Below are 57,671 nucleotides of genomic sequence, written 5' to 3'. Positions count from 1 at the left end.
TTTTTTGCTTGCTTTGCAGTGTACCTGTCGATCGCTTGTTATCCTTTTGTGTTGTCTAACAATCAGAATGAACCGCTAACCTTGTTGCAAGGTTACTATTTGGTTTCGACTCAATATGGCTGGCTGGGCTTGATCGCTCTTCCATTTATGTTGTTGAGTTTATTGCTCTCTTTTCTACCGACTCGAGCATTCAAAGGTATCGTGATCGCTATCGCGATCTGTCTATTGATCATGTTTAAAGTCGATATCCTCGTTTTTCAGCAATACAAACTTCACATCAACGCCCTATTAATCCGTATGTTTTTCGAAGGTGGCGGTGATGTCTTCGATATTTCTTGGATGAGTTGGCTTATCTTCGTCAGTGAAGTTGCCGTTCTGGTGATCGGGCTTGCCTGTACCGTTTGGGTAAGTAATAAACTGGCACAAAGCCGAGCTAAGTTCGTTTTGATCAGCGTTTGGTTTGCTGTATTGCTTAGCACGCAGATGATTCATGCGTACAAAAACGCACTTTACGACGATGAAGTCAGTCAGTTTTCGAATAACTGGCCACTTTACTACCCGCTGACGGCTCGTAAATTTATTTACAAACACGACCTAGTGGATGAGAACATTGCATCGAAGAACCGCGTAGAGTTAACCAACATTGAACGTAGCTCACTCAACTATCCGCTTGCGCCGATTCAAGTGCAAAGCAAAGAGAAACAACCCAATGTCTTGTTTATCTTGGTTGATGCGTGGCGCTACAGTGATGCGACGCCGGAAGTCATGCCAAATGTCAGCAAGTTCGCCGAAAAAACAGTGAATTTCACACAACATATGAGCGGCGGCAACTCAACTCAAGCGGGTATTTTCAGCCTGTTTTACAGCTTGCCAGCGACCTACTGGGAAAGCTTTTACGCAAGTCAACGCTCTCCTGTTTTTATGGATACGCTGCAAGCAGAAGGCTACCGCATGGGCATTTTTGGCTCGGCACCGCTCACCAGCCCGCCACTTTCTCGCACGGTATTCAAAAAAGTGTCGGACTTGACCCTGAAACAAACTGGGGAAACAGCTGTCGAGCGCGATCAGCAGATAACAGACAAGTTCATCGAGTTCCAAAAGCAGGATAGCGACAAGCCGTACTTTGGTTTTCTGTTCTACGATGCCGCCCATGGCACAGTATTTCCCGAACCTGAATTTGCGAAATTCAAACCATACTGGGAACGCGTTGACCACATTTTGCTCAACAACGATTTTGACGCTTCGCTTTACCATAATCGATACAAGAACTCGTTGTACTACATCGATAGCTTGATTGGTGATGTGCTGAAAAACGTCGACTTAGACAATACCATTGTGGTGATTTCATCAGATCATGGTGAAGAGTTTAATGACCATAAGATGAACTATTGGGGCCACACGGGTAACTACAGTGACGTTCAAGTACATGTGCCTCTTTACGTGTACATGCCAAATCGTCAGCCAGAGCAAATTGATTACCGCACGACCCATTTTGACGTCGTGCCAACCATGATGAATACGCTGTTTGACGTTCAAGGCACAACGAGTTCATACAGCGTTGGTCATAACTTGTTTGATAGCTCAGCCTCTCGCGATTGGTATATTGCAGGCAGCTACTACAACTATGCATTGGTCGGCAAAGAACTGATGCTTGTGGTCAACCCTGGCGGGCACTCTCAGCAACTGAATCGCCAGTTAAAAGTCGAGAAAGAACAGAAAGTTCCTGTCGATATCATTCGTCATTCTCTGGATGAGATGTCGCGATTTTACAAAAAAGGCTAGCGTTCAACATCGACGCCGATTGAAATAAAAAAGCCTCTTGGTTGTAAGACCAAGAGGCTTTTTCCTATCTGCTATTTAAGCGTGATGAGCGTGCATCAAGCGTGGCTGAATCAACAAGTTGTTGATGTATTGTAAGGCCACATAAGAGACAACAAATGTTGCCACAATCAACTCAAGACTAGCTAAGCCTCGCACTTGTTGAACATAGTGCGCAGCCAATCCTTGCAACTCCATCCAATTCGCCATTTTAAACAGCGCCGTCGCACCGATCACCATCGGGAAAGTGAACGCCGCATAGCCTGGGCTAAATGGCAGTCTAAGCAATTTAAAGAATGCGAGGTAAATGATGGCTGTCATCAATACCGCGATACCAAATAGCATAGCGATGATCACTGGTGATGGTGTCGCAGTGACCGTTAAGTACCCTGCCAATGATAGACTTGCTGGTGCCGCCATAATTGCCATTGTTGGTTTCGCTGCATCCGGAATTTCATGGGTAAACATGAAACGGTAAATCATCATCGGCAACATGATCGCGTACGCCACCATACCAAACATCAATGCACCTTGTGCCACTGGTGCTAACATCGGGTTGCCAGAGAAAGACACATCCGCAACGATGATACCCACAGGCGGTACAAACCAACTAGGAACCATGTGGTGCAATTCAAAATCTTTGGCGCGATGGTAAACAAAGCTCACCAAGAATACGATGTGCAAAACCACCGCAATCAGCCAAAGCGCATCGCCAGCTAATGGGTAAAAATGGCCGAGAGAGTTCGATACCACCATAGTGCCCATCGCAAATGTCGGAACCACGCTGCCCACAACCGGATGAGCAAGATCTTGTCTCAATAGATGATTATGTAGCAAAAACTTGGTTGCCAATATAGCCAACAATATGCTCGCGATACCCGCACTAATCCACTGTCCGTAGCCATGTAATTCGGCGAAGTTCTCCCAACTCCAGCCCAAGCTTGCAATACCAAGAGCCAAACCCGCCATTGGAGTTGGTGCTCCCATTACTTTTGCTTTTGTTCTTTGAATCATGATGACCTCAACCAGACTCACTCTTGATGGGACGTATAATACGCTTGCACTTCGTTCCGATATATCTAATTATTTAAAACAAACGTTCAGAATTACTTAACGGTGGGGTATGGCAAGTCACATTTCTCTTAAACAACTGAAAGTGTTTACGACGATCACGCAGCACAAAACGCTCACAGCGGCTTCTGATAGTCTCTTTTTATCGAAAGCCGCAGTGAGCATGGCACTCTCAGAATTAGAAAAGCAGATCGGCCATCACTTATTTGATCGTGTTAATAACCGACTGATTTTGAACCAAGAAGGTCAAAAACTACTGCCACTGGCGGATGAATTACTCAACCGAGCCAAGGACATCGAGAGCATTTTCGATGGTGACCAAGCGCTATCGGGCCAACTTCGCATTGGTGCCAGCGACACCATTGGCAACCAAGTCGCGCCCTATTTGCTTAGCGAATTTCGTCAGCAAACGAACCATCGTTCTCAAAGTCTGTTCATTTCTAACTCCGCACAAATCTGCGACATGCTGACCGATTACGAGTTAGACATAGCCCTCATTGAAGGCAAAACACTTCACCCTGAATTGCAGTCTACCCAGTTTAGCGAAGATGAAATGTGCGTGATTTGCGCGCCCAATTCCCCAGCCGCGCACGAAGGGCCAGTAAACTTAACCGAGCTAGAAAACAGTGAATGGATATTGCGAGAGGCAGGATCTGGTTCACGCGAATTTTTTATGCGCGTTGTCGCGCCGCGCTTGGAACATTGGCATGAAGCTTTTCAGCTCAATACCACCGAAGCGTTGATCAACTCAGTATCGGCAGGGTTAGGCTTGGGCTGCTTGTCACGTTTGTCTGCAGAACCTGCTATTCGTGACGGCCGCGTAAAACTGCTCGACATGCCTTTAGATATGAAACGTCGCTTCTGGTTACTGGTTCATAAAGAGAAATATCAAAGCCCATTGCTCAAAACGTTTATCGAATTTTGCCAAGATTGGGAGCGACCAACAAACCTTCCTTTGACGGACAAACCCGCAAAGTGAAACCAAGATAGTTTAAATGCTAGTCAGTTAGTTGTACGTGTCTCTCATTCTGAGGCTTGTCGCTAGACTTGATTGGTCAAAAACTGTATAAAAAGCCAGTATCAATACACCAAATTAGGGGACCAACCATGGCTGTAATCGTCAAGTACGTGGTAGAACGCAATGGAGAAGAGAAAATGACTTTTACCTCTAAAGCGGAAGCTGACGCATACGACAAAATGCTGGATATGGCAGACGAGTTATTCTCACTGCTGGGTAAAAGTGAACTTCTAGAAGACGAAGGTAAGCAAGAAGATCTTGCAATGTACCTTGCGCAAAACAAAGAAGAAGTGCTTTACGCTCTGGGTGCAAAACGTAAACCTGCACCAAAAAAAGCAAAGAAGCTTGAAGCTGTTGAAGAAGATAGCGAGCAAGAAGACGCTGCATAAGCCTCTCATTTGTTTAGAAAAAACGTCGCATTATGCGGCGTTTTTTTATTCCTGAAGTTAAACACTCTCTATTTCATAAAAACTAACCCCGGTAAACTCGTTTTTAGTCACTAGATTTAAAAAGCTATTGTCGATATTTGAAGTATAGATGCTTATTGGAGAACCACTTAATTTGAAGAGCCTCGGGGTTGAAACTTTAGCACGATCAATAACAAAACGCTTATATGGTCTAGTTCTATGAACTCTGCCATTTGGCTTGTAGTTTATCTCGCACAGTTCAGTATGTAATGCATCCAATTTAGAAGTCACATTAAGTGCATACCAAATGGAGTTATCCACATTTACAGGTAGGAATTCACAACAATCTCCGAGCGTATCTTTGAACAAGCTCGCAATATCATGGCGAACTACGTACGTACAGCTACCCCAGGCAGCAATCATTGGTTTTATTAAGTCATCGGAATCATCATGCCGGAGCCAATCAAGTGTCAATGGTTGCCAAGTTGATATTTTTGAAGCTCCATTGAATATTGGTAAAACTTCATTATTCACGTCGTCTAAACCCAATAGGCTCGTGTGCTCTAGATATAAATATTTATCCACATCTGGCTGAATACCAAATACCTTAGTAAAAGTTTGTTTTTTAAACTGCAATTTCATTCGCCCTTATTTTTCTGGTTATTGGAAACATGCCCATTTTCAAGTCGTCTCCAATATCCTCTAAAACCTCAACGATATCTTCTCTATCTGCATCCTGAGCAATCGTATTTTCAAGTAAATGTTCAACGTTCAAATAGTAAAATGAAGTATGGATACAGGAGTGAGAATAAGCTTCAACCATTTGCGAATGGGGCACATGTTTATTCCATCTTGGTAAAAATACACCATTTTCCGCACTATCTATATCGATTCGAAATGCTGATAGCCTCATTCTGGACTTTGCAGCTCTAATGTCTTTCCATGATACAATATGATGAGCAGCTACATTCTTAGGACGACATTGCCCTGTTTTTTTAAGGATGTTTTTGGCCAAGCGATAACTATGGGCCTTATTATGCTCCCACCTTATATGTTGATTAAGTAAAAGATCATCTTTGGATATCACCCCTCTCTTATACTTAATAGAATCTATCACTGAACCTGCATAAAATATTTGAAATTGCGAAGCTTGCTTGGAAGCGAATAACTTATCACCAGTCACATTAAACAAATCTCTTTCCAGCTCAGACGTTGTAACCGTAACGACTTTTTTACCCATACTGATCTCATTGAAAATGCTTAAAAACGTAGATCAACCTTAATATGAATCAATATGAATATAAAGGATTATTTATCTCAAAACCGAGCCGCCTCAAGCTTGCGCCAAATTTATTTGAACTTATACGACACCTTGTTCTAAACAATTAAAAACATACCTCTGTATCTCGAAAGAACTCGCCAGAATAGGAAAACGCCCTTTCTTTCTAGAGCCGAGACAAGAAACTGCCTTCTATCGTTTCAGCAAAACTCCCCCAATAGACCACCTCGTAGCCACATTTCTCATCAGACAAACATATCTCTAAAAAGACAAAAGGTATCCATCTACGGACTTTCTCCATTTCCCCTCTTTAAACTCCCCAACACTCTCTTTATGATGACTGACAACTTAATTATTTCTTGTCAGTGAACAGACGAGACACAAGACTCAACACATGGAGATCAACTATGGCTTTCTTCTCTCTAGCCTTTGGTACGGCAACTAAAAACCGCGACGGCAAAATCATCGAAGCGTTTTTCCCAAACCCAGTTCTTAACCCAAGCGAAGCGCTTGTTAACGCACTAGCAGCAGTAGCAGGTTACGAGCAAGGCAACCAAGCTATCGAGATCTCTGCAGCACAAAGCGCAGAACTGGCAGCAGCATTTGAAGCAAACGGCGATGCGGCAAACGCTTCTTTCGCAGCAAAAGCAGCAGAATCAGCACAACCACTTGTACTGGTTATCCTTGCAACTGACGAGCAGCCACAAAGCGTTGCTGAAGGCTTCCTAAAACTTCAACTTATCTCTAACCGCCTAGTTCAACCGCACGGCACGGTACTAGACGGTATCTTCGGTCTACTACACAACATCGCATGGACTAACGAAGGTCCAATCGACCTACCTGAACTGGCAGAGCGTCAAATCGAAGCTCGCCTAGCGGGTCGTGCACTAAGCGTAGATTGCGTAGACAAGTTCCCTAAAATGGTGGACTACGTGGTACCAACTGGCGTTCGTATCGCTGACACTTCTCGCGTACGTCTTGGCGCACACGTTGGCGAAGGCACAACGGTAATGCACGAAGGCTTCATCAACTTCAACGCAGGTACAACTGGCGTGAGCATGGTTGAAGGTCGCATCTCTGCTGGTGTAGTGGTTGGTAACGGCTCTGACATCGGCGGCGGCGCATCTATCATGGGTACGCTATCTGGCGGCGGTAAAGTTGTGGTTTCTATAGGTGAAAACTCGCTACTAGGCGCGAACGCAGGTCTTGGCTTCCCAATGGGTGACCGTTGTACTATCGAATCAGGTCTATACGTAACTGCTGGTTCTAAAGTACGCATGCTAGATTCTGACGGTCAAGAAGTCGAAGTGGTGAAAGCACGCGATCTTGCTGGAGTTTCTGACCTACTGTTCCGTCGTAACTCTGTAACAGGTCAAATCGAATGTCTTGCTAACAAGAGCGCGGTTGAACTGAACAGCGAACTGCATAAAAACAACTAATAAATAGTTAAGAAAAATCCCCCAGCAGGAAACTGTTGGGGGATTTTTTAGCTTAAAGAAAAATGCGTGATTACTGATTTAAAAAGCTGACCGCTTTATCTGGGAAATCAGTAAACAAACCATCCACTTTTACTTGGTTGTAGTACACATCCATCATGCCTTCAAAGCTGTCAGTGTACGCTGGAATGCGTCCTGGATCGGCGCGGAACGTGTATGGATGCACTTGCAAGCCAGCGTCTTTTGCAGCCTTCATCAACGGCTTGATGATGATATTGTCTTTGGTTGACTTATCATCCACCAGCATCGGCTTCCAAGGTCCAATTCCTTCCGCGTAACTCGCTACTTTCTTCATTCCGTCGGCTTCGAACATCCAGTCATAACTGTATGGTGTTGCCTTGTCGCCTTTGTACACCATAGTTTCGTTCCAGTCCGTGTAAGCCATAAGCTGAACGAGCTTTAAGTCCATGTCCATTGCAGGCATGAGTTCACTGTTGATGCGTTGAAGTTCATTCGCATCAAAACACTGAAGGTAGACTTTGTCGTCTTGAGAGCCGTAACCGTACTGCTTCAAGACTTTAAGTACTGCTTTAGAAATGTCCTTACCTTCATGACGATGGAACCAAGGCGCTTTAATTTCTGGGTAAATACCGATGTCATAACCCAGCGTTTTGTTTAAGCCTTGGATCAGCTCAATCTCTTCAGCAAACGTCGGCACGGTGAAGTCAGATTTCCACATAGGGAATCGGGTTGGATAGCCCGCTACTTTGTTGCCTTTCTCATCGATGTTGAACCCTTCGGTAACTCGCAAGGATTTGATTTCCGCCAGAGTGAAATCAATCGCGTAATAACGACCATCTTTACGTGCACGATCAGGAAAACGCTCCGCAACATCCGTTACGCGATCGAGATAATGGTCATGCAACACGACCAACTGGTCGTCTTTCGTCATTACCACATCTTGTTCTATGTAGTCAGGTTTCATTGCGTAAGCAAGTGCTTTGGCTTCTAGCGTGTGCTCAGGCAAGTAGCCCGATGCGCCACGGTGCGCAATGACAAGCGGCTTCGCAATCGCACCAGCAGAGAGGCTAAGTGCTAAAAAAGTAAGACATACTGACTTTGTTTTCATTGTTATTTCCTTGATAAAGCGAAGAGGCAGTATTCCACTGCCTCTTTAAATAAATATTACGCTAGCGCTTCCTTCTCGCGCTCTTTTTGCTCGTGGTGCGCACGTTCACCTAAGAAGGCGTACATCAAACACACGATAGAAGTAATACAAGAACCCACTAAGATGATAAAGCCACCATCCCAGCCAAAGTGGTCTACGGTGTAGCCCAAAATCGCGTTTGCGGCAACTGCCCCACCCAGGTATCCAAACAAACCAGTAAGACCAGCGGCAGTACCTGCGGCTTTCTTCGGAGCGAGTTCAAGTGCGTACAAACCGATCAGCATAACCGGACCATAGATTAGGAAGCCAATTGCAATAAGCGCCATCATATCTACTGTTGGGTTGCCCGCAGGGTTAAACCAATAAACCATCACTGCAACTGTCACTAGAACCATAAATAAGATACCAGCAGGTGCACGACGACCTTTGAACAATTTGTCAGAGATCCAACCACACAATAGTGTTCCTGGAATGCCAGCCCATTCGTATAAGAAATAAGCCCATGACGATTTATCTACCGAGAAATCCTTCGCTTCTTTTAGGTAAACCGGTGCCCAGTCCAGTACGCCGTAACGAATTAGGTAAACAAATGCGTTTGCAATTGCAATCGACCAAAGAAGTTTGTTGTTGAAGACGTATTTGAAGAAGATTTCCTTCGCTGTCATTTCTTGTTCATGGGACTTGTCATAGTCATCTGGGTAATCGTCTTTGTACTCTTCAATCGGAGGCAGACCACAAGACTGAGGGGTATCGCGAACCGTCATCCAAACAAACACAGCAACCAACGTGGCGAAAAATGCAGGAACATAAAATGCAGTGCGCCAATCATCGTTAAATGCCCATAGGCCAAGAATAAATAGTGGACCAATCAAGCCGCCACCCACGTTGTGCGCCACGTTCCAAACCGAAACGATCTCACCACGCTCTTTACGTGACCACCAGTGCACCATGGTTCGGCCACAAGCAGGCCACCCCATCCCTTGGAACCAACCGTTTAAGAAAAGCAAAATGAACATCGCAGTGACGCTACCAGTCGCCCATGGCATAAAGCCAAAGCAAAACATCACTAATGCAGACATCAATAGGCCGCCACTAAGGAAATAGCGAGGGTTGGAGCGGTCTGAAACGCTGCCCATTAGAAACTTAGAGAGACCATATGCAATGGAAACAGCTGCCAAGGCGACACCTAAGTCTCCGCGGCTAAAGCCTTGCTCGATAAGATAAGGCATCGCCAAACTGAAGTTTTTACGAACTAGATAGTAACCGGCGTAGCCAACAAAGATACCGATAAAGAGTTGCCAACGGAGGCGAGAGTAGGTGCTATCGATGCTGCCAGGGGACAGACGATCAATGTGCGCCTTAGGTTTGAATATTCCAAACATAGGAACCTCATTATTTTGTATGCGATGGTAAAAACACAAAAGGAGCGAACGAAACAAAATAAATCTTCGTTCGAAAGTTCATGAATTGTATGGAGTTAGGATTTTATTTCTGTGACAAATGTTGCACATGGATTAAATATAAGTAAATACAGTAAATTATATGAGCATTAATTAGATCATCGTTCAACTTTACTCAAGATTCGTTAATATGAAACTGACATTCAAACCTCTCACTTGAGCATTCCAATTCGAAACCTTTGAAACAAAGGCTCGAATTAGAACATAAACTAACCGTAAAAAGGGCGATTTACGCCTGCCCTACTCGCTCCGAACCAACTAATAACTAAAAAGCTGAAAAACGATCACGTTTAGCATCAAACGAAATAAAAAAAACAATTTTTATTTGAATACAAGCCGAAGCAATGATTCACAAACACAAGACATTAACAGCGTTTATTCTCTTCTCAACTCATCCTATTGGTATCAATGGGATGACGATTTTTCTAAAAGTCCAAACATGACAGCGTATTTTTTTATATCACTGCTAGCCCTTGATACATTTGACATTCTCCTACTCCTTTAGGGTTAACTGCTGCACAAGTTCTGTGTAATAAATCTCCAAGCACGTAGCAGCTTCACAAAACTCCTCTTACCAGTTGTGCATTCTTTTTCACATCGGTAATTTGAGCGCTCTCATCACTGGCCTCGTGACAAATAAATTATTTTCGTTGTGTTCTTTTCCGGTTAAAAGATGCGCCATTTAACAAAAACGAAGACTTTGATTAACAAATTTATGCTCAAACGCTCATTTTTAACGCTCGTTTGTTTTCGCAAACGTTTATATATGCACAATAGTATCGTGCTAGACAGGCAAAAATGATCAAAGGACTTTTAACATGACAACGAACAAACACCCCTCTCTGCTTGGAGAATGTTTGGCCGAGTTTATCGGTACAGGACTACTTATTTTCTTCGGCGTAGGCTGTGTTGCAGCCTTAGTTCTAACAGGCGCATCATTTGGACAATGGGAAATCAGTATTGTATGGGGCTTCGGTGTCGCCATCGCGATTTACTGTACGGCTGGCGTCTCTGGTGCACACATCAACCCTGCCGTTACCATCGCACTTGCTATGTTCCATGGTTTTGATAAGGCGAAAGTGGTGCCATACATTATCGCTCAAATGCTTGGGGCATTCTGTTCTGCTGCATTGGTATACAGCTTATACAGCAACCTTTTCACCGACTACGAAATCGCTCATAACTTCGTTCGCAGCAGCCAAGATGCACTAGCAACTGCTGGTATCTTCTCAACCTATCCGCATGCCTCCCTCTCTTTCTTTGGTGCTTTTGCTGTGGAATTCGTTATCACTGCTGTGCTGATGTTTGCGATTCTGGCTCTGGGCGATGAAAATAACGGCGCGGCTCGTGGCGCAATGAACCCTCTATTGATCGGTATTTTGATTGCCGTCATCGGTGGTTCACTTGGCCCACTAACAGGCTTTGCGATGAACCCTGCTCGTGACTTTGGACCGAAGCTGTTCGCTTACTTCGCAGGTTGGGATTACGCTCTGACAGGTGCAAAAGACATTCCTTACTTTATCGTGCCTTTACTTGCTCCGATTGCAGGTGCGTGTTTTGGTGGTTGGTTGTATCCAAAAGCGATTGCAGCTTACCTTCCACAACAAGGCCACGGTTGCACGATTCCAAACCAATGTGAGACGGAAGAAGAAACAGAAGAAGCTAGAGCTTAAAACTGACGTAACTCGAACATTTACTAAAATATAAATAACGAAACAAAAGGATTCTTACCATGACTGAGCAAAAATACATTGTTGCCCTAGACCAAGGTACAACAAGCTCTCGCGCAGTGATTCTTGATCACGATGCGAACATCGTAAGCGTCGCGCAACGCGAATTTACTCAGATTTATCCAGAAGCTGGTTGGGTTGAACATGATCCAATGGAGATCTGGGCAACACAAAGCTCTACCTTAGTAGAAGCTCTAGCTAAGTCTGGTATCCGTAGCGACCAATTAGCGGCTATCGGTATTACTAACCAGCGTGAAACGACCATCGTCTGGAATAAAGAAACAGGTAAACCCGTTTACAATGCGATCGTATGGCAATGTCGCCGTACTGCTGATATCTGTGAAGATTTAAAAGCACGCGGTCTCGAAAACTATGTACGTGACAACACTGGTTTGGTGCTTGACCCTTACTTCTCAGGTACCAAAGTTAAATGGATTCTGGACAATGTTGAAGGCGCACGAGAAGACGCAGAAGCAGGTAAGCTGTTGTTTGGTACTGTCGATACTTGGTTAGTTTGGAAGATGACTCAAGGTCGCGTTCACGTAACCGACTACACTAACGCATCGCGTACCATGCTGTTTAACATCAACGATCTATGTTGGGATCAAAAAATGTTAGATGAGCTTGGCATCCCAGCATCTATGATGCCAGAAGTGAAGCGCTCATCGGAAATTTACGGTAAAACCAACATCGGTGGTAAAGGCGGTACTCGTATTCCTATTTCTGGAATAGCAGGTGACCAACAAGCGGCGCTTTACGGCCAAATGTGTGTTGAAGCGGGTCAAGCGAAAAACACTTACGGTACGGGTTGTTTCTTGCTAATGAATACGGGCCAAGAAAAAGTCACTTCGACACATGGTCTTCTAACAACTTTGGCTTGTGGTCCTGCAGGCGAACCAGCTTATGCACTTGAAGGTGCCGTATTCATGGGTGGAGCTTCTATCCAATGGCTACGCGATGAATTGAAAATCCTAAACGGTGCAGAAGACTCTGAATACTTCGCGACAAAAGTGGATACATCAAACGGCGTTTATGTCGTGCCTGCATTTACTGGTTTAGGCGCTCCATACTGGGATGCCTACGCACGTGGCACGATTGTCGGCCTTACTCGCGGTGTGAATTCAAACCATATCATCCGTGCAACATTGGAAGGCATCGCTTATCAAACTCGTGACGTACTGGATGCGATGCAAGCTGACTCAGGCATTAAGCTTGCGAACCTTCGAGTCGATGGTGGTGCAGTAGCGAACAACTTCCTAATGCAATTCCAATCCGATGTATTGAACACAGAAGTACACCGCCCTCAAGTAACTGAGGTTACCGCTCTTGGTGCAGCCTACCTTGCCGGCCTTGCCGTTGGTTACTGGGATAGCATTGATGAGTTGCAGAATAAAGCGGTACTTGATCGCACCTTTGAGCCACACGATGATGAAGAAAAACGCAATCGTCGTTACAAGGGCTGGAAACGTGCAGTGAAATGTGCACAAACCTGGTCTGAACTTCACGACGAAGAAGATTAATCTCATCTCCATACGAAAAAAAGAGCGCCATTTGTGCGCTCTTTTTGCGCTTTATCCCCGATTCCTGAACTCGCTTACTTCTCACAACGAGCAAATTCGAGCACAATAGAGCTTCGAATTTGAAGCATTGGCCGTTACCAATGCACAAGGGAGTGGTAAGTGAAGCAAATACCTCGACACCAGCAGATTGTTGAGCTGGTGAAAAAACAAGGCTATGTCAGCACGGATGAGTTGGTAGAAAGATTCAATGTCAGCCCACAAACCATCCGACGCGATCTCAATGAACTCGCCGATGACAACAAAATTCGTCGTTATCACGGTGGAGCCACTATTCCTCTCAGTTCTGAAAACACATCTTACAACACGCGTAAAGCGCTCAACTTCAATGAAAAAGATGTCATTGCAGACGAGGTAGTCAAACACATTCCAGATGGTGCCACACTATTCATCGATATCGGCACCACACCAGAAGCAGTTGCGCGAGCGCTCAATAAAAATCATAAACAGTTGCGTGTTGTCACCAACAACATCAATGTTGCGACCATTCTTTTCCCTAACCCTGAAATCAAAGTCATCTTAGCGGGTGGAGAAGTCCGCAGCAGAGACGGCGGTATTGTTGGCGAGGCTACCCTCGATTTCGTTAAACAGTTCCGTCTCGACTTTGGTATTCTCGGCATTAGCGGTATCGACTTCGATGGCTCGCTATTAGACTTTGATTACCACGAAGTCCGGGTAAAACAAGCGATCATTGACAATAGCCGTAGTGTATTTCTTGCCGTAGACCACACCAAGTTCGGGCGCAATGCTATGGTGAAACTAGGCAATATTGCACAGCTCAACATGATCTTTACCAATAAGCAGCCACCAGAAGAAATCTTGTCAATTTTGAAGGAAGCTTCTATCCCACTTGAAGTGGTTGAAGCTAACGAATCAAACTCCGAAAACGAGTAACGTCAATCGTATAACTCCCCCTCAAATGACCTCTGTCTTAATTAGACAGAGGTTTTTTTGTGTCTAAATCACACAAAACGCTCACAAACGAAAATAATAGATGATCACAAACGAAACCTGAGCTAGGATTACATTATGTTCTAAAATGCTCGTTCGCTCACCAAGAGGTCAAATTTATGAGTATACAAAATAATGCTTCCACTACTAGCTCATCCACTACCTTAGACTTGATCGTAATCGGTGGCGGCATTAACGGAGCTGGTATTGCAGCAGACGCAGCTGGCCGAGGTTTGAGTGTTGGCTTATACGAAGCAAATGACTTCGCATCTGCGACTTCTTCAGCAAGTTCTAAACTGATACACGGCGGTTTACGCTACCTTGAACACTACGAGTTTCGTTTAGTTTCGGAAGCGCTCGCAGAGCGTGAGGTTATTCTTCGTAAAGCACCACACGTCGCACTACCAATGCGTTTCCGTTTACCGCACCGCCCATTCCTACGCCCAGCTTGGATGATTCGTTGTGGCCTTTTCCTTTACGATAACTTGGGTAAACGTACGACGCTGCAAGGCAGTAAAACCGTCAACCTTGCGAAATCTGGCTTGCTAAAACCAGAAATGAAAACGGGTTTCGAATACTCTGACTGTTGGGTTGATGATGCACGTTTAGTATTACTGAACGTTCTTGCGGCTCGCGAAAACCATGCTGAAGTGCGTAACTACTGCCGCGTGGAAAAAGCACACCGTGAAGGTGGTATCTGGCATGTTACTATTCACGATGTGATGACAGACCAACGTTTCGAACGTAAAGCGAAAGCGTTAGTCAATGCTGCGGGGCCTTGGGTAAAACAGTTCTTTGATGATGGATTAGAGCAAGCCTCTCCTCGTAACATTCGCTTAATCAAAGGCTCGCACATCGTTGTTCCTCGTATCCACAACGAACCGCAAGCCTACATTCTTCAAAACAAAGACAATCGCATCGTATTTATGATTCCTTACTTAGATAAGTTCTCAATCATTGGTACAACAGATGTGGAATACAAAGGTGACCCACGTGAAGTGTCGATCTCAGATGACGAAGTCGATTACCTCATTGATATCGTAAACCAACACTTTGTCCACCAGTTGACTCGCGAAGATGTAGTTTGGACATACAGCGGTGTTCGTCCTTTATGTGACGATGAATCTGACTCTCCGCAAGCAATCACACGAGACTACACGCTAGAGCTCGATGCGGAATACGACCATGCACCTCTGCTTTCTGTTTTTGGTGGTAAGTTAACGACCTACCGTAAGTTAGGTGAAGCAGCAATGAAGAAACTTGCTCCGTTCCTACCTGAAATGGGTAAAGACTGGACGGCCAACCAAACCCTTCCTGGTGGTAACTTCAGCTGTAGTCGTGAACAATTAGCGAAACAAATTCATGCTAAATACACTTGGGCGCCAGAAGCATTGATTCTTCGTTATGTCACTCAGTTTGGTACCCAAACGTGGAACTTAATGGAAGGTACAACAAGTGAAGCTGACTTAGGACAAACGTTCTCGACACAAGCCGGTGGTGTTTACCAACGTGAGATCGATTACTTAATGAACCATGAAATGGCAATGACCGATGAAGACATTTTATGGCGCCGTACTAAGCTTGGTCTTTACATGAACGAGGAAGAAAAACAGGCCTTAACGGACTATTTAAAGAAAAAGCTACAACAGAAAGTGGTTAATCTTTCTCAAGTTGGCTAACAGCTCCCCTCCCTCCCCCCACAATAAAGCCTGCTTAGTTGCAGGCTTTATTGTTTTGTTGTTTAAGCACAACACCTTGGTGCGCTCCACTCGATTGCAAATAAGAACAACTATTCATAGACATTTGGCGTTAAATACAATCATACTCATTTGAAAAATAATGCATCAATGACTTCAGAGTACCGTACTCAGAGCATTGCCTCTGTATGGCAATGCAATTCTCGCGAAAGAAGTATCTTGAGGTTATTTTGGTATCGGCTCAAACAAGGAAAAGAAAATGGGTTTTATGATTGAACATTGGGACTTCTCAACCCCAGAAGCAACTCAACAATCCACCACGGCAGAGCAAATTCAAGCTAAGCATTGGTACCATTGCGAACGGCTGCATCCTGATATTCGTGGTTGGCTGGAGCAAAACCAAGTACCTCGAGCTACGGTTGATCATCTATTAGCCGACGAAAGCCGACCATCTTTCCATCCTTTAGATGACGAGAACTTCATGTTGATTTTACGAGGCGTCAATATGAACGGCAATGCATCACCAGAAGATATGCTTAGTATTCGAATTCTCTACTTTCAAGGCGCACTCATTTCAACTCGTAAAATTCCATCACGCGCGATCATGGAGATTCGCCAAGCATTAGCGGAACACAAAGGCCCAAAAAGTCTTGCTAGTTTACTTCATCAGATCATTGAAGGATTAAACAGTAAAATAGACATTTACCTTGATACAATTGAAGAAACACTAAACCAGTTCGACGTGAATGATGAATCGACGTACAAACATATGGCGACTCAAAAAGCACTGATTTCTATCAAGCGTTTTATTCGCCCTCAGCAGTACGCTATCCGTGATCTTGTGGAGTCAGAATCAGAATTGATTGCTTTGAGACCTCATCAATATCGCTTCGCACACAATAATATTACGCGCATAAATGAAACACTTGAGTTTTATCTTGGAGAAGTGGCGCTTTTCCAAGAAGAGATCAAACATCATCGTGATGAGAAAACCAATAAAAACAGTTACCTGTTTACTTTGGTAGCAACGATTTTTCTACCAACCAGCTTCTTAACAGGTTTACTCGGTATCAATGTTGGTGGAATGCCAGGCGTGGAATCCACCATGGCATTCACCTGGTTCTGCATCGCCTTAATTGTCATTTTTGGTCTAGAGTGGTGGCTATTTAAACGCTTGGGGCTCACGAATAAAGCGGACGACGAAGACGAATAAACACTAAACCTATAAAGAACAAAAACCAAAAGAGGAGCACGCGGCTCCTCTTTTCTCTACTCACATTAGAATCTTATCCGGGGTGACCATCCACACGAGGGGTCACAAGCATCACACCAAAGCGCCACACAAACAGCCCAAACGCAACAATCCATAATCCGCCGCTGATATCAATCCACAGCATCATGTTCGCCGGGTCAAAGATCACGGCGAAACTGCGAACCAAAGCTGCCGCGGTAATCGCTGTAAACGCAAGGCTCATGTTTGGCCCTTTGTAGATCATGCGACCAGTATGTCCCATCGTCACCCGTGCAATCATCGCTAAAATCAAACCGCCTAACGCACCTATCGCAAACAGGTGAATGAGGTTATGGCTGGCAAATGCATCTCCCCAGACGCCTCGCAAAATTAAGCTTAGTGGTAAACACAAATACGCAGCATGCAGCGACCACACTAAAGGCTCGCTCAGGGTTAACCAAGGTTTCCAGCGAACAAAACGCACCAACTGAGCAACACCTGCAAATAGCATCAAAGGACTACCTAGTTCTGCAAACGTCACAGGGAAAAAGCTCAGCACAAATAGCATTACCAATGGCAAGTTCGCGAACCACTCTAACCAAGCCAATGGTTGCGCTTTTTCGAAATTAAATCGACGCGCAGTAAAAAATGGAATCACACGTCCGCCCATCACTGACAACAGCAAGGTAAACCACCACAGCATTGCTTGCCACACCGCTGAAGAGCTAAAGGGCGGCATACCTTTTATCGTTGCGTAGCTTGCAAAGTTCGCAAAGATGGCCAAAAGAAACAGTGGAACGAAAAACAAATTACGCCAACCTTTGGCTCGATACACACGAATGCCCACCTCATAGGCGATAAACAGTAAAAATACCGCTTCGATACTGCTGGTTAACCATAACGGTGCTTGTGTCCAAAGCAATATGCGGGGCACTAACCACAAGCCAAATAAAGCCAGAAGCATGTAATGCTTGGTACCATTAATGCCAGTCCAGTTTTGTACCGCGGTCAGTACAAAGCCAACTACGATTGCCATCGAAAAACCGAACAACATTTCATGTACGTGCCACCATAATGCCGGTACAGCTAATGCGTTTGGCTGTCCGCTCTGGAACATCCACACCCACAACGCGATCGCAACAATGGCGTAAATCGACCCAAACAGAAAAAACGGCCGAAAGCCTAATCGCAGCCATGCGGGGATTTTTTCTTCCACTTTTTTATCGGTGATATTCAGCATTATCTTGCCCTCAAGCGTCTCTTGATGCTGGTTGACTCAACTACAATATTGATGCTACCACAAACATGCATAAAAAATACATGTTTATAATTAAGATTATACTTAAGAGGTAAAGTTGTGCTTCAGAGGCGGGTTAGGTATAAACGGTGAGAGACACAACCATCAGTTAAGGGATGCAACGAAGATGTACATATTTGGCTATGGCAGTTTGATTAATTCTGCGTCACGTAAGTTAACCGGACAAACGGGAGAAGCCATTCCCGTCATTGCTCATGGACTGGTGCGCTACTGGGGGAAGATTGACGACAGCTACAGCCTCTCTCCATTAGTGGTGAACCAAGGCGATGGACAGGTTAATGGCGTTTTACTCGAAGTGAATAAAGAAGCGCTCGCAGAATTCGATCGCCGTGAGCGAGGTTATCATCGTATTCAACTGCAGCCAGATCAAATCGAAACAGATGCGAGTTTTAACCAAGAACACGACATTTGGGTTTACGTAAAAGACGAGCCACTACCACCATGCGCAAAGAGCCCAATCATGCAAAGTTATGTTGATACCGTACTGGCAGGTTGCTTGGAAGTTTCCCACGCGTTTGCAGAGCATTTTGTGCGTCACACCATTGGCTGGCAACACGCGAAAGAAAATGACCGCCACCAACCCAAATATGGCAACCTTGCAGGCGTACAAGATCACCATTATGAGTTGATTGATAATCTAATAAAAAAAGGAGCCTAACGGCTCCTTTTTAGTATCTATGTTTTGCTTACGCGAGCTTAAAACTTGTAATCAACACCAACGTACAGGCTGTCAAAATCAAAATCTTCGCTGCCACCGTTTTCGGCATCAATACTTACCGAAGAAGCACGGTAGCCACCAGATACAACCAAACCTGAAGCGAACTCATAACCAGCCTCAACACCGTAGTTAAAGCCTACATCACGACCATCATCGGTAACAGTGCTAGATGATTTCACTTCATAAGAAACACTCATTACACCAAGGCCAGCAATCGCACCAACATAGAAGCCTGTACCTGCAAATTGGTATTTAGGCTTCGCATTGAAATTGAACGCAGAAGCATCAACACTAAATTTAACCGGCCACCCCATGTAAGAAAATGTTTCTTCAAAGTCGCCAAAGTATATGTACTCACCTTCAAAAGCTAGTTTGAAGTTTTCTGAATATTGAAGCTCTTTACCTACAGCAAGGCTAAGACCTGTCGCAGAAAGATCTTTTGACAAGCTTTTAACTTTAAGATCTGAATTTACCAAATCAGCACCAACATACCAGTTACCTTTTGCTTGAACTGATGCTGAAGCAACCACTGCACCTAAAGCCAATAATGGCAATACTTTTTTCATTATAATTTCCTAATTTTTCATACTGTTAGACAGCTTTTAAAAGCGCGGAGATTATAAATAGAGTTGAATACTTTCCTATTGATTTGTTTATAAAATGAGACACAAAACATAAACATGAACAATAAAACGTTTGCTTGATTAAACTCTAAACAGCTCGAGTCCTATTAAGTACTAGAGTTACCACAAGTAGCAAGTTTCCAAACCAGTCGCGTTTTTCAGTATTTTTACAGCAATATAATCCTTACGTTTACGGCTTTATTTATTACTCAATAGAGTCTATTTCATGAAAACAATTTGGCTTGATATGATGATTTAAAGTGTTTAGGACTGTCTTACTAAAGGTTTGTGCATATCTAAGTAGCTGTTTAAAATAGTCAGATTATTGAGCTCACACTTGGGCAGTGCCAACGGGAAATTTACATGGCAAAGCTAAAAGATATCGCCATTGAAGCAGGCGTCTCACTTGCATCCGTATCGCGGGTTTTGAACAACGACCCAACGTTGAGCGTTAAAGAAGAAACCAAATACCGCATTTTGGAAATTGCAGAAAAACTGGAGTACCGCACCAGTAGCTCGAAGAAAGGCATCAAAGAAGCTAAGCAAAAACATCACTTTTTAGCCTTATATAACTACAAACAAGAAACAGAGGTGAATGACCCTTACTACTTATCAATTCGTCATGGGATTGAAACGCAATGCGACAAATTAGGTATTACGCTAACCAATTGCTATAACAGTGAAATTGATGTTGAAACGAAAAAGATAACAGGTGTCCTTTTAGTCGGAAATGTCGACCAAAAGGTAGTAGATAAATTACCTAAACGTCTAGCCGATAGCATTTGCTACATAAACTTTTCAGATCCAACCTGCCCTTATGATTGCGTTGATGTCGACCTTATTCGAATCAGTAGGCAAGTAGTTGATTTCTTTGTACAACGAGGCCACCGCCGCATCGGTTATATTGGCGGTCAAGACAAGCACGACGCAGCTGACACTCGTGAAAATGTGTTTTTGGACTATGGCTATCTAAAAGGCGTGGTCGCAGAACATGATATACACTATTGTGCCTGCTCTAGTTTGTCCGGTTATAACTTAGCGAAAGAGATGCTAGCCAAAGGTGACTTCCCGAAAGCAGTATTCATTGATTCAGACTCCATCGCGATTGGCATAGTACGTGCAATCCATGAATTTGGCTTAAAGATACCAGAGGATATTACGCTGATTAGTATGAATGATATTCCTACTGCTCGCTTTACCTTTCCGCCGTTGTCTACAATTCGTATTCACTCTGAGTTGATGGGAACTCAGGGAGTGAACTTACTAGTGGAAAAATACCGAGATGGACGCTTACTCCCTCTTCATGTATACGTTCAAACAGAGCTTAAACTACGTGGTACAACTCAATGATACCTTTTCCATTAATTTCTTTTATGAATTAAATCTGGAACATCCCCCCCTAACCCAAGATATTCATTTTGCACAATCAGTACTGTTTCGGCGTAACGCCGATAACTCAGCGGGTAGTAAGAAGTTCAACAACAAATCACTCTAAGCACCATGAGTGCCCCAAATGTTTATCATTTAGAGGTGATGGTCGAAGAAACCAACTCGCGTAGCCAAATGCCTTTGTCTTCATTGTTTCGGCTGGAATGCCACAGCATGGCAATATCAAAATCCGCAACGGCGATCGGCGGCTTAACAGTAATGAGATCGTCCGAAAAGCCCTCCGCCAACGCCATTTTTTCTGGCACGATGGCAATGAGATCGCGCTTTTTCAATAGATGCCGAATAGTGAGAAAGTTGCGCGACGCCACGGTGACTTTGCGGCTCAAGCCATGTTCTGCGAGCTTTTGGTCTACTTGTGTCTTTAAGCTCCCATCGGGACTTACCAGAGCTTGCTCGATGTTCGCGAACGCTTCCAGAGACAGCAGTGTTTCCCCTTTCAACACCTGTTTATCACACATGCACACGTGTTTTTCGGTGTACAAGTACAAGCTCTCAAAGTTGTCATCCAACACCGGCATGCTGCCAATAATGACATCGAGCTTTTCGTGCTCAGTTAATGCCACGTAGTTGCTACGATTGACGTTAATAAAACTGATCTGCGCCTCTGGGGCGCGCTGGCGTATTTCGTCATAAAGCCGAGGAGCAAAGATAAACTCGGCATAATCCGTTAACCCGATGCGACATACACCCGCGTAATTTTCAGGTTGGAAGGCAGACTTAGTGAGCAAGTCTTTGGCGATAGAATCCAACAAGTGATGCACAGTTGGCGCGATGTGGTGAGCGTGCTCGGTGGGCTCCATATTGTGCCCTTTTCGCTCAAAAAGCGGGTCGTCAAACAACAACCTTAAACGAGACAAACTATGACTCATCGCCGACTGGCTAACGTAACTTTTCTCTGCCGCGACGCTAACGCTTCGATAGCGATACAAGTAGGAAAACGTCACCAATAAGTTCAAGTCAATGTTGCGCCACTGAATGTCCTCTTTCACTCCAACATCCTCATCCCATTTCATTCATAGATGAAATTAAAATCATCAATTTGAGTCATTTTAGAGCATTCGATAAATTAGCAACAATGCTTTTTAGATAAACAGGCTCGACATGTTCACCATATTCAAAACTTTTTTCTGGCTGGGTTGGTTCAGCTTCGGCGGCCCGGCGGCTCATATTGGTTATTTTCGCCAAACCTTTGTTGAGAAACTGAAATGGCTTGATGACAGCGAGTACGCGCAAATTGTCGCACTCAGTCAGTTTTTGCCGGGACCGGGCTCAAGCCAAGTTGGCTTTGCTTTAGGTTATAAACGCGGCGGTTTAGGTGGCGCATGCGCAGCATTTGTCGGATTCACTCTTCCTTCGGTGATCATCATGTTGGCGCTGGCGATGGTGAGCAGCCAAATCACCGACACCGCAGTGTTCCAAAACATCGTTCACGGCCTAAAACTGCTCGCAGTCGTCGTCGTGGCGGATGCGACTTGGGGCATGTACAAAAACTTCTGCCAAAGTAAACTGACCGCGGGTTTGTGCGTCGCGACTGCGATTGCGTTGCTGGTGGCACCAAGCATCATGACGCAAATGTTCGTGTTGATCGCAGCAGGTTTTGTCGGTACGCGATATCTGAAGAAAGACTCCGCGTCATCAGCCGAGCCGTTTAAACCGTCTATCGCGCCATTGGCTCTATTTGCGGTGCTTTTACTCGGCTTACCATTAGTGGCTCATACGTTACCTTTGCTTGGGCTGTTTAGTGATTTTTTCCAAGCTGGTAGTTTAGTGTTTGGTGGCGGTCATGTGGTGCTGCCGCTTCTGCAAAACATTGTTGGCGACCAGCTCAGCCAAGATGCATTTTTAACAGGCTACGCCGCTGCACAAGCTGTACCGGGGCCAATGTTCACCTTTGCGACTTTTATCGGTTATGAGCTTTCGGATACGCCAATTTTAGGCGCTCTGATCGCAACGCTTGGCGTATTCCTCCCAGGGTTTCTTTTACTGCTTGGCGTTCTTAAAAACTGGCAAGCACTGGCAGGCAAACCGCTGGTCTCCGGCGCCATCAACGGTGTAAATGCCTCGGTAGTAGGGTTGCTACTCGCGGCACTTTACCAGCCAGTATTTAGCAGCGCAGTTGTTGCTCCCATCGACATGGCGTTAGTGATTGCGGGTTTCTATCTACACAAAAAGCTCAACCTTTCGGTACTATGGATGATCGTGTTTTTTGTGGCAGCAGGCCTTGTCACGGGCATGATGTAGCCTGCTGATACGCCAACTATTGAATCTAGATAAACCACGGGCACTCAAATACGAGTGCCCTTGCTTAGATTAGATAGTGAAAACGGAACAGACCCCGATAAAAAGAGCATCACAAATTGTGACTTAACTTCTCTCGGTTAAGCCATTGTTCATTCTTACCAACTTAACCGCATCATGACGAGAATGGACATCGAGTTTTTTGTACAACTTGTATATATGGCTTTTCACTGTACTTTCAGATAAAAAAAGTCTTGAAGCAATTTGTTGATTTGAAATGCCGTACACAAGTAGCTCTAGAATCTGTTTTTCTCTGCATGTTAACTCATCATGCTGCTGTTCTTCGGACAAATTTGCATGCCGATAATTGAGGACTAACTTCTCTAGGTACATTCTTGGTAGCCACAACCCACCTTTCAGTACGTATTCCGCGCCATCACATATATGTGTCACTGATGCACTTCGGAGCAAAATTCCTTTTAACAACTTCCAATGCAGTAAGTCCGTTTGTACTTTTTCACAAGGGACGTTGTGAAGCATAAAGGACCACCCAAATAGATCAAAATCTGGTAACTTTCCTTGTACTTCAAGCTGACGCATAAAATCGTAATCAATAAACATCAAATCGATACTGAGTGAGTGACTTCTGAACACCACTTCATCTGGTTGCATTATCTTTACATCGACATCATGAATGGAAGACAGCTGTTTTTTTATTAAGTTACTTTGTAAATTACTCTCAGCTAGCAGTATCAAGTGCTTCTTTTCCATAGTCCCACCACATTAACTTACCTGTTTCACCAACCCCCGTTAGAAAATTAATTGGGGATAGCAAAGAGAATTTATCTTCATTTTAAGTAGAAAATATAGCACTTCAGAATGATATCGCATTGCTTTTCAGCACCGAAAAAGACTTAAAAAGTATGAACATGTTATATTTTTATCCATACTTTTCAACCTGTGTTAGCATAAGGATATGATTTATAATATTAAATAATAAAGATAATAATTGGATAAAATACCATTTATAAAAAATGGATGACTGCTCCGCTCAGTGCAATAGAACGAATTACTTCTTTATATTGGCTTCATTTCATACTTGATGAGTACTTAAAGTAAATACAAAAAATAACATTATGATTATGTTATTTTTTTCTTTAACACCTTAAAGAGACGCACCTAAATACTCCCTTCCAGCCTGAATCATTCTCAATAATGAGAACAGCTTTCACTGATCCTTTCTTATAATTTCATCGCTTCCCACAACATTTGAAGGAAGCAGCAAGAAGTTAAGTGCAGTCATTTTTAATCAGGAATAACAGGAAATGGAGTAATCGTTATGACTCTAAACAAAACAGGGCTTGCTTTAGCAATGTCAGCAATTTTATTTAGTGGCTCTCTAATCGCGAATGAGATCGATGATGGAGACGACAACATGCAATGGACTGACAGCGCTAATACCGATATCGGTTTATCTGGCAGCTTCAATGATAACAGTGACAATAGCGCATCTCTCGGTGTTGGTGATAGCTTCAACGACAACAGCGATAATAGTGCGTCACTAGGTATTGGTCATAGCTTCAACGACAACAGCGACACTGACAACAGTGCAACTCTTGGTGTTGATGACAGCTTTAATAACAACAGCGACAACTCAAACTCGAGCACTAACACAGCTCAAAGCCACAACGACAATAGTACGTCTAACGCTAACGACAACAGTACCAGTGCTGATCTTGATGTGAGCCTAAATAGTGATAGTAGTGACTCAAGTACTAACACAAATAGAAGCCACAACGACAACAGCGACTCTAGTACTACTGTAAGACGTAGCAACAACGACAACAGTGACTCTAGTATCAACAGTAGCTTTAACGATAACAGCGATAATCGTAATCAAAGCGACAACCGTAACCAGAGTGATAACCGTAGCTACGCTGATTCAAGCACAACAAACTCGAACAGCTTTAACGACAATAGTAACTATCAAAGTGACTCGAGCTCAACAAATGTTGATAGCTTCAATCAAGTCCATATGGATACAGATATGGTTGTTGCGAGCTCAAGCCTAATGGGTGGTGTTACAGGTGCATCAGTTATTTATGCAACTAACGCGGATGATACTCGAGTTCGAGTTGAAAACATGAACACCCTTGGTGGTCTTGGTGGTGCAGCTGGTATTACTACCGTTGGTCAAAATGCTGGTTCAAATTCACTTGTACAACAATCTGTTACAACTAATGCAAGTGTGTTTACTGGGGGTGAGTAACCGACTAGTAGGAGAAAGCGATGCGTTTGGCAATCTGTACTTTGAGTATGATAGTTGCCTGCACTGCACTCGCTGATGACATTGCATTATCTGGCGGAGAAGTTAGCTTGGATATCATGAATGAATCAAGAGGTGGACAAAATGTTGAACTCGACTTGGTTTATGCAGAATCAGATATCAATGGTATTTCGTCAGATAATGTCGCGTCAAACACCGTGAGTGGTAACAATATACTATCAAGTGGAGCGTTCGCAGACAGTTCGGGTATATCCAACGTAATTCAGAACAGCGGAAACAACGTTTTAATCCAGAACTCTACCGTCGTTAACCTGACACTCAAGTAAACAATATGAAAGTATTAAATAACTTAATTTGGCTGATGCTCGTTTATTCAGCATCAGCCATTTCATTAGAACTGCTACCTTACCGAGCACATTACTCTGTTCCTGTTAAAAGCTACAAAGAAATAGTGTTCGGTGATGTTTTTCGCCAACAGTATGACTTCAGCTGTGGCTCTGCCGCCCTGGCTTCTCTTCTCACTTTTCATTATGCAACAGAGTCATCTGAACAAGATATCTTCAAAAGCATGTTTGAAAAAGGTGATAAAGAAAAAATCAAAGAGAAAGGTTTTTCTTTGTTGGATATGAAGTTTTACTTGGATTCCATAGGGTTACGTTCTGACGGCTTTCAAGTAGGATTGGAGAAAATTAAAGAAGTCGGCGTCCCTGGGATTACTCTCGTTAATTTCGATGGGTATATGCATTTTGTTGTCATCAGAGGTATAAACAATCACTCAGTTATTCTAGGAGACCCTTCTAGAGGAACCATGATAATGAAACTGGATGAGTTTGAAAAATATTACCAAGGAATTGTGTTACTGGTCCGTAACGAAGCGGAAATGGGAAGGTCTAGCTTTATAACCAATGATAATTTCACCGTATATCAAAGATCACCATTAAAAACAGGAGTGTCTAGAGATTCCTTAGGGGTATTTAGCATTACTCTCCCAGTTTCCGGTGAAAATTAATATACCATTGTTTTAAATAACTTTAAGAACTAAACAACCTGAAAGGCCTGCATTATGAACTACAATAAATTTTTGTTAGTGCTTTGTATGCTAATACCTCATTTTAATGTGAATGCTAAAGATGTTGGCCTGCAAGAACTTACTCCTCTTTCAAATTCATCTTTAGAAGAATATCGAGGTGGTTTCCAAATTACGGACGAGTATATTATTAATATTGGATTAAGCATTACTACGACTATAAATGGCGATGATATTTTGAACACAAACATTGCCAACTTAGTAATTGAAAATGGTAATTTAAAAAACATTAGCGCAAATAGTGAAAATCAAAGTGGAGATGTTTTCAACCAGGGTATTGTTAACATCATACAATTTGGTGAAGGCAATATTATTGGAGATGATTCTATAGATTCACCCAAAATGCCTTCGTCTCAAAATCCTAATATAATAAGTTCAGACTTTATAAATTCAAGTATTATCAATATTATTCAAAACACGAAAGATAACAGTATTATTGGACTTAGCACGCTCGTAGACATTGATGCTCAAGTAAATGGGGTAATACGGGAAATCAAAGCAAACCAACAATTAGAAGACGCCTTATTGAACCACCTTCAATGAGCATTTCCATTTTTATCTGAAAAATTGTCACGTTAAGCTTCTTTGATATTAGAAACGACTGATATCTATGATTACATACCAAAAGAAAGTTCGATATATCAATCGGCCACCATCATTTAAAGAATATATACCTACTTTATCCAATATAATCCAATCAATTTATAATGCGAACACTAGGCGCTAACGATAAATTAGGCCCAAGACTCAAGGGCCTAGGCCTAATATCCATTTTACAAATTAAAAGGTACTCGTACTGTTAATTGAAAGTCGGGAGTATCTTCTGTAAGACCAGCTTGAGCACTAACATTGATAGATGAGCGTTCACTAAAGGCATAGTTTATACCAAAAGTTAATGCATCTAATTGAAGCAACTTAGCATCATCTGCCGATCTGCCATTTACTTTGCTTTTTAAAATAGTTTTATGGCTAAGTCCTAAAGAGAATGAAAGATCGGGATTCACCGCAAACCCCATTCCCCCTGAAAGAGAAATAGTGTCTCCAAGTTCAACATCAGCTTTTGTGTCGCCAACTGTAACAGTATCCTCTAAGTTATAAATATAACTTAGACTAGCGAACAAGACCGCAGGATCAACAGGGTGAATAAGAGATAAATTAGGCTCAAAACTCCAAAAACCCGAACCTGTAGGGACATCACTAAATGAGTTGCTTCCATCTTCAATAGAAACATCATAAGGCGATCGTCCTGTATCCGACTTTACTCTAAGGCCACCTACCCAGTATGGCGCAGACTCAAAGTTAAACTGGTGCCTCAATGCGAACTCTACATCACCAAGCCCTCCGCCATCCACCGTTGTGTTTACTACTTCACTGTTTGAACCATCTTGAATGGGGCGCGTAGAAACTTGGTCATTACGATACACATACGGCACTCTAACTTCTAACTCTGTGGCGTTTGTTAAACCGTACCGAGCAGTTAATCCAACGGTTACTGTAGTCCTATCCGAATCACTCACTTCAATTCGCCCAACAATCAGAGTTGGTAAGACTGTATACCCAACAACAGATACTTTGTTTGAAGAGTTTTGTGTATAGCTTAAAGACGAATCAAATGACCATTTACCTTTAGGTGTGAGAACGCCTGGGCGCTCAATAACATCACCAACCGTTTGGGCGCGCTGAGGAATATCATCTCCTTCAGCACCATATGCATTCCCCGCAATGAATAAACTACAAAGATAGGTACCCAGTAAAGTCTTCCGTAACATCACATCTTTCCTTTTGCTGATGATCGTACCCAAGTAATCTCAGGCAATAGCTTGAGGTGAAGCTCCTAACTTTCCAAAGTAAGATTAGTATAGCTACTTCAAAACCACGACATACCTTTAAGTTTGGCGCTTTGAAGAAATTAGGAGACATTTATACTTATCTTCAACACTAAGCCACTAGTTAATAAATAATTAGGATAGATTCTATGTTTTCGCAATATTATTAATAAAATAAATTGCTTACCTGTGCTCTTAGTATGAAGTCGGTATGACATAACAGCTGAAAAGCCTGTTCTCTTTTGCGTAGCATCAATCACATTGCTTTTTAGATCGAGTCGCTCCGACTTCAACCATAACTAACGCTATCTTCCCCACATATTTCATCAAAATGCATTCCCGTGTCGCGATTTAACATGCTAAAGTTAACAATGCGTTAACAATTATAAATACAATGAGAAGACATGGAGTCACTTAAAATGAATCAGCCGAATCTAAATAGCGCTGCTGGTTGCGCTCTCCCACCACCAAATGAAATGATCCTCAAATGGGCTCAAGAGCGTCCAAATGAGGTCTACCTAAAACAAATTATTAACCGACAATTTGTTGAGTACACATTCTCTGATGTTGCAGATCAAGCCTTAAAACTTGTCAGCGCACTACGCTCACTTGGTGTAAAGCCTGGCGACAAAGTCGCATTAGTATCTAAAAACTGTGCAGAATGGTTTATTTGCGATCTTGCTATGATGCTTGGTGACTATGTCAGTGTGCCAATCTTTCCTACCGCCGGTGCAGACACCATCGAATACTGTGTGACTCATAGTGAAAGTAAAGCGATCATTGGCGGAAAACTCGATGATCCCAAAGCAACTCAGCAAGTCATTGATGCTATGCCTGAACTCATTAGCATCGCTCTACCTTATGACACGGCACCAAAGTGTAAGCACGAATACCAAGCGCTCATTGCTGATGCAGTGCCAAGTAAAGAGCGTCCGCAGCATTACGATGACAAGCTAATGTCGTTGGTGTATACCTCAGGCACATCAGGGTTACCGAAAGGCGCGATGCTAACTTACGGCGCATTCAGTTGGTCTGTTCAGCAACTGATCAATCATATTGGTATCCAAGAAAACGACCGATTGTTCTCTTATTTACCGCTCGCTCATATTACAGAGCGTGTTTATATCTTCGGTTCATCGATTATGGGTGGCGTGCCAACAGCATTTCCAGAGTCACTGGACACTTTTATCGAAGATGTGAAGATGCACCGACCAACTCTGTTTATCTCCGTCCCACGATTATGGACGCTATTCCAGCAACGTATTCAAGACAAACTTCCACAGAAGAAGCTCAATATTCTGTTGAAAATCCCATTCGTCAATTCTTTGATCAAGAAAAAGCTAGCAGATGGTCTAGGTTTAGATCAGGCTCGAGTATTAGGCTGTGGCTCTGCACCTGTCTCGCCAGCGCTGTTGGAATGGTACCACTCAGTGGGCCTTGATATCACAGAGGCTTGGGGGATGACGGAATCATTTGCCTACAGCACGCTCAACTACCCATTTAGAGCTGACAAAATCGGTAGTGTCGGTAATGCAGGACCAGGCATTGAGTTAAAAATCGCAGCTGATGATGAAATCATGGTGCGTGGCAAAGGGCTATTTTCTGGCTACTACAAAAATGACATTGCCACCCAAGAGTCTTTTGATTCAGAGGGCTGGCTACACACAGGCGATATCGGCGCTATCGACTCAGATGGTTATCTAACGATTCAAGGCCGTAAAAAAGATAACTTCAAAACCGCCAAAGGTAAATTTGTCTCTCCGGTTCCTATCGAGAAAAAGCTTTTCGAGTACAGTCGCGTAGAGATGATGTGTCTCATCGGTTTAGGGCTACCCGCTCCGATTCTTTTGGTTGTGCCACATGACTTCCCTAACTTTGATCGAGAGCGATACGCACGTACCACACGTAAAGTTATTGCCAGGATGAATCAAGAACTCGCCTCTCATGAGCAAATCAAAGGTGTGTTAATGATTAAAGAACCTTGGAGTATAGAAAATGGCGTACTGACGCCAACGCTTAAAATTAAACGTCATGTGCTCGAACAAAAGTATCATGAGATAGGCCACAATTGGCCAAAAGATGAATTGGTCGTGTGGGAAGAAGACTTGTAATTTTGCTTGCACTCCTCAACACCATTGGGGAGTGCAACTTAACTTTGAGCTTGAATCAAACTCATAAACTACTCTCTCCAGAATGGCTTACTCACTTCACAACTAATCTCCCTTTCACCTAACCCAATATCGTCCCAAAGGTGCTTTGGTAACTCTCTCAAGTGACGACGTGTCTTATAGTTCCTTCTCCAAGCCGCCAGTTTAGAATAAATTAACTGTAACCCGCTCTGATGGGCAGTAGGTATAGTACGCTCACAAGTGTGTGTCATGTTTTCCATTTCAAAGATCCCTATACAATGTTGACCACTTAATAATCAGCGACTACGCTGATATCCTCAAACGATAGAATCTGCCATAGAGTTAAGGAAAACTAATGTGAAAGATCGAATGCCTCCCTTACAGGGCTTGTATTACTTTTTCGTTGCAGCAAAGGAAGGAAGCTTTAAAACGGCAGCAAAAGAACTCTTTGTTACGCCAGCGGCCATTAGTCAGCAAATTCGTCATTTAGAAGAGTTCTTAGGCACGGACCTATTTGTTCGTCAGCACAGAAAAATCGTGCTCACACCTGAGGGAGAGCTACTGTTTAGTCAGGCAGAAAGAGGGTTTGCTCATTTGCAGCAAGGGGTTAGATTAGTCAATCAAGATCCAAACCCGAACCACCTTTCGATATCAACACTCCCCTCTTTCGCTCATCATTGGTTAGTCCCGAAAATTACGGCTTTTCGTCAGCGTCACCCTGATATCGCCTTGCTATTAGAACCAACCAATGATTTGGTGTCTTTTCAAGATAGCCAGATAGATTTATGTGTTCGTTACGGTTTAGGAAAGTACCCCAATTTAGAATCACAATGGCTAATGGACGAAGCTTTTTATCCAGCTTGTCATCCGGTGTACCAGAAAGAGCACGGGATCTATAACATCGAGGATTTAAGCAAAGCTGAGCTGATTGAAGATGTTTGGCCTGATCTTGATTGGAATATGTGGTTAGCAACCTTGGGTCACTGCGCAGCAAAGCCTACCTTAAAATACAGTGGATCACATCTCGTGCTTGAGGCTGCACTATCACTTCAAGGCGTGGCATTAGTAAAACACAGTTTAGCTCATCAATATTTTCGTTCTGGCAAATTGGTCCGAATTGGAGATATCGCTATCAAGCCCAACTTTGCGTATTACTTGTGTGCGCCAAAAGGCTACTTAAAAAGACCTAAAGCTCAATTGTTTGCGCAATGGTTGAAGGAAGAAATAGAAATATTTGAAAAGTCAGTGGTACCAGACTTTAAGACCATTGACCTAAAAGGCAACAGCACTAGAACGGCATCATAACAATCGTCAAAACAAACGCTAAATAGGAATAAAACAAAAACGCTCTGCGTATAAGACTGCTAGATACAAAAAGCCCCGCACTAAGCGGGGCTTTCAAGTTATAGAGTTAACTTAAGAATTACTTCTTAGCGTTACGCTCTTTAACGTCAGCAATTACTTGCTCTGCAACGTTTGTTGGACATGGTGCGTAGTGTGAGAACTCCATAGAGAACTGACCACGACCAGAAGTCATAGTACGTAGAGTACCGATGTAACCAAACATTTCTGATAGAGGTACATCACCCTTGATACGTACGCCAGTAGACGCTGCTTGTTGGTCTTTGATCATACCACGACGACGGTTAAGGTCACCGATTACGTCACCAACGTGATCTTCTGGAGTGAACACGTCAACTTTCATGATTGGCTCAAGAAGTTGCGCGCCAGCTTTAGGCATAGACTGACGGAATGCACCTTTCGCTGCGATTTCGTAAGCGATAGCTGAAGAGTCAACTGCGTGGAAACCACCGTCGAATAGTTCAACTTCAACGTCTAGAGTAGGGAAGCCAGCTAGAACACCGTGCTCCATCATTGACGCAAAGCCTTTCTCAACTGCAGGCCAGAATTCTTTAGGTACGTTACCACCAACAACTGTTGATTTGAACGTGAAGCCAGAGTTTGGCTCACCTGGTTTGATGCGGTAATCGATCTTACCGAACTGACCAGAACCACCAGACTGTTTCTTGTGCGTGTAGCTATCTTCGATTGCTTGAGTGATAGTTTCACGGTAAGCAACCTGTGGAGCACCAACTTCTAGCTCAACGCCGTAAGTACGCTTAAGGATATCTACCTTGATGTCTAGGTGAAGTTCACCCATACCTTTCAGGATAGTTTCGCCTGAATCTTCATCAGTCTCAACTTGGAATGATGGATCTTCTGCAACCATTTTACCGATCGCAATACCCATCTTCTCAGAACCGCCTTTATCTTTAGGCTTAACTGCGATAGAGATTACTGGATCTGGGAAGATCATTGGCTCAAGAGTACATTCGTGCTTAGGATCACATAGAGTGTGACCAGTTTGAACGTTCTTCATACCAACTACAGCGATGATGTCACCAGCTTGTGCTGAATCGATCTCGTTACGCTCGTCCGCGTGCATCTCAACCATACGGCCGATACGCTCTGTTTTACCAGTTGCAGAGTTAAGGATTGTGTCACCTTTCTTCATCTTACCAGAGTAGATGCGGATAAAGGTTAGAGCACCGAAGCGGTCATCCATGATCTTAAATGCAAGAGCACGTAGTGGCTCGTCTGCAGATACAGTCGCAACTTCACCAGTTGGCTCACCAGTCTCTGAATCAGTTAGAGGCTGTGGATCAACTTCTGTTGGAGATGGTAGGTAATCAATTACCGCGTCAAGAATAAGTTGGATACCTTTGTTCTTGTACGCTGAACCACAGTAAGTTGGGAAGAATGCTAGATCACGAGTACCTTTACGGATACAACGTTTGATGTCTTCTAGAGATGGCTCTTCGCCTTCTTCTAGGTAAGCCATCATTAGATCTTCGTCTTGCTCTAGAGCAGTTTCGATTAGCATTTCACGGTATTCAGCAGCTTTTTCTACCATGTCTGCTGGAATATCTTGAACTTCGTAGTTCTCTGGTTGGCCAGACTCATCCCATACGTAAGCTTGTTGGCTTAGTACGTCTACAACACCTACGAAATCTTCTTCGATACCGATAGGTAGAGTCATAACTAGAGGTGTAGCACCTAGTACGTTCTGTACTTGATCTACAACTTTGTAGAAATCTGCGCCCATACGGTCTAGTTTGTTAACGAAGATCAGACGTGATACGTGTGATTCGTCAGCGTAACGCCAGTTAGTTTCTGACTGAGGCTCAACACCACCAGAACCACAGAATACACCGATACCACCGTCAAGTACTTTTAGAGAACGGTAAACTTCGATAGTGAAGTCAACGTGTCCAGGAGTATCGATGATGTTTAGACGGTGATCGTTCCAGAAACAAGTTGTTGCTGCAGACTGGATTGTGATACCACGCTCAGCTTCCTGCTCCATGAAGTCAGTAGTAGTTGAACCGTCGTGAGTGTCACCGATCTTATGGATCTTACCAGTTAGCTTTAGGATACGCTCTGTAGAGGTAGTTTTACCCGCGTCTACGTGAGCAAAAATACCAATGTTTCTGTATTTTGATAAATCAGTCATTGTCTTACTCTGTTAATAAGGTATAAAGTGCGCGCAGAGTATATCACATTCTGTCAATACTGATACCCTTGCGTGCGGATGGAAGAAAAAAAATTTTAACGTGAAATTTCCGTCCCCAAAGCATAGTCAAACACAGCAATTTATGTACTTTATTCGCATTTTATTGAGGACGGATAGAACAGTTTGTGATTGCACAAATACCATTCTTATGAGCATTACAGCTCGTCAAAAGCCTCTATAGCTTCCGACAATTTCTTAACGCCGTGAATTTGCATGCCAGGGATGCCACCTTTCGGCATGTTGGCTGCTGGCACGATGGCTTTCTTGAAACCATGTTTGAACGCTTCATTCAAACGCTCTTGCCCACTTGGCACTGGACGGATTTCGCCCGCAAGCCCTACCTCACCAAAAATCACCACATCTTTAGGGAGTGGACGGTCACGAAAACTCGATAAAAGCGCCATAACTAAAGCAAGATCAGCGCTCGTCTCCGTCACCTTAACACCGCCAACCACATTAACAAAGACATCTTGGTCTGCCATTTGTAAGCCACCATGCTTATGCAACACAGCAAGCAAAAGTGATAGGCGGTTCTGCTCCAAGCCGACCGCAACACGACGAGGGTTGGCTAACTGCGAGTAATCCACCAGCGCTTGAATCTCTACTAGTAGAGGGCGCGTGCCTTCCCAAACCACCATGACGGAAGAGCCTGATGTTTCTTCTTCACCACGAGAAAGGAAGATCGCTGATGGGTTACTCACTTCCTTCAATCCTTGGCCTGTCATTGCAAATACACCAAGCTCATTCACAGCACCAAAACGGTTTTTATGACTACGCAAAGTGCGGAATCGGCTATCCGTTCCACCATCGAGTAGTACCGAACAGTCGATAATGTGTTCAAGAACTTTGGGGCCCGCAAGGGTACCATCTTTTGTTACGTGACCAACAATAAATACCGCAACATTATTCTGTTTTGCGTATCGTGTCAGAGCCGTCGCAGATTCACGTACCTGAGCAACACTGCCAGGCGACGATTGAACATCAGAAACGTGCATCACCTGAATCGAGTCTATTACCATTATACGAGGCTGCTCTTTTTCGGCGATTTGGCAAATTTTGTCGACGTTCGTTTCCGATAGCATTTTTAAATGATCTTTCGGCAAGCCCAATCGGGAAGCACGCATTGCCACCTGCTGTAACGACTCTTCACCGGTTACGTAAAGCGTTGGCATTTGCGCAGATAAACTACACATGGTTTGCAACAGAAGGGTTGATTTACCTGCACCAGGGTTACCACCAATCAAAATTGCGGCACCTGGCACAACCCCACCACCCAACACGCGGTCAAGCTCTTTAAACCCACTGGTGAAGCGAGGTACTTCTTGCAGATCAATTTCGGATAGCGTTTGAACCGTAGCTTCTGTTGCGGAACCAGCGTAGCCGCTTAAGCGTTCATTGCGAGCAACGGTTGGCGATGCAGCGATACGTACTTCTGTTATCGTATTCCATGCACCACATGCGTTACACTGCCCCTGCCAACGGGGAAAGTCCGCGCCACAATCATTACAAACATACGCTCGTTTTGCTTTCGCCATGATGCCTCAATTTTTTCTACAAATGTGACTAAGCACAGCCAAGTCAGACCTGAACTGAAATGAACTATTGATATACTTAAGTATTACTTCGCTTAGCCGATACAATTTAAAGTAACGACATACTCTAACAGAAATAATGCAGCAATCTGAAATTCTCTCGCTCGCAGAACGACTCATTCCCGTTTACGGTACGAATGACTTTGACTTTGTCCTTGGCCAACTGACCGAGGAAGAGCCGCCTTCGGCCAAAATTTTGGTTAAAATGGAACTTAACCGCTTAATGGCTCCATGCAAAAAAAGTATTGATTTGCGAGGTCGCGTTCAAGGCGAATGTCGCGAGTATATTTTGGATGGTATTCCACATTGGTTGGATGATGTTGCTTTCAACGCTTACCATAAAAACATCAAAAAGTTTGGCTGCTACACGGAAGGAATGTGGGAAGCATTGGTCAACACGCGAAATAACTTTCGCGTAATGAGCAAGCGCCTTACTCAGCAAAAAACGCAATCGTTAACGGATCCTAAAAGCCCGTTCTTAGCAGAACCCGTTCACCTAGGCTACGATTTAAAGCGCCAAGAAAAACGCTTGAAAGTCCAATCTCAAGTTGAAATTTGCCGTTCTAAAGGACAGCTTCTTCATGGATTAAGCATTGATTTATCTAGCTCTGGCGCAAAGTTCAAAGTCCCTAGCGCATTTAAATATAACCTTGGGGAAATTATTCAGGTCACGTTTACTGAATTTGCCAGCAAATCTAACGTTGCAGGTATAGAGAAACCGCTTGCATACCGCATACTCGCGGTTGATGACTGTTACGAAAATGACTCAGTTCGATACCTCAGAACCATACGCTTAACTGACACCAATGTCGTCACCAGAGTGATAGATGAAGCGCTCAACAGTGCTGCTAAAAGGGCTCGTCACGACAATCAAGACAAGATTATTCGAGCTCGAACTCGCGGTTATGAGCACATCGCACTAAAGCACACCAGCAGCTTGCCTCTATTCTTTGATGGTAGTGACCTAAAATTAGCAATGTTAACGCCAAACAATCAAAAGCTTTGGCAATACTGGCACGATGAGAGAAACCAGCAAATGTTTGGTTCCTTATTCAACGAGCAACGCATCGCGTCACTCATTAAGCCTGGTGTGAAAGGAACAACCAATGTCCTTTATTCATTTACTCACGAGCACGAGAATCGAACCTATTTCTATTCGATGTTTCGCCCTGAAGCAACTCGCGAACAGCGCCAGCTATTTTGGCATTTAGGTGGCAAACGAGAGAGTTGGCGCGCCTTTAGAATTTCAATCTTTGAACTATCAGAGCAAGAACAGGAAGACCTAGCAGCATTCTCTCCAGAGTTGGCAGAAACGTCTCAATCACTGACTCATATTGGTATTTTGCAAGAAATTGCTGACGAAAAGTCAGGGCAGGATTACCTGCTAACTGAAAAGCCGCGCTTACCCGCTAATACGTTAAACGCGTTTCGCCATCCGAGAAGAGTTATTGGCAATCCAAAGGGCATTTATTTTGATGCAAAGTCTCGTCGTAAAGAGCCTCGTTATCGTTTTAAAACACCTTTAGAGTTGTACTCAGGACAAACTAAAACAGGCGGCTGTACTGTTGACCTTTCCAAACGAGGACTCGGAATTAGGCTAAGTGAGCCCACGATGTTACGTTCTGGGCAAGAGGTAAGAATCAACTTTCGAGAATTACAACTCTACGATAAAAAATTGCCGTTAATGTCGGTGCCATACCGAGTAATTCGTGTAAGCCCAGATGGTTGTAGCGTGCAGTTAGTTATTGATGAAAGCAGCCAAACCATGAAGGTAATCGCTTTTTTCAACAGCATTATCGAGCACAATCAAGACAAGCTAATCGCGCAAAAAGAGACGCTACCAAGTAATGCTCTACTTGAAAGGCTGCACTGCATGTTGCTCTCGCGTACGCTGAGCACGCCCATTTTTATCAGTAAGAGTACGTCATCTTCAATAAAAACCCCCGTTATCGGGGTGAACTTGCCGCTACCTAAACACATTGAACTTTTTGCCCGTCTTGGGCATGACCAACTGTTGTCACTTGAACCTATCTTTAAAGGCCGGACAAGCACATTAATCGCAGAGCCAATAAAACGTGTAGAAGGTGCTCAAGCCAGACATCAGGATATCTACATAAGCGCCGTAAAAGTAGGTAATAAAATTACAGGCATTGAGTCAAAGCTTCATCAAGAGTTCAACAGCGTAAAAGAGCGGATTCAATTTATAAAGAAAGCGCGAATGATGGGTGACTTTTACGTGATTCGCCTTTCTACTGCGCCAATTTTCGATCCGATGACATCATTACTGCAACAAGATTTAAGTGACTTAACCCAATTTGGCGTACATCAAGCGAGCAAGTTAGAAAAAGAGTTAACAGCGCTCGTTGGTTACAGTGAATTTGAAGACATTACTGAAGAGGTTGTAATTAGATTGGAGTTAACCGAGTAAATTCAAAGTCATACCAAATTGAAAAAAACACCGCCTTTCTGGCGGTGTTTTTGAATGGATGGTTAAGGTTTAGCTTTCCAGCTGACCTTTTGCTGCTTCACCAATGCGCCAGATAAAATACAGAGCACACCGCCCAACCCTGCAAAGCGAATCGCTGATTGCGCTTGAGCTTCCACTTTTGGTTTTGCGTGATACGCAATCCCTAATCCTGCCACCGACATCATCACAAGATCATTAGCGCCATCACCGACAGCAACCGTGTTGTGCTGCTCAATTTCATATTCATCCGCCAGTTCCACTAGAATGTCAGACTTCATCTGCGCCGTTACCACATCGCCAAGTACTTTACCCGTGAGTTTGCCGTCAATAATTTCTAATTGATTGGAGCGAGCAAAGTCTAAGTCGACTTTATCTTTGATGTAATCAGAGAAGTAAGTAAAACCACCGGAGGCAATCGCTGTTTTCCAGCCCAAGGCTTTCAACGTCGCAATTAGCGCTTCAAAGTCCGGCATGAATGGTAACTGGGAACGAACTTGTTCAAGAATTGATTCATCGGCACCTTTGAGCTTACCAACTCGCTGACGTAAACTTTGCTCAAAATCCAGCTCACCTTGCATGGCACGTTCAGTGACTTCAGCGACCTCATCCCCTACTCCTGCCAGTTTCGCGATTTCATCAATACACTCTATCTGGATCGCCGTTGAATCCATATCAAATACAATCAACCCTTGGGTTGATAGATCGGGCACTTCATTAAGCGAGGCGTAATCTAGGTTGAGACTTTGTAAGATCGTTTCATGTTGAGGAGTCAACTCTCCGGCCATCAGGGCTACTTCATATTGGCCAACTTTCCACGTTTCTAGTATTGGGTTGTAAAAGCCGGTGAAGAAATCAATGTCTTCGAAGTGACTTGGCGAAAGGTACTCAGCAAATACGATCCAGTTTGCTTTTGCTTTATCTAATTGGGAGGCAAATCGAGTCTCGGGTAATCGTTTTAAAAGTGTCGTATGTTTTCTGATAGGCAAGCTTTTTGACGCGTCCATGTATATAATCCCTTATGACTTTGCTAAAACGTTACCTCAACAAACTAAAAAGGCAAGTCTTTGTTTTATTTTAAATGGATGAGTAAAGAGCATGAGTGAATCTTTGTTCTCAGTAAGGAATGCCCTAAGAATTCTGGCACTAATCCTACTGTGTGTGATGTTGTTTATCACAATAAAAAACAGTGTTGTGATCAGTAAGGGTAATGAGAAAATTCAAGCACAACAGCTTGAAACGCTCACCAAAGTTTTGATTTCACAGGCGTCTCTTTCTGCCAGTGAGATGATTTTAACTAAAGATCAAGAACGATTACTTCAGCTAACAAACCAGCTAGCACAAGACCGTTTAGTGTTTGATGCAACAATCTACGATGCACAGGGTGTACGTTTAGCGTCTAGTGAAGAGGCATTATCGGTACGCGAAGTTCTTGGCCTGGATACGCCTTTGGCAACAGCTTCCATTGGTCGCCAGCAGTTGGTTGAACCAGTTTTTGCAGATGGTGCGCTTATCGGTTTTGTTCGCGTGACCTTTGAGACGGGCCGGGTGACGGCTATTTCTGACCACCACTATCGCAAGAGCGATCGTTATATGTACATGATGGTCTTAATGAGCTTTGTCTGTGGTATGTTGTTCATCTTGATTTTACGTCGACAACCGATACGTCGTAAAAAAGCGCCAAACCTGCTGCTAACCAAGTAACTAGGTAGCGCTAACAACTCATATAAAAACAGCCCGCAATGTGTGGGCTGTTTTTTTAGCTCTTGAGAGCGAAAAATAGAATGACTCTTCGTCGCTTACTCTTCGTCACCAAGCAATACTGAATCTAGTGCGATTAGCATCATGTCGTTGAATGTCGTTTGACGCTCGTCAGATGTAGTCTGTTCGCCAGTCTTGATATGATCAGAAACCGTACAGATTGTCAGAGCTTTTGCACCGTATTCTGCCGCAACACCGTAAATACCAGCCGCTTCCATTTCAACACCAACAATGCCGTACTTGTCCATTACATCGAACATTTCTGGATCTGGCGTGTAGAAAAGCTCTGCTGAGAATAGGTTACCAACTTTAACGTCAATACCGCGAGCTTTTGCAGCGTCTTCTGCCGCACGAACCATGTTGTAGTCTGCGATTGCCGCGAAGTCATGACCTTTAAAGCGGATACGGTTCACTTTAGAGTCAGTACATGCACCCATGCCGATCACAACATCACGCACTTTGATGTCTTCATTCACTGCGCCACAGCTGCCAACACGGATGATTTTCTTCACGCCGAAGTCTTTGATTAGTTCAGTCGCGTAAATCGAGCATGATGGGATACCCATACCGTGGCCCATTACCGAGATCTTACGGCCTTTGTATGTGCCTGTGTAACCAAACATATTACGAACGTCACACACTTGAACGACATCTTCGAGGAAAGTCTCTGCGATGTATTTTGCACGTAGTGGATCGCCAGGCATCAGTACGACGTCTGCAAATGCACCCATTTCAGCATTGATATGTGGAGTTGCCATTTTCTTTTCCTTAACCTTTCTCTAGCGCTCCGCGCTTAAGGCGATATAAGCCAGAGTATTCTCATTTCCGACAAGCAGCATTTACATACTGCAAACATAAAACTAGGAGCAATCAAGCTCCTAGTTTTCAAAAACCTAACTAATTATAGGAAGTTCTTACCGTAATCCATTGGAGAAGTACCGAAGTAACTTGCCAATGTTTGACCGATATCTGCGAATGTTTCGCGGCGGCCAAGAGAACCAGCTGGTACTTTTTGACCATAAACCAATACTGGGATGTGCTCACGAGTATGGTCAGTGCCTGGCCATGTTGGGTCACAACCGTGGTCAGCCGTTAGGATAAGCACATCGTCTTCTTTCATCATCTCTAGCACTTCATTGATGCGACCATCGAAGTACTCAAGTGCCGCTGCGTAACCCGCTACGTCACGACGGTGACCGTAAGCTGAGTCGAAGTCTACAAAGTTAGTGAATACGATCGTGTTGTCGCCCGCTTCTTTGATTTGCTCTAGCGTTGCTTCGAACAATGCAGGGATACCTGTCGCTTTCACTTTCTTAGTGATGCCGCAGTTTGCGTAGATATCAGCAATCTTACCAATAGAAACCACGTTGCCTTGCTTCTCTTCAACAAGTTTCTGTAGAACCGTTGCTGATGGTGGCTCAACAGAAAGATCACGACGATTACCTGTACGCTCAAATTGACCTTTACCAGCACCAACAAATGGACGCGCGATAACACGACCAATGTTGTAATCTTCTAGCTCTTCACGTGCGATTTGGCAAAGCTCTAGTAGACGGTCTAGACCGAAAGTCTCTTCGTGACATGCGATTTGGAATACAGAGTCCGCAGAGGTGTAGAAGATTGGTTTGCCAGTCTTCATGTGCTCTTCACCAAGATCGTCAAGAACTTGAGTACCAGATGCGTGGCAGTTACCTAGGAAACCGTCAAGACCTGCACGCTCAAGAATGCGGTCAGTCAGTTCTTTCGGGAAGCTGTTTGCTTTGTCAGTGAAGTAACCCCAGTCAAACAGAACAGGAACACCTGCGATTTCCCAGTGACCAGACGGCGTGTCTTTACCTGAAGAAAGCTCTGCTGCATGACCGTATGCACCAATGATTTCAGCGTCTGCGTCTAGTCCAGGTGCGAAGCGACCTGTCGATTCTTTATGCGCCATTGCCAAACCAAGTTTCGATAGATTTGGAAGGCGAAGTGCACCTTGGCGATTGTCGTTATCTGCTAAGCCTTTTTCACATTGGTCAGCGATGTGACCTAGTGTGTCTGAACCTACATCACCAAATTCTTTAGCGTCGGCAGTTGCACCGATACCGAATGAGTCTAGTACTAAAATAAATGCTCTTTTCATTGCTCGTTCCTTAGGCCCACTCGGCTTTTTATTATGGTTGAGTAGGCCTTGTGTAATTGCTTGTTCTATTAGATATCTTCTGCACGAATTTGGCGGTAAACCTCTGGAGTTGGTGTGTATTCACCACCTACTTTGATTGCACTGCGCAGTGCTTTTGCCGCTTCTTCCCATTGCTCTTCAGTGCGAGCGTGGATGACCGCAAGAGGTTTATCACTGTCTGCGACCTCACCTAGGCGGATGAACTCGTCGAAACCAACTGCGTAGTCGATTTCATCAGTAGCAACACGACGACCACCACCCATAGCAACCACAGCCATGCCGATAGCACGTGTATCCATTGCAGAGACAATGCCCGTTTCTGTTGCGTAAACTGGCTTGATGATTTCTGCTTTTTCTAAGTAGTTGTTGTAGTTTTCTACGAAGTCCGCAGGGCCGCCTAAGCCAGCAACCATCTTGCCGAAGCACTCAGCCGCTTTGCCGTTATCCAGCACTTCCATCAGTTTTGCGCGTGCGTCTTCTGTGTTCTCAGCAAGCTTGCCAAGTACTAACATTTCAGCACATGAAGCCATGGTCACTTCAAGTAGACGAGGGTTACGGTATTCACCTGTTAAGAAACGAACCGCTTCACGAACTTCTACTGCGTTACCCGCTGAAGACGCCAATACTTGGTTCATGTCCGTAAGAATTGCCGTAGTCTTAGTGCCAGCACCGTTTGCTACCGCAACGATTGATTTTGCTAGCTCTTCAGACGCTTCGTAAGTTGGCATAAATGCACCTGAACCCACTTTTACGTCCATCACTAGCGATTCCAGACCCGCCGCCAGTTTCTTAGAAAGGATCGACGCCGTAATCAGGGAGATATTGTCTACCGTTGCGGTAATATCACGAGTAGCGTAAACACGCTTATCCGCAGGAGCAAGGTCACCAGTTTGACCGATGATCGCCACACCAGCGTCTTTGGTTACTTGACCAAAAACATCGTTGCTCGGCGTAATGTTGTAACCAGGGATAGATTCAAGTTTATCCAGCGTACCGCCTGTATGACCAAGACCGCGGCCAGAGATCATAGGTACGAAACCGCCACACGCTGCCACCATTGGGCCAAGCATTAAAGAAGTTACGTCACCCACACCACCGGTTGAGTGTTTGTCGACAATTGGACCACCGAAGTTCATGTGGCTCCAGTCGATAACCATGCCCGAATCACGCATTGCACACGTTAAGGCGATGCGCTCATCCATGGTCATTTCATTAAAGAAAATCGTCATAGCAAACGCCGCAATCTGACCTTCAGATACCGTGTTGTTCGCTACGCCTTGAATAAAGAAGTTGATTTCGTCTGCGGTAAGTACTTCACCGTCACGTTTTTTACGAATGATTTCTTGTGGTAAATACATTAGTGCCTCCCAAGCTCTTTTGAGCCATGGTTGTAGTAGGATAGAAGAGGTTTGGTAGCACCCGTTTAGGTGCTACCGTTCAGACGTATTATTGGAATTAGTACGCTGTTGGATCAGCGACGTCGTCCGATACTTCTAATGTATTTAGTAGGTTGGTTAGCAGGCTAGACGCACCAAAACGGTAGTGACGAGCATCAACCCAGTTGTCACCTAGGATTTCGTCAGCCATTGCTAGGTATGCTGCTGCGTCTTCAGCAGTGCGCACACCACCTGCTGGTTTGAAACCAACAGTTTCTGCAACACCCATGTCGCGAATAACTTCAAGCATCATGCGAGCGTATTCTGGTGTTGCGTTTACTGGCACTTTACCAGTTGAAGTTTTAATGAAGTCAGCACCTGCTTCAATACAGATTTGAGATGCTTTCTTGATTAGTGCTTCTTCTTTTAGTTCACCTGTTTCGATGATCACTTTAAGAAGAATGTCACCACAAGCTTCTTTACATTGCTTAACTAGTTCGAAGCCTACTTTCTCATCACCCGCCATTAGCGCGCGGTAAGGAAAAACTACGTCAACTTCGTCTGCACCGTAAGCAACCGCCGCTTTTGTTTCAGCAACTGCGATTTCAATGTCGTCGTTACCATGTGGGAAGTTCGTTACTGTTGCAATACGAACCTCTGGCGTACCTTGCTCACGAAGTGTCTTCTTAGCAATAGGAATAAAGCGAGGGTAAATACAAATTGCAGCTGTGTTGCCTACTGCTGTTTTCGCGTCATGACATAGTGAGATCACTTTTGCATCAGTGTCATCGTCATTCAACGTAGTTAGGTCCATAAGTTTAATTGCACGTAGCGCTGCTGCTTTTAAATCGCTCATTTCTATCTCCGATCAATATTCAAAAAATTCACTACTCAGCCTTACATCACGTCTTTAACTATAATCAACAAGTCGAGACAATGTGAGTAAATGGCTAAACAGTCTATTAATGAACGGACTTGGTTCCCTGAAGACTCGGCATATACAGCGAAAATTTATCATATGCCAATTGCTATCCTTGTCACCGCACAGTACCAGTTTGGCCTATGGCACAACAATCTATGATTGCGGTGTCTTTAATATCACATCACAAAGCAAAACGCCTATTAGATCTGATATTGCAGGGCAATTCATTTGCCCATCGATTATGTAATATTCATTACGTGATTAAGAATCAAGCTTAACCACTATCCTGTGATTAATACATTATAGAGTTTCACCGCAAAACTGTAGCACCAAATAGAGCGCAAACGGTTTGTATCTCAAAATTTCCTAGCCCCTATTCCATTGACTGCGTAATACCTCGACTAAGGCAAACACCCGATGAAATTTTGGAGCCCGAAAAACGAAAAATGCCCCGCAGCAATCTCTTGCTACAGGGCATGATGTAAAACGGCGTCTATATATTAAGAACCGATTCTAATTATAGTGCTGCAAGGCTTAAGCAGAAGCCTGCAATTGTCGCTGCCATAAGGTTAGACAACGTACCTGCAAGAACTGCTTTAACACCCATGCGAGCGATGTCACTACGACGGTTTGGTGCAAGGCTACCTAGACCACCAAGTAGAATCGCGATAGAAGAAAGGTTCGCGAAACCACATAGTGCGAATGAGATGATAGCTGTTGTCTTCTCAGACATTACTTCACCAGTTGCCGCGATTACTTGAGCGTTTTCACCTAGATATGGTGTGAAGTTCAAGTAAGCAACGAATTCGTTCACTACGATTTTCTGACCGATGAATGAACCAGCTGTTACAGCTTCTGCCCATGGAACACCGATTAGGAATGCTAGTGGAGAGAACGCGTAACCTAGGATTAGCTCTAGTGTTAGTTCTGGCATGCCGAACCAACCACCGATGCCACCTAGCATACCGTTGATTAGCGCGATTAGACCAACGAATGCGATTAGCATTGCACCTACGTTAAGCGCAAGTTGTAGACCAGAAGCCGCACCGCCCGCAGCTGCGTCGATTACGTTAACTGGTTTGTCGTCACCGCCGTCCATCGCTTCTTCGATACTTTCGTGAGGCTGGTCAGTCTCTGGGTGAAGGATTTTAGCGAACAGTAGACCACCTGGTGCTGCCATGAATGATGCCGCAACTAGGTACTCTAGTGGAACACCCATAGATGCGTAACCTGCTAGTACACCACCAGCAACAGAAGCTAGACCACCACACATTACCGCGAATAGCTCTGATTGAGTCATTTTTGGAACGAATGGGCGAACAACTAGAGGTGCCTCAGTTTGACCTACGAAAATGTTAGCTGCAGCTGACATTGATTCCGCACGAGAAGTGCCTAGCGCTTTTTGTAGTGCGCCACCAAGAATCTTGATAACCCATTGCATAACGCCAATGTAGTAAAGAACTGAAATCAGTGCAGAGAAGAAGATCAGTGTAGGAAGAACACGGAATGCGAAGATGAAACCGCCGCCGCCGAATACTTCGAACATCTTGTCAGAAACAAGACCACCGAACAGGAATGATGAACCATCGTTACCGTAGTTGATAACGTTAGAAACACCTGAAGAGAAACCGTTTAGTAGATCACGGCCCCAAGGTACATACAGAACAAATGCACCTAATGCGAATTGGATAGCGAATGCGCCACCCACAGTTCTAAAGTTGATAGCTTTTCGGTTGTTAGAAAATGCCACTGCAATCGCAAGAAGCACTACCATACCGATTAGGCTCATAAACAGGCTCATAGTTTATGACTTCCTTATAAGTTATTTATTGGCGTGTTACAAAATGGAGCTATAAAGCGGGGGCAATTATACTCATGCAGAATCAATTAAAGTAATGCCAGCCTCACACTTTCCTATAAGATTCATGATTGATTCAACCAGCTTTGTGAGTTAATTCACAATAAGCAGGAAAACGTTTTCGATTTCAAACCACATCTTTAGATTTTATTCACATATCGAGAAAGCAAAATTGCTATTTTTCCACAGTTGAGAGGCAATCGATTGCTTTCGGCCGTTATGCAACTCTACGAGCTCATTAAAGACGTGAATGAGTTTGGCTGGGTGATTTGACTCCCCTTGATATCCAAGTATAGGCATATCTGGTGCGTCTGTTTCGATTACTAGGTTTTCGAGTGGTAATTTTTGAATTGCGTCGCGTGTTTTCTTGGCTCTTGGGTAGGTAATCGTTCCTCCTACACCGATAAAAAAACCTAATTTGACCCACTCCATGGCTTGCTGATAACTCCCAGAAAAAGCGTGTAGCACACCACCTCTAGGGAGATTCGCCGCTTTCACCATTTGAATGAGGCGATTGTGCGCTTTTCGGCTATGTAAAATAACTGGGAGTTCGAAGCGTCTAGCCAGCTCAAATTGAACTTCAAGTATCTTTTCTTGCAACTGTGGATCAACATCAATGGCAAAATCTAAACCACACTCTCCTATTGCCACGCACTGCTGCCCTTTTTGATTTAGATAGCCTTCTAGCTCTGTAAGGTGCTGCTCAACGTTATCTTCAAGAAAATACGGATGAAAGCCGAGAGCATAATACAAATTGGCATGTTGCTCTGCCAAAGTTTGAATACGAGCCCAATTTTGCGGACCGACGGAAGGAATCAAAATTCTTGCGACGCCTTGCGTTTGAGCAAGCTCAAGTTGATGCGCAAAGTCATCTTGAAACACATCAAAATCAAAGTGGCAGTGCGTATCAAAGAGCTTCATCTTGACGCTTTTTATCTGTATCTGCGGGCAGAAAATCAGAGGATGGTTGGGCTTCACTCTTCTCTTTAGTTTGATGGGCAGGGTCTTTTCGATATGGGACGCAACTGCGTTTCTGGTCGGGGGTTAACCCCATTTCTTTACACCAATTGTCGTAACGCTTTAGCCCACGTTTAAACCAGTTCATATCTTATCCTTATATAAAAACGCCCTTGGCTAAGTTTATAGCCAAGGGCGTTTTAAAATCTAGTTTGCGTTAAGGCTTACCCTAACCGCACAAATTAGTGCTCGCGCGTCGCACGGAAATCAACGTCAGGGAAACGCTCTTTCGCTAAGTTTAAGTTAACCATTGTTGGAGCGATATACGTTAGGTTATCACCCCCATCCAATGCTAAGTTCGCTTGATTCTTGCGTTGGAACTCATCCAGTTTCTTCGCATCACCACACTCAACCCAACGCGCAGTTGCAACGTTAATGCCTTCATAAATCGCTTCAACGTTATACTCAGACTTCAAACGAGCCACAACAACATCAAACTGAAGTACACCAACGGCACCAACGATCAGATCGTTGTTCTGTAGAGGACGGAATACCTGTACCGCACCTTCTTCTGATAGCTGAACCAAACCTTTGAGAAGCTGCTTCTGCTTTAGTGGATCTTTCAGGCGAATACGACGGAATAGTTCCGGAGCGAAGTTCGGAATACCAGAGAACTTCAGTGATTCACCTTGCGTAAAGGTATCACCAATCTGAATAGTGCCGTGGTTGTGTAGACCAATGATGTCTCCGGCGTAAGCGTGTTCTGCACGTGCACGGTCACCAGCCATAAAGGTTACTGCATCAGAGATACTCACTTGCTTGCCAAGACGAACGTGGTTCATCTTCATACCTTGCGTGTAAGTGCCAGATACAATACGCATGAATGCGATACGGTCGCGGTGTTTTGGGTCCATGTTCGCTTGGATCTTAAATACGAAACCAGAGAACTTCTCTTCAGTCGCTTCAACTTCACGTTCAACCGCTTGACGAGTTTTCGGCGCTGGAGCCCATTCAGTTAGACCGTCTAGCATATGATCCACACCAAAGTTACCTAATGCAGTACCGAAGTAAACTGGCGTAAGATCACCTGTTAGGAACATTTCCAAATCAAACTCAGGGCAAGCACCCATAACAAGCTCAAGCTCTTCTCGAACACTTTCCGCAAGGCCTGCACCAACTTTTTCATCAAGCTCTGGGTTATCGAGACCTTTGATGATTCGAACTTCTTGAATCTCATGACCGTGACCTGATTCGTATAAAATCGTTTCATCACGGTGAATGTGGTACACACCTTTAAATTCTTTACCACAGCCGATTGGCCATGTAATTGGCGCACACATCATGCCCAACTCGTTTTCTACCTCGTCCAATACTTCCATTGGATCACGAACGTCACGGTCAAGTTTGTTCATGAAGGTTACGATTGGCGTGTCACGCAGACGCGTTACTTCCATCAGCTTACGTGTACGATCCTCGACACCTTTCGCCGCATCGATAACCATCAAACACGAGTCTACTGCCGTTAACGTACGGTATGTATCTTCCGAGAAGTCTTCGTGTCCAGGCGTATCAAGTAGGTTTACCAGACAGTCATTGTAAGGGAACTGCATTACAGAAGTGGTTACCGAGATACCACGTTCTTTTTCCATTTCCATCCAGTCTGATTTTGCGTGCTGTGCGTTACCACGACCTTTAACCGTACCTGCTTTTTGGATCGCGTTTCCGAATAAAAGGACTTTTTCAGTAATGGTGGTTTTACCCGCATCCGGGTGAGAAATAATAGCGAACGTTCTGCGCTTAGACACTTCGCCTAAAAAAAGGGGATTTGACATTAGTTAATCTTCTAAATTACTTTCATGCTCACAAAATAGGCAAGCATATCTACTATTCGATATTGTGCGGTATTCTCGCTTATTATCGCTGTGCTAGCAAACTGGAAAGACATGAACTGAATTTACTCGGCTCACCAGCCTTTACCTGCAACTAACAAGGGAAAGCCAGCGCCACACAAAGAGATGTAAAAATTCAAAAAATTGTTATTACATATTCAAAAGCCTCGAATCCGGATACGCATTTAAAGCATAAGTGTTGATGAGGTAATTAGTAACGGCCTAAAACTAACTCAAAAATAAGTAACTCATGATAATGGCGTCTTCCTTACCATTTCCCGATTTAGCTGGGTAATAGTTGTAACGACGGTCCACTTCATTAAAACCTGCTTGCTCATAAATATGGATAGCTGGGTGATTACTTTCACGCACTTCTAACCAAGCACTCTCTGCTTTGGCTTGTTCACAGTATTCAATAAACGCGTCCAGCAATTTTTGCCCTAGCCCTCTGCCCTGTTGAGAAGGCGCTACTGCAATATTTAATAGTGTCACTTCTCCAACAATATTCTGTCCATAGAAGTAACCAACCACTTGAGAGCCTTCCAGCATCACATGATGGCAAGCACCGCGACTGGATAAGTCACGAACCAAAGATTCGGCCCAAGGGTGAGAATGTGCTTGCTGCTCGATTTGCCAAACTTGGTCGAGGTGCTCTGCACGCATCGGCGTAATTTCAATTGTCACGCATTAGCTCCGTTAAGAGTACGAACAGATTTGTTGCCACAATGCGCGGCGCTGTTCGTTATTACCATCAATATCTTGTAATAGTGGCGAGACCAGGTGCTTTGCCTTGATGCTTTGATCAGCCTCACAGCCTGCAAACCACACCCACTCTAGCTGATGTTCACCCAGCATGGATAAGCGCTCAGGCTCTAGGTGTAGCGCATCATCAAGCGTGAGCTTAATGCTTTTTAATACGCGCTCAAACATCAATGCCGTCTCGTTTTCTGGACATATTGGCGATACCAATAGGAGTTTACATGAACTTTGCAAATCCAATAATGGCGATTGATAGCCTTCCAGTCTTTCAGGGTGTACCAGCTCCCATGTGCTGATCCCCATTTCACGTAAATACTGTTTCTCGTTAATTGACATTTTCCGTCACCTATTTGAACGAGGGCAATCCTATCAAATTATCGCGATTATACCTAAAGGACTTCAAGGAACACCTGAACACAATGAGATGGTTTGGATATTCCTGAACATAGCGTTTTGCCAACGGCCACACATTGGGTATGACATATGAGGTACATTATGAAATTCTTAAATACGCTACTACTTTGCACACTGGTAGCCGCCACCAGCGTGAGTGTTTTTGCTAATAACAGCGATGAGTGGGAGCTGATTGCAACGAAAACCGTTAACTTTCATACAGAAACAGATACCGTGACACCAAATAGCCTATTCCGAAACCGAAGCTTCAGTAAAATAAAACTAAAATGTGTGCAAGGAACGGTAGACATTAATGGTTTAAAAGTCGTCATGACAGATGGTAGTGAGAAAAAGCTTTCCTCTATGGGCGTACTAACAAGCGGATTGTCGACTCGTGCCTGGAGCCTTCCAGGTACAAAAGAAGCCAAGCTAAAACGGATTGAAATGACTTACAGTAGCTGGGGAAGCACAAAACTTAGCCTGCTAGGGGTAAGTAAAAAAGCGAAAATAGAGGTCTGGGGCAAAAAGAAAAGTAACCAGTCATCCTAACCTCCCTATCTCAGTTTTCAGTGAATAAGAAAGAAGCCCACTTAGTCGTGGGCTTCTTTCATTTACAGTTCAGAGAACTCTGGCGCATAGTCTATGCGTCCGGAGCGTCCAGCACATTGACCTTCGACCAACTCTGCGACTCGAAATGCACCTTTAGGGACATCCCAAGCACATTCAAAGCCCATCTCGTCGCATGATTGAAAACCCTGGCGCGCGTAATAATCAGGATCGCCCAACACCACACACACTGGGTAGCCAAAATCACGCAGTGAATCAAAACCTTCTTTGATCAACTCTGCAGCGATGCCTTGGCGACGGTAATCTTCATGAACAGCTAATGGCGCTAGCCCTTGCCATGACAAATCTTCACCATTTAAGGTCACAGGGCTAAATAAAGCATGGCCTATCACCTCTCCCTCATCTGTACACGCGACTAAGGAAAGCGTGAATTTGCTGTTTTCGCGCAAACGCATCACAAGCTCAGCTTCAGCTTCCGTCGGGAAGGCGTGTTTCAATAAGCGGTCAATGGTAAGAATGTCCGCTGGGGCTTCAGTTCGAATAAGCATTCGCTACTCCGGTTGGTTGTGCAGGCGCTTGAACTCCTTTCTGAACAAAATCAGCCAATTGATTCAAAGCGACTTGCATTGCTTTCGGTAACTGCTCTAAGTCGACACTGTCCATTAAGTTTTTCACTTCTAAGCCAAGCTCAGTATCACCTTCAATTGAAAGGCGACGTTGGAAGAACAGTGTGTCAGGGTCTTCTTTACGACCAGCAATCAGTACTAGGTCGTTTAGATTACCACTAAAACTCACATCTTCCTGAACTGGTTTTTCAGCTACCACCAATTTTTCGTCTTGATAGCTGATGTACCATGCTAAGTTCAAGTCTTTAATCGCAACTTTTAACCACTTGTCTTCAAGGAACTCAAAGTCACCATCTTCCAAGGCTTCTTTAAACACCATTTTTAGCCCTTCCAGCAACGCTTTTTGCTGAATTGGCTGTGGTAATAACTGGACTGGAGAACGCAAAATATTAGCTGCGTTCTTTACTAGTTGACTGCGAATCTTGTTTAACACGTTCATTATCCGTTACTTTGTCATTAGGTTGCTTATATTAAGCAATCGTGGCGATGAGATTACTGTTATGTATCAATAAAGTGCTTATTTTAGATTGGTGGTTTATTGCTCACTAACGCTTCTTTTTTTGAACTTACGTGTATTATTGATGCGAACAGGTGGATAAACACTTTTACAACCGTATTTTCAAAGTTATAGTTATCTGAGCGTATCCATGTGATTGTCGACTGCACAGCTAAAACCGCGAGCCCTTTAATGGCAGGTAACACTTTAGCTTGGTGGTAGACCGCCGCAGGCTTATCAGGGTGTCGCTTTTTATACACGGACGAATAATCTGGCTCATTGGAGATCGGTAATACCCTAATGCCTTCCCAGCAATTAAAACATTGGTTTGCCACGCTAACCTCAAATAGCCCTTTCTTCTTTGCCATTCTTGATAAAAAACACAATTATCGAATGGTAAGTGACCGTTACTGCGATATCGCAGGTTTAAGTCATGAGGAAATCGTCGGCTTAAACGATTGCCAAGTGCTGGGTGAACAGTTTTATAAGAAGCTTGCACCATACTATCAGCGCGCGTTCAAAGGGGCACATGTCGAAGCCGAAATCACGCTCGATGAAACCGACCTTGAAACCAGTCTTCACTTTAGTCTTTCGCCAGTTTTTGAAGGTAACGACATTCGCTTTGTTGTTTTTCACGCTGTCGATACTTCAGAAAAGCAGATACTCGTTCGCTCCTTAGAAGAGTCCGAAAGTAAGTTTGCGAAGTTAACACAACTGCTACCAGACGGCTTACTGCTTATCGAAGATGATATTGTCATCTCTGCGAACCCCGCATCAGCGCGCCTTCTCGGACTTAACTCTCCTCATGAATTGTTGGGCGAAGAGCTAAGTCGTTTATTCATCGATGAAAACAGTAAAAAGGTATTTAGTCATCGATTGAGTACATTAATTTCTGACAAACCTTTTGTCTGCTTAACCAGTGCAAGATGCGGCTTTGAACGGAAAGTTCAGCTACACGCGGATTCCACGGCGATATTAGGTAGCGAATCTCAAATTATCCTAATCCAAGATGCTGATGATGCGCCCAAAAACCTGTCTTCTGCATCGAATGAAGACATACACATTGACTCGCTCACCAAACTCTACAACCGCTTTGGCTTCACCAAACGTTTGGAACAGCTGATCAAAAAGCAAACACCGCTTCTGGTGTTCTATTTGGATATCGATAACTTCAAAAACATTAATGACTCACTTGGTCACCATATTGGCGATAAAGTGATTCAAGAGGTATCGGCCCGTCTTAAACGGTTACTACCAAACCAAGCGATTATTGGTCATTTGGGTGGCGATGAGTTTGGCGTCATTCTGCCGGAGCCAGAAAACACCCGCATGGCTGAAATTTTGTCCGATCGCATTATCTCGTTGATCAACCAACCTTTCGACTTGCACCACTTCAGTAAACGCCTTGCCTGTTCAATTGGTAGCGTTCGATACCCTGAAGACGGACAAGATGCGCGAATCCTACTACAAAATGCCGATACTGCGATGTATGAAGCCAAAGATCGTGGTAGAAATCGTCTGATCAAATTTAACGATCAAATGAACAAAGAAGCGCGTATGCGTTTGTGGCTTGAAATCGAACTGCAAAAAGCATTGCAGCAGAACGGTTTGGAAGTGTGGTATCAACCTAAGGTTAACGCGCGAGACTTCAGTATCAACGGCGCAGAAGCGCTCGTTCGTTGGAAGCATCCAGTCGAAGGGTACATTAGTCCTGGCTCATTCATTCCTGTCGCCGAGCGCGCTGGGTTAATCGAACACCTTGGACGTGTCGTGATGCGTGATGTTTTCAATACGGTAAAACGTTGGAAACAACAGGGCATACTGCCAGGCCGTGTCGCCATCAACCTCTCTCCCGAGCAATTTGGCAACCCACAGCTGATCGACTTTATGGAAAAGTTGCTTCGCACTACCGAGCTTGATCCAAGCTGCATTACCTTCGAGCTAACCGAAAGTGCCGTGATGAGTGATAGCGAACATACACTGCAAATGTTGAATGCGATTAAAAAGCTTGGCTTCGCTCTCTCTATCGATGACTTTGGTACCGGCTACTCTTCTCTTTCCTACTTAGCGCGTTTCCCTATTGACGAGCTAAAAATCGACCGCGCTTTTATTAATGATATAGACACACTACCGAAACAAGTCACTGTGATTGAAAACATCATTAATCTGGGTAAGTCGCTCGACTTAACTGTCGTTGCCGAGGGGGTGGAAACCCACCAGCAAGCTACTTTGCTCTCTAACCTTCAATGTAATGCGATTCAAGGATTCCATTTTTATCGCCCACAGCCAAAACACGAAATTGAAGAGCTGTTTGTACAGAATCGTCGTCACAAGAACTAACCCCGACCCGATACCCTTACTCGCAAGGGGTAAATATCGACTTTATTGAGCTAAACCTAACTTAGGTCAATTTCGCTATTCATAATTCTTCATAAAATGCGGACACCTTTTTATTCTCAATGATTGTGAGCATATGGAACTCTTGTGTCCCGCGGGTAACCTGCCTGCGTTAAAAACTGCGATTGATTGCGGTGCCGATGCCGTCTACATTGGTTTCAAAGATGATACCAACGCCCGTCACTTTGCTGGCCTCAACTTTAACGGCAAAAAGTTAGAAAAAGCGGTGCAATACGTTCATGACCGCAATAAAAAAATTCATGTCGCGTTGAATACCTTCGCTCATCCCAATGGCTTCGAGCGCTGGACGAACGCAGTAGACAATGCAGCGGCACTGGGTGTAGACGCGCTGATTGTTGCAGACATTGCAGTGCTGGAGTACGCGGCTCGCAAATATCCCGATCTGGAACTACACCTTTCAGTGCAAGCATCAGCGACCAACGTCGCAGCCATTGATTTTTACAAACAAAACTTCAACGTAAAACGGGTAGTGCTACCCCGCGTTTTATCGATTCATCAGGTCAAACAGCTCTCACGCAACATCACTAGCGATGTCGAGTTAGAAGTCTTTGCTTTTGGTAGCCTTTGCATCATGTCTGAAGGTCGCTGCTACCTATCGTCATACATGACAGGCGAGTCTCCAAACACTGTGGGAGCATGCTCTCCAGCTAAGTACGTTCGCTGGCAAGAAACAGAAAATGGTCTGGAATCCCGCCTTAACGACATTTTGATCGATCGCTACAGCACCGGTGAAAATGCGGGCTACCCTACCTTGTGTAAAGGCCGTTTCGAAGCAGAAATCGAAGGCGAGAAAAAACGCTACCACGCACTGGAAGAACCAACCAGTTTGAACACCCTCTCTATGCTGCCAGAACTATTTGCTGCAAATGTGGCGTCTGTAAAAATTGAAGGTCGCCAACGTAGCCCAGCTTACGTAGAACAAGTCACTCGAACATGGCGAGCCGCGATTGACCGTTACCAAGCAAACCCAGAAGCTTATCAAGTCGAAGCGGCTTGGGATGCCGCATTGGCAAACGTGTCTGAAGGTACGCAGACCACACTTGGTGCTTATCACCGCAAATGGCAGTAGAGGTTAAGATGGATAATTCAATGAAATACGCGCTTGGCCCGCTGTTGTACTTCTGGCCAAAACAAGACATCGAAGCGTTTTATGAACAAGCGAAATCAAGCTCCGCGGACATCATCTATCTTGGGGAAACCGTATGCTCAAAACGTCGAGAAATGAAGCCTTCGCATTGGCTTGAAATAGCAAAAGAGCTGTCTGCATCTGGCAAGCAAGTGGTGCTATCAACAATGGCACTACTAGAAGCTCCGAGTGAAGTAAACATAATGAAGAAGTACATCGACAACGGTGACTTCGCGATTGAAGCAAATGACGTATCTGCTGTTCAATTGGCATCAGAGCATAAAGTGCCTTTCGTCGTTGGCCCTGCAATCAATACTTATAACGCACACACGCTCAACTTATTTTTGAAGCAAGGTATGATGCGTTGGTGCATGCCTGTCGAGCTCTCTCGCGAATGGTTAAACGATACTTTGGTTCAGTGTGACGAGCTTGGTATTCGTAACAAGTTTGAAGTTGAGGTATTTAGCCACGGTTATTTGCCTTTAGCATATTCCGCTCGCTGTTTCACAGCCCGAGCTGAAAACCTAGCGAAAGACGATTGCGAAACCTGCTGTATCAAATACCCTACGGGTATCCAGGTCAGCAGCCAAGAAGGACAAGAAGTCTTTAACCTTAACGGCATTCAAACGCAATCAGGGTATTGTTATAACCTGATCAATGACTTACCAAGTATGCAAGGCCTAGTTGATGTGGTCCGATTAAGCCCTCTCGGTGTGAGTACACTTTCTGAGTTAGAGCATTTTCGCTCAAACGAGCACGGCGACAACCCTGAAAAACTTGAAAGCCGCCAATGCAATGGCTATTGGCATCAGCTAGCTGGCTTAGAAGTAAAAAACATTTAGCTCCCCAAAAAAGAAAAGCGAGGCCCAACCTCGCTTTTCTCTATCAGCCATTGTTAACAGGCTTGCACTGTTGGCTCAGCCGAAGTTTCATTAAGCAGCTTTTTCACATCTCGCCACAACATACTGATCACGACCAAACTCAATGCAATGTTAGACAATGGGAAAGCTAACCAAATGCCTGTCACGCCGAAAAGTTTCGGCATAATGAATAAGAATGGCAACTGGACCAGCATGTTGCCTAGTGTTACAAACATAGCTTTGCTGCCTTTGTTTACTGATTGATAGTACGCGGCCGCCACAACTAAAAAACCATCTAAGAACAACGCAAACATGTGTAAACGAATCCCGATCACAGTGCTATCAATCAACTGTTGGTCAGCATTATTAAACACCGCAACCAGTTCGTACGGGAAAAGGTTCATCAAAACAACGAACGCCACCCCACCAAGCACAGATGTCCCCATCGCGACCTTTAATAACTTTCTGATGTTCTCCTGATTACGTGCACCGTGGTTGAAGCTCACTAAAGGCTGCATACCATTCGCAATTCCTTCGGCTATCAGATAGTAAACCGTCACGATGTACCCCAAAATGGCGTACGCTCCGATCAACATTGCACTTCCGTATTGAGCAAATAACGCGTTGTGCAGTGCCACCATCACAGAGCCGTAGGCGTACATAAAGAAACTTGATGTACCTATCATGATAATCTTTGGTGCAGCATCAACCTGAACTTTGAAGTCGCGGATACGAAGGCGTAATGTTGCTTTTGAAGTAAAGAAGTAACCAATACCGAGCACAGTGACCACTAATTGTGCAAGTGCAGTGGCAATAGCGGCTCCGGTTAACTCCCACTCCAACCAAGCAATAAATACGTAGTCTAATACGATGTTAATAACGGCACCGATGACCATCAAAATCGTTGCTAAGTTCGGGCTGTCGTCATTGCGTAACAGAAACGGAACTGCGATAGAACCCAACGTGAATACGCACGCGACAATCAGAATATGCAAATATTGCAGCGCAAGTTCAAACACTCGCCCTTCCGCACCTTGCCAGCGAATAAATTCATCCGAAAACAAGAACAATATTGTAGCAACGACCGGCATCAATGCCGCTAACAACGTCAATCCGGTCGTTAGGATTCGCTTAGCGCCTTCATGATCGTTCTCTCCTTGCTTGATCGAAGTCAGCGCGCCAGTCCCCACCCCAATCATTATTCCTATACCGAGGATCGAACCGATAATAGGCCACGCAACATTGATCCCAGCTAATCCGTCAGCGCCAACATAACGGCCAATAAAAATGCCATCAACTATTTGATACAAACCGTTTACGAGCATTGCTGCGACGGTTGGAATCGTATATTTCC

52 protein-coding genes (2 of these 52 only partly in view) are annotated in these 57,671 nt (G+C 44.1%); 25 read left to right on the top strand and 27 right to left on the bottom strand.

The window, feature by feature from the left end:
- A protein-coding gene (locus tag R7044_RS13965; protein ID WP_205390987.1) for a DUF3413 domain-containing protein crosses the window boundary here: on the top strand, window positions 1-1,782 show its 3' portion. The gene continues 42 nt to the left of window position 1, outside the view; the window shows 1,782 of its 1,824 coding nt (coding positions 43-1,824); its start codon lies beyond the left edge, outside the window; the stop codon is at window positions 1,780-1,782.
- Between the two features lie 75 nt (window positions 1,783-1,857).
- Here the strand turns inward: R7044_RS13965 and R7044_RS13960 are convergent, their stop codons facing one another.
- Window positions 1,858-2,832, bottom strand: a complete 975-nt coding sequence (locus tag R7044_RS13960) for a TDT family transporter (protein ID WP_005391714.1) — start codon at window positions 2,830-2,832, stop codon at window positions 1,858-1,860.
- A 109-nt stretch (window positions 2,833-2,941) separates the two neighbouring features.
- Between R7044_RS13960 and R7044_RS13955 the strand changes: the two genes are divergently transcribed.
- Window positions 2,942-3,868, top strand: a complete 927-nt coding sequence (locus tag R7044_RS13955) for a LysR substrate-binding domain-containing protein (protein WP_205390988.1) — start codon at window positions 2,942-2,944, stop codon at window positions 3,866-3,868.
- Window positions 3,869-3,996: 128 nt separating this feature from the next.
- Entirely contained in the window at window positions 3,997-4,296 is a 300-nt protein-coding gene (locus tag R7044_RS13950; RefSeq protein ID WP_005386503.1) for a YebG family protein, read from the top strand.
- A gap of 57 nt (window positions 4,297-4,353) precedes the next feature.
- Here the strand turns inward: R7044_RS13950 and R7044_RS13945 are convergent, their stop codons facing one another.
- Together R7044_RS13945 and R7044_RS13940 are read right to left on the bottom strand one after the other, a co-directional pair.
- Window positions 4,354-4,950, bottom strand: coding sequence for a hypothetical protein (locus R7044_RS13945; RefSeq protein ID WP_152560880.1), 597 nt, complete (start codon window positions 4,948-4,950; stop codon window positions 4,354-4,356).
- Window positions 4,940-5,554 (bottom strand): AHH domain-containing protein, encoded by a 615-nt coding sequence (locus R7044_RS13940; protein ID WP_033905557.1) that lies wholly within the window; start codon window positions 5,552-5,554, stop codon window positions 4,940-4,942. The genes R7044_RS13945 and R7044_RS13940 overlap by 11 nt, the downstream gene beginning before the upstream one ends.
- 446 nt (window positions 5,555-6,000) lie before the next feature.
- Here R7044_RS13940 and dapD point away from each other — a divergent pair, with 446 nt between their 5' ends.
- Window positions 6,001-7,032, top strand: coding sequence for a 2,3,4,5-tetrahydropyridine-2,6-dicarboxylate N-succinyltransferase (dapD, locus tag R7044_RS13935; protein WP_025768219.1), 1,032 nt, complete (start codon window positions 6,001-6,003; stop codon window positions 7,030-7,032).
- Window positions 7,033-7,102: 70 nt separating this feature from the next.
- Here dapD and glpQ read toward each other — a convergent pair whose 3' ends face one another.
- Together glpQ and glpT are read right to left on the bottom strand one after the other, a co-directional pair.
- Window positions 7,103-8,158, bottom strand: a complete 1,056-nt coding sequence (glpQ, locus tag R7044_RS13930; protein ID WP_005380201.1) for a glycerophosphodiester phosphodiesterase — start codon at window positions 8,156-8,158, stop codon at window positions 7,103-7,105.
- Window positions 8,159-8,214: 56 nt separating this feature from the next.
- Complete coding sequence (glpT, locus tag R7044_RS13925) at window positions 8,215-9,579, bottom strand: glycerol-3-phosphate transporter (RefSeq protein ID WP_005380199.1); 1,365 nt, start codon at window positions 9,577-9,579, stop codon at window positions 8,215-8,217.
- Window positions 9,580-10,475: 896 nt separating this feature from the next.
- Here glpT and R7044_RS13920 point away from each other — a divergent pair.
- The 5 genes from R7044_RS13920 to R7044_RS13900 all read left to right on the top strand — a co-directional run bounded on the left by R7044_RS13920 (window position 10,476) and on the right by R7044_RS13900 (window position 16,825).
- The gene (locus tag R7044_RS13920) at window positions 10,476-11,330 is read left to right on the top strand and encodes an MIP/aquaporin family protein (protein WP_005380195.1); all 855 of its coding nucleotides are present in this window, start codon (window positions 10,476-10,478) and stop codon (window positions 11,328-11,330) included.
- Window positions 11,331-11,389: 59 nt separating this feature from the next.
- Window positions 11,390-12,907 carry a glycerol kinase GlpK gene (gene glpK / locus R7044_RS13915; RefSeq protein ID WP_005380193.1) on the top strand — a complete coding sequence of 506 codons (1,518 nt, stop codon included), beginning with the start codon at window positions 11,390-11,392 and terminating at the stop codon, window positions 12,905-12,907.
- 159 nt (window positions 12,908-13,066) lie between these two features.
- Window positions 13,067-13,858, top strand: coding sequence for a DeoR/GlpR family transcriptional regulator (locus tag R7044_RS13910; protein ID WP_005380192.1), 792 nt, complete (start codon window positions 13,067-13,069; stop codon window positions 13,856-13,858).
- Window positions 13,859-14,034: 176 nt separating this feature from the next.
- Window positions 14,035-15,594 (top strand): glycerol-3-phosphate dehydrogenase, encoded by a 1,560-nt coding sequence (gene glpD / locus R7044_RS13905; protein ID WP_033905559.1) that lies wholly within the window; start codon window positions 14,035-14,037, stop codon window positions 15,592-15,594.
- A gap of 277 nt (window positions 15,595-15,871) precedes the next feature.
- Window positions 15,872-16,825, top strand: a complete 954-nt coding sequence (locus tag R7044_RS13900) for a CorA family divalent cation transporter (protein WP_005391702.1) — start codon at window positions 15,872-15,874, stop codon at window positions 16,823-16,825.
- Window positions 16,826-16,898: 73 nt separating this feature from the next.
- Here R7044_RS13900 and R7044_RS13895 read toward each other — a convergent pair whose 3' ends face one another.
- Entirely contained in the window at window positions 16,899-18,083 is a 1,185-nt protein-coding gene (locus R7044_RS13895) for an NnrS family protein (RefSeq protein ID WP_064376474.1), read from the bottom strand.
- A 184-nt stretch (window positions 18,084-18,267) separates the two neighbouring features.
- On the opposite strand from R7044_RS13895, the gene R7044_RS13890 reads away from it, so the two are divergent.
- Entirely contained in the window at window positions 18,268-18,819 is a 552-nt protein-coding gene (locus R7044_RS13890) for a gamma-glutamylcyclotransferase family protein (RefSeq protein ID WP_042521366.1), read from the top strand.
- A 38-nt stretch (window positions 18,820-18,857) separates the two neighbouring features.
- Here R7044_RS13890 and R7044_RS13885 read toward each other — a convergent pair whose 3' ends face one another.
- Window positions 18,858-19,445, bottom strand: coding sequence for an outer membrane beta-barrel protein (locus tag R7044_RS13885; protein WP_017820436.1), 588 nt, complete (start codon window positions 19,443-19,445; stop codon window positions 18,858-18,860).
- A gap of 420 nt (window positions 19,446-19,865) precedes the next feature.
- On the opposite strand from R7044_RS13885, the gene ebgR reads away from it, so the two are divergent.
- Entirely contained in the window at window positions 19,866-20,852 is a 987-nt protein-coding gene (gene ebgR, locus R7044_RS13880) for a transcriptional regulator EbgR (protein WP_225455631.1), read from the top strand.
- 170 nt (window positions 20,853-21,022) lie between these two features.
- Here ebgR and R7044_RS13875 read toward each other — a convergent pair whose 3' ends face one another.
- Window positions 21,023-21,940 carry a LysR family transcriptional regulator gene (locus tag R7044_RS13875; protein WP_153015675.1) on the bottom strand — a complete coding sequence of 306 codons (918 nt, stop codon included), beginning with the start codon at window positions 21,938-21,940 and terminating at the stop codon, window positions 21,023-21,025.
- 112 nt (window positions 21,941-22,052) lie between these two features.
- Between R7044_RS13875 and chrA the strand changes: the two genes are divergently transcribed.
- Window positions 22,053-23,192, top strand: a complete 1,140-nt coding sequence (gene chrA, locus R7044_RS13870) for a chromate efflux transporter (protein WP_017820434.1) — start codon at window positions 22,053-22,055, stop codon at window positions 23,190-23,192.
- Between the two features lie 123 nt (window positions 23,193-23,315).
- Here chrA and R7044_RS13865 read toward each other — a convergent pair whose 3' ends face one another.
- Window positions 23,316-23,960 carry a helix-turn-helix transcriptional regulator gene (locus R7044_RS13865; protein ID WP_005380169.1) on the bottom strand — a complete coding sequence of 215 codons (645 nt, stop codon included), beginning with the start codon at window positions 23,958-23,960 and terminating at the stop codon, window positions 23,316-23,318.
- Window positions 23,961-24,528: 568 nt separating this feature from the next.
- Here R7044_RS13865 and R7044_RS13860 point away from each other — a divergent pair.
- Genes R7044_RS13860 through R7044_RS13845 form a run of 4 tightly spaced genes read left to right on the top strand, consistent with a single transcriptional unit; the run spans window position 24,529 to window position 27,106 of the window.
- Window positions 24,529-25,458, top strand: coding sequence for a hypothetical protein (locus R7044_RS13860; RefSeq protein WP_005391691.1), 930 nt, complete (start codon window positions 24,529-24,531; stop codon window positions 25,456-25,458).
- A 20-nt stretch (window positions 25,459-25,478) separates the two neighbouring features.
- Entirely contained in the window at window positions 25,479-25,802 is a 324-nt protein-coding gene (locus R7044_RS13855; RefSeq protein ID WP_005380167.1) for a hypothetical protein, read from the top strand.
- A 5-nt stretch (window positions 25,803-25,807) separates the two neighbouring features.
- A complete protein-coding gene (locus tag R7044_RS13850) occupies window positions 25,808-26,485 on the top strand; it encodes a C39 family peptidase (RefSeq protein ID WP_005380165.1) in 678 nt (225 codons plus the stop codon).
- Window positions 26,486-26,539: 54 nt separating this feature from the next.
- Complete coding sequence (locus tag R7044_RS13845) at window positions 26,540-27,106, top strand: hypothetical protein (RefSeq protein ID WP_064376472.1); 567 nt, start codon at window positions 26,540-26,542, stop codon at window positions 27,104-27,106.
- Between the two features lie 230 nt (window positions 27,107-27,336).
- Here the strand turns inward: R7044_RS13845 and R7044_RS13840 are convergent, their stop codons facing one another.
- Entirely contained in the window at window positions 27,337-28,332 is a 996-nt protein-coding gene (locus tag R7044_RS13840; RefSeq protein WP_005380160.1) for a transporter, read from the bottom strand.
- 476 nt (window positions 28,333-28,808) lie between these two features.
- On the opposite strand from R7044_RS13840, the gene R7044_RS13835 reads away from it, so the two are divergent.
- On the top strand, window positions 28,809-30,500 hold the full coding sequence (locus R7044_RS13835; protein WP_025768211.1) for an AMP-binding protein: 1,692 nt from the start codon (window positions 28,809-28,811) through the stop codon (window positions 30,498-30,500).
- Between the two features lie 68 nt (window positions 30,501-30,568).
- On the opposite strand, the gene R7044_RS13830 is transcribed toward R7044_RS13835, so the two are convergent.
- Window positions 30,569-30,769 (bottom strand): DUF1127 domain-containing protein, encoded by a 201-nt coding sequence (locus R7044_RS13830; RefSeq protein WP_224721253.1) that lies wholly within the window; start codon window positions 30,767-30,769, stop codon window positions 30,569-30,571.
- A 106-nt stretch (window positions 30,770-30,875) separates the two neighbouring features.
- On the opposite strand from R7044_RS13830, the gene R7044_RS13825 reads away from it, so the two are divergent.
- Window positions 30,876-31,823, top strand: coding sequence for a LysR substrate-binding domain-containing protein (locus tag R7044_RS13825; RefSeq protein ID WP_017820432.1), 948 nt, complete (start codon window positions 30,876-30,878; stop codon window positions 31,821-31,823).
- Window positions 31,824-31,941: 118 nt separating this feature from the next.
- On the opposite strand, the gene fusA is transcribed toward R7044_RS13825, so the two are convergent.
- Window positions 31,942-34,032, bottom strand: coding sequence for an elongation factor G (gene fusA / locus R7044_RS13820; RefSeq protein ID WP_005386444.1), 2,091 nt, complete (start codon window positions 34,030-34,032; stop codon window positions 31,942-31,944).
- Window positions 34,033-34,247: 215 nt separating this feature from the next.
- Window positions 34,248-35,627, bottom strand: a complete 1,380-nt coding sequence (gene radA / locus R7044_RS13815; RefSeq protein ID WP_005386443.1) for a DNA repair protein RadA — start codon at window positions 35,625-35,627, stop codon at window positions 34,248-34,250.
- A gap of 136 nt (window positions 35,628-35,763) precedes the next feature.
- On the opposite strand from radA, the gene R7044_RS13810 reads away from it, so the two are divergent.
- The gene (locus tag R7044_RS13810) at window positions 35,764-38,112 is read left to right on the top strand and encodes a PilZ domain-containing protein (RefSeq protein ID WP_064376471.1); all 2,349 of its coding nucleotides are present in this window, start codon (window positions 35,764-35,766) and stop codon (window positions 38,110-38,112) included.
- A 62-nt stretch (window positions 38,113-38,174) separates the two neighbouring features.
- Here R7044_RS13810 and serB read toward each other — a convergent pair whose 3' ends face one another.
- Window positions 38,175-39,155, bottom strand: coding sequence for a phosphoserine phosphatase (gene serB / locus R7044_RS13805; protein ID WP_005380142.1), 981 nt, complete (start codon window positions 39,153-39,155; stop codon window positions 38,175-38,177).
- Between the two features lie 91 nt (window positions 39,156-39,246).
- Here serB and R7044_RS13800 point away from each other — a divergent pair, with 91 nt between their 5' ends.
- A complete protein-coding gene (locus R7044_RS13800; RefSeq protein ID WP_005391677.1) occupies window positions 39,247-39,852 on the top strand; it encodes a YtjB family periplasmic protein in 606 nt (201 codons plus the stop codon).
- Between the two features lie 95 nt (window positions 39,853-39,947).
- On the opposite strand, the gene deoD is transcribed toward R7044_RS13800, so the two are convergent.
- The 4 genes from deoD to deoC form a co-directional block, all read right to left on the bottom strand.
- Window positions 39,948-40,667 (bottom strand): purine-nucleoside phosphorylase, encoded by a 720-nt coding sequence (deoD, locus tag R7044_RS13795; protein ID WP_005380140.1) that lies wholly within the window; start codon window positions 40,665-40,667, stop codon window positions 39,948-39,950.
- A 143-nt stretch (window positions 40,668-40,810) separates the two neighbouring features.
- Window positions 40,811-42,031: a phosphopentomutase gene (locus R7044_RS13790; protein ID WP_053349841.1), complete on the bottom strand. Its 1,221-nt coding sequence runs from the start codon at window positions 42,029-42,031 to the stop codon at window positions 40,811-40,813.
- A gap of 68 nt (window positions 42,032-42,099) precedes the next feature.
- The gene (gene deoA / locus R7044_RS13785; RefSeq protein ID WP_064376470.1) at window positions 42,100-43,428 is read right to left on the bottom strand and encodes a thymidine phosphorylase; all 1,329 of its coding nucleotides are present in this window, start codon (window positions 43,426-43,428) and stop codon (window positions 42,100-42,102) included.
- 97 nt (window positions 43,429-43,525) lie between these two features.
- On the bottom strand, window positions 43,526-44,302 hold the full coding sequence (gene deoC, locus R7044_RS13780) for a deoxyribose-phosphate aldolase (RefSeq protein WP_225455630.1): 777 nt from the start codon (window positions 44,300-44,302) through the stop codon (window positions 43,526-43,528).
- Between the two features lie 90 nt (window positions 44,303-44,392).
- On the opposite strand from deoC, the gene R7044_RS13775 reads away from it, so the two are divergent.
- The gene (locus tag R7044_RS13775) at window positions 44,393-44,527 is read left to right on the top strand and encodes a hypothetical protein (protein WP_005391675.1); all 135 of its coding nucleotides are present in this window, start codon (window positions 44,393-44,395) and stop codon (window positions 44,525-44,527) included.
- Window positions 44,528-44,885: 358 nt separating this feature from the next.
- Here the strand turns inward: R7044_RS13775 and R7044_RS13770 are convergent, their stop codons facing one another.
- The 6 genes from R7044_RS13770 to R7044_RS13745 all read right to left on the bottom strand — a co-directional run bounded on the left by R7044_RS13770 (window position 44,886) and on the right by R7044_RS13745 (window position 50,167).
- Window positions 44,886-46,169 (bottom strand): NupC/NupG family nucleoside CNT transporter, encoded by a 1,284-nt coding sequence (locus tag R7044_RS13770; protein WP_005380131.1) that lies wholly within the window; start codon window positions 46,167-46,169, stop codon window positions 44,886-44,888.
- A 204-nt stretch (window positions 46,170-46,373) separates the two neighbouring features.
- Window positions 46,374-47,147 (bottom strand): TatD family hydrolase, encoded by a 774-nt coding sequence (locus R7044_RS13765; RefSeq protein ID WP_005380129.1) that lies wholly within the window; start codon window positions 47,145-47,147, stop codon window positions 46,374-46,376.
- Window positions 47,134-47,331, bottom strand: coding sequence for a DUF5363 family protein (locus R7044_RS13760; RefSeq protein ID WP_064376469.1), 198 nt, complete (start codon window positions 47,329-47,331; stop codon window positions 47,134-47,136). The genes R7044_RS13765 and R7044_RS13760 overlap by 14 nt, the downstream gene beginning before the upstream one ends.
- 94 nt (window positions 47,332-47,425) lie before the next feature.
- Window positions 47,426-49,015, bottom strand: a complete 1,590-nt coding sequence (gene prfC / locus R7044_RS13755) for a peptide chain release factor 3 (RefSeq protein WP_005380123.1) — start codon at window positions 49,013-49,015, stop codon at window positions 47,426-47,428.
- Window positions 49,016-49,300: 285 nt separating this feature from the next.
- Window positions 49,301-49,756 carry a ribosomal protein S18-alanine N-acetyltransferase gene (gene rimI / locus R7044_RS13750; RefSeq protein WP_005380122.1) on the bottom strand — a complete coding sequence of 152 codons (456 nt, stop codon included), beginning with the start codon at window positions 49,754-49,756 and terminating at the stop codon, window positions 49,301-49,303.
- A 12-nt stretch (window positions 49,757-49,768) separates the two neighbouring features.
- On the bottom strand, window positions 49,769-50,167 hold the full coding sequence (locus tag R7044_RS13745) for a DNA polymerase III subunit psi (RefSeq protein ID WP_064376540.1): 399 nt from the start codon (window positions 50,165-50,167) through the stop codon (window positions 49,769-49,771).
- 159 nt (window positions 50,168-50,326) lie between these two features.
- Here R7044_RS13745 and R7044_RS13740 point away from each other — a divergent pair, with 159 nt between their 5' ends.
- Complete coding sequence (locus tag R7044_RS13740) at window positions 50,327-50,773, top strand: hypothetical protein (RefSeq protein WP_064376539.1); 447 nt, start codon at window positions 50,327-50,329, stop codon at window positions 50,771-50,773.
- Between the two features lie 62 nt (window positions 50,774-50,835).
- On the opposite strand, the gene R7044_RS13735 is transcribed toward R7044_RS13740, so the two are convergent.
- Both R7044_RS13735 and R7044_RS13730 read right to left on the bottom strand, forming a co-directional pair.
- Window positions 50,836-51,339, bottom strand: coding sequence for a GNAT family N-acetyltransferase (locus tag R7044_RS13735; RefSeq protein ID WP_005380119.1), 504 nt, complete (start codon window positions 51,337-51,339; stop codon window positions 50,836-50,838).
- Window positions 51,323-51,850 (bottom strand): ubiquinone anaerobic biosynthesis accessory factor UbiT, encoded by a 528-nt coding sequence (locus tag R7044_RS13730; RefSeq protein WP_005394645.1) that lies wholly within the window; start codon window positions 51,848-51,850, stop codon window positions 51,323-51,325. The genes R7044_RS13735 and R7044_RS13730 overlap by 17 nt, the downstream gene beginning before the upstream one ends.
- A gap of 363 nt (window positions 51,851-52,213) precedes the next feature.
- Here R7044_RS13730 and R7044_RS13725 point away from each other — a divergent pair, with 363 nt between their 5' ends.
- The 3 genes from R7044_RS13725 (at window position 52,214) to R7044_RS13715 (ending at window position 56,299) form a co-directional block, all read left to right on the top strand.
- On the top strand, window positions 52,214-54,253 hold the full coding sequence (locus R7044_RS13725) for a bifunctional diguanylate cyclase/phosphodiesterase (RefSeq protein WP_005380112.1): 2,040 nt from the start codon (window positions 52,214-52,216) through the stop codon (window positions 54,251-54,253).
- Between the two features lie 133 nt (window positions 54,254-54,386).
- Window positions 54,387-55,400 (top strand): ubiquinone anaerobic biosynthesis protein UbiU, encoded by a 1,014-nt coding sequence (locus R7044_RS13720; protein ID WP_005380110.1) that lies wholly within the window; start codon window positions 54,387-54,389, stop codon window positions 55,398-55,400.
- Between the two features lie 20 nt (window positions 55,401-55,420).
- Complete coding sequence (locus tag R7044_RS13715) at window positions 55,421-56,299, top strand: U32 family peptidase (protein ID WP_005380107.1); 879 nt, start codon at window positions 55,421-55,423, stop codon at window positions 56,297-56,299.
- 53 nt (window positions 56,300-56,352) lie between these two features.
- Here R7044_RS13715 and R7044_RS13710 read toward each other — a convergent pair whose 3' ends face one another.
- Window positions 56,353-57,671 carry the 3' portion of an MATE family efflux transporter gene (locus R7044_RS13710; RefSeq protein WP_064376537.1) on the bottom strand. It continues 28 nt past the right edge of the window, so 1,319 of the gene's 1,347 nt are visible here — the last part of the coding sequence; the start codon falls outside the window, past its right edge — the gene reads right to left on this strand; it ends in the stop codon at window positions 56,353-56,355.

It is taken from the genome of Vibrio sp. 1402 (assembly GCF_033340275.1).
Note: the sequence above shows the minus strand (reverse complement) of the source record. Positions and strands in the feature narration are given on the sequence as shown.

What these genes read in the sequence shown, in the direction of transcription:
- R7044_RS13960 (WP_005391714.1), bottom strand. Translation starts at nt 2,832, where the DNA reads ATGATTCAAAGAACAAAAGCAAAAGTAATGGGAGCACCAACTCCAATG.
- R7044_RS13955 (WP_205390988.1), top strand. Translation starts at nt 2,942, where the DNA reads ATGGCAAGTCACATTTCTCTTAAACAACTGAAAGTGTTTACGACGATC.
- R7044_RS13950 (WP_005386503.1), top strand. Translation starts at nt 3,997, where the DNA reads ATGGCTGTAATCGTCAAGTACGTGGTAGAACGCAATGGAGAAGAGAAA.
- R7044_RS13940 (WP_033905557.1), bottom strand. Translation starts at nt 5,554, where the DNA reads ATGGGTAAAAAAGTCGTTACGGTTACAACGTCTGAGCTGGAAAGAGAT.
- dapD (WP_025768219.1), top strand. Translation starts at nt 6,001, where the DNA reads ATGGCTTTCTTCTCTCTAGCCTTTGGTACGGCAACTAAAAACCGCGAC.
- glpQ (WP_005380201.1), bottom strand. Translation starts at nt 8,158, where the DNA reads ATGAAAACAAAGTCAGTATGTCTTACTTTTTTAGCACTTAGCCTCTCT.
- glpT (WP_005380199.1), bottom strand. Translation starts at nt 9,579, where the DNA reads ATGTTTGGAATATTCAAACCTAAGGCGCACATTGATCGTCTGTCCCCT.
- R7044_RS13920 (WP_005380195.1), top strand. Translation starts at nt 10,476, where the DNA reads ATGACAACGAACAAACACCCCTCTCTGCTTGGAGAATGTTTGGCCGAG.
- glpK (WP_005380193.1), top strand. Translation starts at nt 11,390, where the DNA reads ATGACTGAGCAAAAATACATTGTTGCCCTAGACCAAGGTACAACAAGC.
- glpD (WP_033905559.1), top strand. Translation starts at nt 14,035, where the DNA reads ATGAGTATACAAAATAATGCTTCCACTACTAGCTCATCCACTACCTTA.
- R7044_RS13900 (WP_005391702.1), top strand. Translation starts at nt 15,872, where the DNA reads ATGGGTTTTATGATTGAACATTGGGACTTCTCAACCCCAGAAGCAACT.
- R7044_RS13895 (WP_064376474.1), bottom strand. Translation starts at nt 18,083, where the DNA reads ATGCTGAATATCACCGATAAAAAAGTGGAAGAAAAAATCCCCGCATGG.
- R7044_RS13890 (WP_042521366.1), top strand. Translation starts at nt 18,268, where the DNA reads ATGTACATATTTGGCTATGGCAGTTTGATTAATTCTGCGTCACGTAAG.
- R7044_RS13885 (WP_017820436.1), bottom strand. Translation starts at nt 19,445, where the DNA reads ATGAAAAAAGTATTGCCATTATTGGCTTTAGGTGCAGTGGTTGCTTCA.
- ebgR (WP_225455631.1), top strand. Translation starts at nt 19,866, where the DNA reads ATGGCAAAGCTAAAAGATATCGCCATTGAAGCAGGCGTCTCACTTGCA.
- chrA (WP_017820434.1), top strand. Translation starts at nt 22,053, where the DNA reads ATGTTCACCATATTCAAAACTTTTTTCTGGCTGGGTTGGTTCAGCTTC.
- R7044_RS13865 (WP_005380169.1), bottom strand. Translation starts at nt 23,960, where the DNA reads ATGGAAAAGAAGCACTTGATACTGCTAGCTGAGAGTAATTTACAAAGT.
- R7044_RS13860 (WP_005391691.1), top strand. Translation starts at nt 24,529, where the DNA reads ATGACTCTAAACAAAACAGGGCTTGCTTTAGCAATGTCAGCAATTTTA.
- R7044_RS13855 (WP_005380167.1), top strand. Translation starts at nt 25,479, where the DNA reads ATGCGTTTGGCAATCTGTACTTTGAGTATGATAGTTGCCTGCACTGCA.
- R7044_RS13850 (WP_005380165.1), top strand. Translation starts at nt 25,808, where the DNA reads ATGAAAGTATTAAATAACTTAATTTGGCTGATGCTCGTTTATTCAGCA.
- R7044_RS13845 (WP_064376472.1), top strand. Translation starts at nt 26,540, where the DNA reads ATGAACTACAATAAATTTTTGTTAGTGCTTTGTATGCTAATACCTCAT.
- R7044_RS13840 (WP_005380160.1), bottom strand. Translation starts at nt 28,332, where the DNA reads ATGTTACGGAAGACTTTACTGGGTACCTATCTTTGTAGTTTATTCATT.
- R7044_RS13835 (WP_025768211.1), top strand. Translation starts at nt 28,809, where the DNA reads ATGAATCAGCCGAATCTAAATAGCGCTGCTGGTTGCGCTCTCCCACCA.
- R7044_RS13830 (WP_224721253.1), bottom strand. Translation starts at nt 30,769, where the DNA reads ATGACACACACTTGTGAGCGTACTATACCTACTGCCCATCAGAGCGGG.
- fusA (WP_005386444.1), bottom strand. Translation starts at nt 34,032, where the DNA reads ATGACTGATTTATCAAAATACAGAAACATTGGTATTTTTGCTCACGTA.
- radA (WP_005386443.1), bottom strand. Translation starts at nt 35,627, where the DNA reads ATGGCGAAAGCAAAACGAGCGTATGTTTGTAATGATTGTGGCGCGGAC.
- R7044_RS13810 (WP_064376471.1), top strand. Translation starts at nt 35,764, where the DNA reads ATGCAGCAATCTGAAATTCTCTCGCTCGCAGAACGACTCATTCCCGTT.
- serB (WP_005380142.1), bottom strand. Translation starts at nt 39,155, where the DNA reads ATGGACGCGTCAAAAAGCTTGCCTATCAGAAAACATACGACACTTTTA.
- R7044_RS13800 (WP_005391677.1), top strand. Translation starts at nt 39,247, where the DNA reads ATGAGTGAATCTTTGTTCTCAGTAAGGAATGCCCTAAGAATTCTGGCA.
- deoD (WP_005380140.1), bottom strand. Translation starts at nt 40,667, where the DNA reads ATGGCAACTCCACATATCAATGCTGAAATGGGTGCATTTGCAGACGTC.
- R7044_RS13790 (WP_053349841.1), bottom strand. Translation starts at nt 42,031, where the DNA reads ATGAAAAGAGCATTTATTTTAGTACTAGACTCATTCGGTATCGGTGCA.
- deoA (WP_064376470.1), bottom strand. Translation starts at nt 43,428, where the DNA reads ATGTATTTACCACAAGAAATCATTCGTAAAAAACGTGACGGTGAAGTA.
- deoC (WP_225455630.1), bottom strand. Translation starts at nt 44,302, where the DNA reads ATGAGCGATTTAAAAGCAGCAGCGCTACGTGCAATTAAACTTATGGAC.
- R7044_RS13775 (WP_005391675.1), top strand. Translation starts at nt 44,393, where the DNA reads ATGGCTAAACAGTCTATTAATGAACGGACTTGGTTCCCTGAAGACTCG.
- R7044_RS13770 (WP_005380131.1), bottom strand. Translation starts at nt 46,169, where the DNA reads ATGAGCCTGTTTATGAGCCTAATCGGTATGGTAGTGCTTCTTGCGATT.
- R7044_RS13765 (WP_005380129.1), bottom strand. Translation starts at nt 47,147, where the DNA reads ATGAAGCTCTTTGATACGCACTGCCACTTTGATTTTGATGTGTTTCAA.
- R7044_RS13760 (WP_064376469.1), bottom strand. Translation starts at nt 47,331, where the DNA reads ATGAACTGGTTTAAACGTGGGCTAAAGCGTTACGACAATTGGTGTAAA.
- prfC (WP_005380123.1), bottom strand. Translation starts at nt 49,015, where the DNA reads ATGTCAAATCCCCTTTTTTTAGGCGAAGTGTCTAAGCGCAGAACGTTC.
- R7044_RS13745 (WP_064376540.1), bottom strand. Translation starts at nt 50,167, where the DNA reads ATGTCAATTAACGAGAAACAGTATTTACGTGAAATGGGGATCAGCACA.
- R7044_RS13740 (WP_064376539.1), top strand. Translation starts at nt 50,327, where the DNA reads ATGAAATTCTTAAATACGCTACTACTTTGCACACTGGTAGCCGCCACC.
- R7044_RS13735 (WP_005380119.1), bottom strand. Translation starts at nt 51,339, where the DNA reads ATGCTTATTCGAACTGAAGCCCCAGCGGACATTCTTACCATTGACCGC.
- R7044_RS13725 (WP_005380112.1), top strand. Translation starts at nt 52,214, where the DNA reads ATGCCTTCCCAGCAATTAAAACATTGGTTTGCCACGCTAACCTCAAAT.
- R7044_RS13720 (WP_005380110.1), top strand. Translation starts at nt 54,387, where the DNA reads ATGGAACTCTTGTGTCCCGCGGGTAACCTGCCTGCGTTAAAAACTGCG.
- R7044_RS13715 (WP_005380107.1), top strand. Translation starts at nt 55,421, where the DNA reads ATGAAATACGCGCTTGGCCCGCTGTTGTACTTCTGGCCAAAACAAGAC.